Annotated in this window: 51 protein-coding genes and 2 tRNA genes (1 of these 53 running past the window's edge); 35 read left to right on the forward strand and 18 right to left on the reverse strand. The window is 31.1% G+C overall.

Annotation, left to right across the window (positions count from 1 at the left end):
• Positions 1–180: 180 nt before the first annotated feature.
• From HY951_17665 to HY951_17695, 7 genes are all read right to left on the reverse strand, one after another.
• Complete coding sequence (locus HY951_17665) at positions 181–687, reverse strand: hypothetical protein (GenBank protein ID MBI5541889.1); 507 nt, start codon at positions 685–687, stop codon at positions 181–183.
• Positions 688–720: 33 nt separating this feature from the next.
• Positions 721–1383, reverse strand: a complete 663-nt coding sequence (gene upp, locus HY951_17670; protein ID MBI5541890.1) for a uracil phosphoribosyltransferase — start codon at positions 1381–1383, stop codon at positions 721–723.
• Positions 1384–1387: 4 nt separating this feature from the next.
• Complete coding sequence (locus tag HY951_17675) at positions 1388–2308, reverse strand: hypothetical protein (GenBank protein MBI5541891.1); 921 nt, start codon at positions 2306–2308, stop codon at positions 1388–1390.
• On the reverse strand, positions 2305–3609 hold the full coding sequence (locus tag HY951_17680; protein ID MBI5541892.1) for a polysaccharide deacetylase family protein: 1305 nt from the start codon (positions 3607–3609) through the stop codon (positions 2305–2307). The genes HY951_17675 and HY951_17680 overlap by 4 nt, the downstream gene beginning before the upstream one ends.
• A gap of 22 nt (positions 3610–3631) precedes the next feature.
• The gene (gene radC / locus HY951_17685) at positions 3632–4327 is read right to left on the reverse strand and encodes a DNA repair protein RadC (protein MBI5541893.1); all 696 of its coding nucleotides are present in this window, start codon (positions 4325–4327) and stop codon (positions 3632–3634) included.
• Between the two features lie 57 nt (positions 4328–4384).
• Positions 4385–4639, reverse strand: coding sequence for a 30S ribosomal protein S20 (locus tag HY951_17690; protein MBI5541894.1), 255 nt, complete (start codon positions 4637–4639; stop codon positions 4385–4387).
• A 27-nt stretch (positions 4640–4666) separates the two neighbouring features.
• A tRNA-Glu gene (locus HY951_17695) sits at positions 4667–4738 on the reverse strand.
• 235 nt (positions 4739–4973) lie between these two features.
• Here HY951_17695 and HY951_17700 point away from each other — a divergent pair.
• The 14 genes from HY951_17700 (at position 4974) to HY951_17765 (ending at position 18065) form a co-directional block, all read left to right on the forward strand.
• Positions 4974–5459 (forward strand): RNA polymerase sigma factor, encoded by a 486-nt coding sequence (locus HY951_17700; GenBank protein ID MBI5541895.1) that lies wholly within the window; start codon positions 4974–4976, stop codon positions 5457–5459.
• Positions 5460–5470: 11 nt separating this feature from the next.
• Complete coding sequence (locus HY951_17705) at positions 5471–6748, forward strand: hypothetical protein (GenBank protein ID MBI5541896.1); 1278 nt, start codon at positions 5471–5473, stop codon at positions 6746–6748.
• A gap of 30 nt (positions 6749–6778) precedes the next feature.
• Positions 6779–9142, forward strand: a complete 2364-nt coding sequence (locus HY951_17710; GenBank protein MBI5541897.1) for a TonB-dependent receptor — start codon at positions 6779–6781, stop codon at positions 9140–9142.
• A gap of 189 nt (positions 9143–9331) precedes the next feature.
• Positions 9332–10162, forward strand: a complete 831-nt coding sequence (locus HY951_17715) for a hypothetical protein (protein MBI5541898.1) — start codon at positions 9332–9334, stop codon at positions 10160–10162.
• 286 nt (positions 10163–10448) lie between these two features.
• The gene (locus HY951_17720; protein MBI5541899.1) at positions 10449–11153 is read left to right on the forward strand and encodes a hypothetical protein; all 705 of its coding nucleotides are present in this window, start codon (positions 10449–10451) and stop codon (positions 11151–11153) included.
• Positions 11154–11159: 6 nt separating this feature from the next.
• Positions 11160–12212, forward strand: coding sequence for a histidine kinase (locus tag HY951_17725; GenBank protein MBI5541900.1), 1053 nt, complete (start codon positions 11160–11162; stop codon positions 12210–12212).
• Between the two features lies 1 nt (position 12213).
• A complete protein-coding gene (locus tag HY951_17730; GenBank protein MBI5541901.1) occupies positions 12214–12963 on the forward strand; it encodes a LytTR family transcriptional regulator DNA-binding domain-containing protein in 750 nt (249 codons plus the stop codon).
• A 166-nt stretch (positions 12964–13129) separates the two neighbouring features.
• Complete coding sequence (locus HY951_17735) at positions 13130–13432, forward strand: Dabb family protein (GenBank protein ID MBI5541902.1); 303 nt, start codon at positions 13130–13132, stop codon at positions 13430–13432.
• Positions 13433–13482: 50 nt separating this feature from the next.
• The gene (locus HY951_17740; GenBank protein ID MBI5541903.1) at positions 13483–14454 is read left to right on the forward strand and encodes a class I mannose-6-phosphate isomerase; all 972 of its coding nucleotides are present in this window, start codon (positions 13483–13485) and stop codon (positions 14452–14454) included.
• A 28-nt stretch (positions 14455–14482) separates the two neighbouring features.
• On the forward strand, positions 14483–14992 hold the full coding sequence (locus HY951_17745) for a hypothetical protein (protein ID MBI5541904.1): 510 nt from the start codon (positions 14483–14485) through the stop codon (positions 14990–14992).
• Positions 14993–15084: 92 nt separating this feature from the next.
• A complete protein-coding gene (locus HY951_17750) occupies positions 15085–15699 on the forward strand; it encodes a YihA family ribosome biogenesis GTP-binding protein (protein MBI5541905.1) in 615 nt (204 codons plus the stop codon).
• Between the two features lie 60 nt (positions 15700–15759).
• Positions 15760–16701 carry a ribose-phosphate pyrophosphokinase gene (locus tag HY951_17755; protein MBI5541906.1) on the forward strand — a complete coding sequence of 314 codons (942 nt, stop codon included), beginning with the start codon at positions 15760–15762 and terminating at the stop codon, positions 16699–16701.
• A gap of 127 nt (positions 16702–16828) precedes the next feature.
• Positions 16829–17458 carry a 50S ribosomal protein L25/general stress protein Ctc gene (locus tag HY951_17760; protein ID MBI5541907.1) on the forward strand — a complete coding sequence of 210 codons (630 nt, stop codon included), beginning with the start codon at positions 16829–16831 and terminating at the stop codon, positions 17456–17458.
• Positions 17459–17480: 22 nt separating this feature from the next.
• Positions 17481–18065 (forward strand): aminoacyl-tRNA hydrolase, encoded by a 585-nt coding sequence (locus tag HY951_17765; GenBank protein MBI5541908.1) that lies wholly within the window; start codon positions 17481–17483, stop codon positions 18063–18065.
• Here HY951_17765 and HY951_17770 read toward each other — a convergent pair.
• The gene (locus HY951_17770; GenBank protein ID MBI5541909.1) at positions 18062–18649 is read right to left on the reverse strand and encodes a uracil-DNA glycosylase; all 588 of its coding nucleotides are present in this window, start codon (positions 18647–18649) and stop codon (positions 18062–18064) included. The genes HY951_17765 and HY951_17770 overlap by 4 nt on opposite strands.
• Positions 18650–18777: 128 nt before the next feature.
• On the opposite strand from HY951_17770, the gene HY951_17775 reads away from it, so the two are divergent.
• Together HY951_17775 and HY951_17780 are read left to right on the forward strand one after the other, a co-directional pair.
• Positions 18778–20895 carry a tetratricopeptide repeat protein gene (locus HY951_17775; protein MBI5541910.1) on the forward strand — a complete coding sequence of 706 codons (2118 nt, stop codon included), beginning with the start codon at positions 18778–18780 and terminating at the stop codon, positions 20893–20895.
• Positions 20896–21035: 140 nt separating this feature from the next.
• The gene (locus HY951_17780) at positions 21036–21521 is read left to right on the forward strand and encodes a cytidine deaminase (protein MBI5541911.1); all 486 of its coding nucleotides are present in this window, start codon (positions 21036–21038) and stop codon (positions 21519–21521) included.
• A gap of 15 nt (positions 21522–21536) precedes the next feature.
• Here the strand turns inward: HY951_17780 and HY951_17785 are convergent, their stop codons facing one another.
• Together HY951_17785 and HY951_17790 are read right to left on the reverse strand one after the other, a co-directional pair.
• Entirely contained in the window at positions 21537–21911 is a 375-nt protein-coding gene (locus HY951_17785) for a hypothetical protein (GenBank protein ID MBI5541912.1), read from the reverse strand.
• Between the two features lie 45 nt (positions 21912–21956).
• Complete coding sequence (locus tag HY951_17790; protein ID MBI5541913.1) at positions 21957–22781, reverse strand: alpha/beta hydrolase; 825 nt, start codon at positions 22779–22781, stop codon at positions 21957–21959.
• Positions 22782–22989: 208 nt separating this feature from the next.
• On the opposite strand from HY951_17790, the gene yidC reads away from it, so the two are divergent.
• The 6 genes from yidC to HY951_17820 all read left to right on the forward strand — a co-directional run bounded on the left by yidC (position 22990) and on the right by HY951_17820 (position 30532).
• A complete protein-coding gene (gene yidC, locus HY951_17795; protein ID MBI5541914.1) occupies positions 22990–24879 on the forward strand; it encodes a membrane protein insertase YidC in 1890 nt (629 codons plus the stop codon).
• Positions 24880–24899: 20 nt separating this feature from the next.
• Complete coding sequence (locus HY951_17800) at positions 24900–25721, forward strand: EI24 domain-containing protein (protein MBI5541915.1); 822 nt, start codon at positions 24900–24902, stop codon at positions 25719–25721.
• 8 nt (positions 25722–25729) lie between these two features.
• Complete coding sequence (locus HY951_17805) at positions 25730–26473, forward strand: menaquinone biosynthesis protein (protein MBI5541916.1); 744 nt, start codon at positions 25730–25732, stop codon at positions 26471–26473.
• A gap of 102 nt (positions 26474–26575) precedes the next feature.
• The gene (locus HY951_17810) at positions 26576–28219 is read left to right on the forward strand and encodes a PD40 domain-containing protein (protein ID MBI5541917.1); all 1644 of its coding nucleotides are present in this window, start codon (positions 26576–26578) and stop codon (positions 28217–28219) included.
• An 83-nt stretch (positions 28220–28302) separates the two neighbouring features.
• On the forward strand, positions 28303–28758 hold the full coding sequence (locus HY951_17815) for a GNAT family N-acetyltransferase (protein MBI5541918.1): 456 nt from the start codon (positions 28303–28305) through the stop codon (positions 28756–28758).
• Between the two features lie 10 nt (positions 28759–28768).
• Positions 28769–30532 (forward strand): M20/M25/M40 family metallo-hydrolase, encoded by a 1764-nt coding sequence (locus HY951_17820; GenBank protein ID MBI5541919.1) that lies wholly within the window; start codon positions 28769–28771, stop codon positions 30530–30532.
• Between the two features lie 164 nt (positions 30533–30696).
• Here HY951_17820 and HY951_17825 read toward each other — a convergent pair.
• Positions 30697–30771 (reverse strand) — tRNA-Val (locus HY951_17825).
• A 197-nt stretch (positions 30772–30968) separates the two neighbouring features.
• On the reverse strand, positions 30969–32258 hold the full coding sequence (locus tag HY951_17830) for a bifunctional folylpolyglutamate synthase/dihydrofolate synthase (GenBank protein MBI5541920.1): 1290 nt from the start codon (positions 32256–32258) through the stop codon (positions 30969–30971).
• 157 nt (positions 32259–32415) lie between these two features.
• On the opposite strand from HY951_17830, the gene HY951_17835 reads away from it, so the two are divergent.
• The 3 genes from HY951_17835 to HY951_17845 are packed head-to-tail and all read left to right on the forward strand — an operon-like array spanning position 32416 to position 37497.
• Positions 32416–34254, forward strand: a complete 1839-nt coding sequence (locus HY951_17835) for a type IIA DNA topoisomerase subunit B (GenBank protein ID MBI5541921.1) — start codon at positions 32416–32418, stop codon at positions 34252–34254.
• A gap of 14 nt (positions 34255–34268) precedes the next feature.
• On the forward strand, positions 34269–36956 hold the full coding sequence (locus tag HY951_17840; GenBank protein MBI5541922.1) for a DNA gyrase/topoisomerase IV subunit A: 2688 nt from the start codon (positions 34269–34271) through the stop codon (positions 36954–36956).
• A 7-nt stretch (positions 36957–36963) separates the two neighbouring features.
• The gene (locus tag HY951_17845) at positions 36964–37497 is read left to right on the forward strand and encodes a shikimate kinase (protein MBI5541923.1); all 534 of its coding nucleotides are present in this window, start codon (positions 36964–36966) and stop codon (positions 37495–37497) included.
• Here HY951_17845 and HY951_17850 read toward each other — a convergent pair.
• The 5 genes from HY951_17850 to HY951_17870 all read right to left on the reverse strand — a co-directional run bounded on the left by HY951_17850 (position 37475) and on the right by HY951_17870 (position 45092).
• The gene (locus HY951_17850; protein MBI5541924.1) at positions 37475–39748 is read right to left on the reverse strand and encodes a response regulator; all 2274 of its coding nucleotides are present in this window, start codon (positions 39746–39748) and stop codon (positions 37475–37477) included. The genes HY951_17845 and HY951_17850 overlap by 23 nt on opposite strands.
• Positions 39749–39757: 9 nt before the next feature.
• Positions 39758–41644, reverse strand: coding sequence for a CocE/NonD family hydrolase (locus HY951_17855; GenBank protein ID MBI5541925.1), 1887 nt, complete (start codon positions 41642–41644; stop codon positions 39758–39760).
• Between the two features lie 118 nt (positions 41645–41762).
• Positions 41763–42680: a gliding motility-associated ABC transporter ATP-binding subunit GldA gene (gene gldA / locus HY951_17860; protein ID MBI5541926.1), complete on the reverse strand. Its 918-nt coding sequence runs from the start codon at positions 42678–42680 to the stop codon at positions 41763–41765.
• Positions 42681–42910: 230 nt separating this feature from the next.
• Positions 42911–43873, reverse strand: coding sequence for an NAD-dependent epimerase/dehydratase family protein (locus HY951_17865; GenBank protein ID MBI5541927.1), 963 nt, complete (start codon positions 43871–43873; stop codon positions 42911–42913).
• A gap of 322 nt (positions 43874–44195) precedes the next feature.
• Positions 44196–45092: a radical SAM protein gene (locus HY951_17870; GenBank protein ID MBI5541928.1), complete on the reverse strand. Its 897-nt coding sequence runs from the start codon at positions 45090–45092 to the stop codon at positions 44196–44198.
• A 350-nt stretch (positions 45093–45442) separates the two neighbouring features.
• On the opposite strand from HY951_17870, the gene rpsO reads away from it, so the two are divergent.
• The 10 genes from rpsO to HY951_17920 all read left to right on the forward strand — a co-directional run bounded on the left by rpsO (position 45443) and on the right by HY951_17920 (position 56642).
• Positions 45443–45712 carry a 30S ribosomal protein S15 gene (gene rpsO, locus HY951_17875; GenBank protein ID MBI5541929.1) on the forward strand — a complete coding sequence of 90 codons (270 nt, stop codon included), beginning with the start codon at positions 45443–45445 and terminating at the stop codon, positions 45710–45712.
• A gap of 65 nt (positions 45713–45777) precedes the next feature.
• The gene (locus tag HY951_17880; protein ID MBI5541930.1) at positions 45778–47934 is read left to right on the forward strand and encodes a polyribonucleotide nucleotidyltransferase; all 2157 of its coding nucleotides are present in this window, start codon (positions 45778–45780) and stop codon (positions 47932–47934) included.
• Positions 47935–48066: 132 nt separating this feature from the next.
• A complete protein-coding gene (locus HY951_17885; protein ID MBI5541931.1) occupies positions 48067–50109 on the forward strand; it encodes an APC family permease in 2043 nt (680 codons plus the stop codon).
• A 17-nt stretch (positions 50110–50126) separates the two neighbouring features.
• A complete protein-coding gene (locus tag HY951_17890; protein MBI5541932.1) occupies positions 50127–50312 on the forward strand; it encodes a hypothetical protein in 186 nt (61 codons plus the stop codon).
• 52 nt (positions 50313–50364) lie between these two features.
• A complete protein-coding gene (locus HY951_17895; protein ID MBI5541933.1) occupies positions 50365–51441 on the forward strand; it encodes a DUF4118 domain-containing protein in 1077 nt (358 codons plus the stop codon).
• Positions 51434–52126, forward strand: coding sequence for a response regulator (locus HY951_17900; GenBank protein ID MBI5541934.1), 693 nt, complete (start codon positions 51434–51436; stop codon positions 52124–52126). The genes HY951_17895 and HY951_17900 overlap by 8 nt, the downstream gene beginning before the upstream one ends.
• Before the next feature lie 45 nt (positions 52127–52171).
• Positions 52172–53965, forward strand: a complete 1794-nt coding sequence (locus HY951_17905) for a sensor histidine kinase (protein ID MBI5541935.1) — start codon at positions 52172–52174, stop codon at positions 53963–53965.
• Positions 53937–54596, forward strand: coding sequence for a response regulator transcription factor (locus HY951_17910; GenBank protein MBI5541936.1), 660 nt, complete (start codon positions 53937–53939; stop codon positions 54594–54596). The genes HY951_17905 and HY951_17910 overlap by 29 nt, the downstream gene beginning before the upstream one ends.
• Positions 54597–54691: 95 nt before the next feature.
• Positions 54692–55396: a hypothetical protein gene (locus tag HY951_17915; GenBank protein ID MBI5541937.1), complete on the forward strand. Its 705-nt coding sequence runs from the start codon at positions 54692–54694 to the stop codon at positions 55394–55396.
• A gap of 28 nt (positions 55397–55424) precedes the next feature.
• Positions 55425–56642 carry an ammonium transporter gene (locus HY951_17920; protein ID MBI5541938.1) on the forward strand — a complete coding sequence of 406 codons (1218 nt, stop codon included), beginning with the start codon at positions 55425–55427 and terminating at the stop codon, positions 56640–56642.
• A gap of 97 nt (positions 56643–56739) precedes the next feature.
• Here HY951_17920 and HY951_17925 read toward each other — a convergent pair whose 3' ends face one another.
• Positions 56740–57671 carry the 3' portion of a cation:proton antiporter gene (locus tag HY951_17925; GenBank protein MBI5541939.1) on the reverse strand. Its footprint extends 523 nt past the window's final position, so the window shows 932 of its 1455 coding nt (coding positions 524–1455); its start codon lies beyond the right edge, outside the window — the gene reads right to left on this strand; it ends in the stop codon at positions 56740–56742.

Raw genomic sequence — 57671 nt, forward strand, 5'->3', positions numbered from 1 at the left:
AATGGCTCCAATACCCATTTGCAGCGTAGAACCATCTTCAATCATGTTTGCAATGTTTTGACCGATAGCGAGTTCTTCGCTTGTCATCGGATGAGTCAATACTTCCTGAATGGGTTCATCCGGTAATTAAGAAAAACATTTCAGAATTACTAACAAATTGTGAAGATAAATGTATTGTTACTAAAATCTGATTGTAGTAAAGTGTAAAATACTACTAAAAAACAATGACCAGAACAATACGGAGGAACAAAGTATTAGTATTGTTTTTTTAGATCTTTTAAAAAACCTAATCGTTAAAAATGTACCTATTGGAATAGATAAAATTAATGGAGTTAAAATAGATATTCCTGCAAGCCCCCATGATTGTTTAATTCTAACAAATCGTTTTGATTTTTTACTGAAGATCTTTTTCTCTTTCTTAGGAAATATTTTTCTATAACCATCCTTTATGCTTTTACCAAAGGATCGGGATTTCGGGTGATTGTGCATATATACATGTACAAACCAGTTATAAAAAATAATTAATTCATCAGAAATAAATGCAAAAAATATAACCCCTAACATTCCACCTAAAGAAGTATAAGAAAGTGTTTCAATAAAAGAAAATTTATATCCTAACGCTAATGGAAATGCAAAAATAAACTTTACAGAACTAACTAAAAGTAATATTGATATTTTATAGAACATTGTTCATCTTCAATTGAATTAGTCAACTGAGATTTAATAATTGTGTTCTTTGTTACCATATGCCAAATCACCTGCATCGCCTAAGCCTGGAATAATAAATGACTTTACTGTTAGCTCTTCATCAACAGCAGCAGCCCATAAAGTAACATTTTTAGAACACAAATGTTTTTGAATATAATTAATTCCGTCTTTACAAGCAATTACCGTAACAATGTGCGTATGTCTTGGTTTACCATTTTTCAATAATGAATTAAATGCTAATATCATTGAAGAACCTGTTGCAAGCATTGGATCACACAAAACTAAAGTACGATCTTCAAGGTTTGGACAGGAAATATATTCCAATTCGATATGAAAAGAACCATCTTTGCTGTATTTTCTAAAAGCACTTATAAAAGAGCTATCTGCACCATCAAAATAATTTAACAAACCCTGATGAAGAGGCAAACCGGCTCTTAATATTGTAGCTAAAACAGGCTTTTCAGAAGGTGTAACTACATTAGCAATACCAAGTGGTGTAGTAACCTCCCTCTCCTCGTAAACCAACTGTTTACTAATTTCATAAGCCATTATTTCGCCAATGCGTTCCATATTACGACGAAAACGTAAACTATCACGCTGAACACTAACATCTCTTATTTCAGAGAGAAATTGGTTTAAAACAGTGTTTTTTTCGCTAAGTACTTTTATTTCCATCTTATTACTTTTTAAACAATTTAAGTGGAAATGGTAAACGGTTCTGCTTTATTGTCAAGTACTCACAGTCTGTTGCACCAAATCCTTTATAAAATCTAGCTAGACCTTCTATATTAGATCCTTCAAAATCTAAAATTAAATTTTTTTCTGAATATTTTTTAATGAATTCGTCAATAATCAGAAACATTGCTCTTTTTTCTTTCCCTTCCTCAGTTGATGCAGCAAAAAGGTAAATTACCTTTTTATGAGAGAATATAAAAAAAGCAGCGGCAACCAGCTCATTTTTTTGATTATACGTTGCCAATATTTCTCCGAAGTTATTCTGAAGAGCAAAATTTATAATTTTTTTTATATCATTATATTTTTCTGCAGGAACTGATTCTACTTTTACTCCAACGTTGTTTTTTATAAGCTTTACAAAATCATTTACGGAACAAATATTCGGAATAATTTTCAACCCATTATTTATTGATTTACCAATGTTACGGCGTGTATTTTCAGAAAATTTTCTAAACAATTGCTCATGAGTAAAAATTAAATCAAGTTCAAAATTGTGATTTTTTCTTATTCCTTTTGTTAACGAAGTTAACACATTGTATTTATTTAAATTGATCTCAACATACCTGAAAGATTTTGGAATTGCTGAAATAAATTCATTTACAATTTCGGGACTTATTCCTTTTGTTGAAAACACCCCCAGTTGCTGTGCAAATAATGGTTGAGCAAGAAAAGCAATTCCCATTTTAGAGGAATGCGTTAATGGCATTACTGCTTCATAATTATTTAAAACCAATGCATTCCAGCCTTTGCTAACAATGTTTAAATACCACGAAAATGCATATAAATTTCCATTTATGGATTTTCTGATACAATCATCCCATTTTTTAAAATCAATTTTTTTATGTTGTAAATATTGAATCTTCAACTTTCTTTCGCTTTAATAATCATTTTTTCGAAAACAGCTTTCCATCCTTTCCAATAGCCTGAATCTCCAAGTGATTCATTATGCCATAAAGATACAAATGTGCCATTTAATTCCTTTATTTCTTCAATATTTTTATTTATTAACTCAATAGAAACATCAGGTAAAAGATTTAAATGCTGACGCAACGTTCTGTCCATCCAAGTAAAAGGATATATCAAAAGTTCAGTTTCTTCATTTTTCTTCAAATTAAAAAAATAAAATGGTGAACAGGTTCCTGCACGATAACCAACAATATCAGAATAACCCATTGAATAATCAATTTTAATCCCATTTTCAATTAGCTTTTGATAGGTATCAGGAAATTTAATCATTAAAAAATGCTGGCGAGATATTATTATTTTCTTTTCAATTACTTCTTCAAGATTTCTTTTTTCTTGAGGTAAGGTATTTTCAAAATTTGAATTATAAGATGGATGAATTCCAATTTCACTGAAACAAGAAAGATCTTTAATTTTTTTCGAAAATAATTTCTCAGTAAGTTTTACATTTTTATCGAATTTAGAATACTTTCCTGAAAGAATAAAAACCTTAGAATTTATTTTGTTTGTTACGACTAATTCGCGAATAAAATCATAGCTATCATATGGATCCTGAATTCTTCCATTTAACACTCTTGTTCTTTGTTTTAATTCTGCTGTTTTTCCTTTCAACAATGATAAAACATATCCTCCTAAAGTTCTCAGCAACCCTTTCCCTTTATAGGCAAATGCGTTATCAATATCAATAGTAGAAATAAAATTGTAATTCTGTTTTCTAAAAATTATTTCTGGGTAAGAAGTTTTTAATATTTCACTTAGTTTTTTTGCCCAAATATTAATAACAGGTTTTTGTAAAATTCCTGCCTTAAAAGCAACAGAAGATTTATAAGTAAACCTTTCGTGCACATCAGAATCAAAGGGCAAGTATTCTTCATAACGGCTTACTAAATAAAACGATGCTGCAAATAAGTCAAATGGAATTTCAATATTTTCATTTTTGGGAAAAATAATTTTACCCCAGCTATTTTCAGCAACCTCGGGTTCAAATTTTATTATCTCATCTGAAAAAAGCAATTCGGATGCCGAAACCCAGATACCATTTTTGCTATTATCATTTGAATAGTTTATTCTTGGTCCTGAATAATTTGAGAATTCTGTTAAATCAGTTGTGACTTTATATTCGCAACCGATTAACGACCCTAATAAAAATTTTAGAATGTAATTTAATCTATTGGTAATAACTGTTGTATAAACAAGTAACATTCTTCCTTATTAGTTATTTACATTAAAGTAACCCTTCATCGGCAAAACTAAAATATGCTTTCTGAGTAATTATCAGATGATCTAATAGAGCTATATCCATCAGTTTTGCAGATTCTTTTATTTTATTGGTAATAATTTTATCGGCTTCACTAGGTTGTAAATTACCGCTCGGATGATTATGAGCAAGTATAATTTTTGAAGCCCCATCCATTAAAGCCTGTTTTAAAATAATGCGTGGATCCATTACAGTTCCTGCCATTCCACCTTGACTTGTTTTATGATGTGCTATAATTTTACTAGCCTGATTCAAAGTTATAAAATGTGATTCTTCGTGTGTTAAATCTCCTATTATTGATTGCAAATACTCAAACGCTTGTTGACTTGAAACTATTGTATCTTGCTCTATTGCTTTTTCCGCATTACGGCGGCGCCCCAATTCAAGTGCGGCGAGTATTGTAATGGCTTTTGCTTCGCCTATTCCCTTTATTTCTCTAAGCTTATTAATGTCAAATTTAGCAAGTTCATTAATATTATCTCCTGCTAACTTTAAAATTCTTTTTGACAAATCAACAGCAGACTCATTTCTGTTTCCACTTCCAATTAATATTGCTAATAATTCTGCAGGTGAGAGACTTGCTTTTCCCTTTAAAAGAAGTTTTTCGCGTGGGCGATCCTCTTTTGACCAATTTTTAATACTAAATTTTTCGGGTTGTTCCATAAAAAAAAGTCTCCCTCAAAAATAGGAAGACTTTTTTATTAAATAGTTAAATATTTTTTACTTCAAGCTGTTTACGTGTAAAGTAAGACTTGATTTAAGATTTGAAGCTTTGTTTTTATGAATTACATTCTTTTTTGCAAGTTTATCAAGTAAACCAGCAATTCTTGGTAACATTTCAGCAGCTGCTTTTTTATCTGTGCTTTCGCGTAAAGCTTTTACAGCATTACGAGTTGTTTTTGCGTAGTATTTGTTCTCAACACGGCGTGTTTCGGTCTGACGAATGCGTTTTTCTGATGATTTATGGTTTGCCATAATTTTCTATTTTTAAACTAAAGTTTGTAGCCCGTAGGGGAATCGAACCCCTGTTTCCAGGATGAAAACCTGGCGTCCTAACCCCTAGACGAACGGGCCATGAATTAAAGAACATCCCTTTTTGTTGGGAGTGCAAAGGTAAAGTATTTTTATTAATTGCAAAAAAATGTAGCAAATATTTTTTAAAGTTTAGGATTAACTATCATTTTATGTGACTTTTCATTTAAAATTCTTAGTTTTTGAATTAATAGTTAACTGAATTAAAAAAAATAATTTTCGTGCTGTAACTTTTCTGTAACTTGCATCGTCATATTCCCGAAATCGAACTTGCTGAATGACGACTGAAGATTATAATAAAGCTGTAGACACATACTCTGACGGGGTTTATAGGTTCATATTAAAGAACATAAGAAATACCGACAAAGCAAAAGATATAGTGCAAGACACGTTTGAAAAATTATGGATTAATGTAAAAAATGTAAATTCAGAAAAAGTAAAATCATATATTTTCACTACTGCTTATCATACAATGATCGATTCAATAAGAAAAAATAAAAGAATAGTAAATTTTGAACAGGCTGATCAATCGGAATATTCAACTAACAGAAGTTATTCTGACGTTGGTGAAATTTTAAATAAAGCAATAGCAAAACTTCCTGAAGATCAACGCTCTGTTATTTTACTTCGTGATTATGAAGGATATTCTTATGATGAGATTTCAGAAATTACGGGTTTAACTGAAGCACAGGTTAAAGTATATATATACAGAGCAAGAGTATTTTTAAAAGAATATATTGGTAGTATGTCAGTTTTAGTGTAAAAAATAAAAAGATGAAAATTAACCGCAATAATTACGAAATGTTTTTTGTCGATTACCTCGACAATAATCTTTCGCGCGGTGATTTACTCGAATTTATGGCATTTCTTGCCGAAAACCCAGACCTTGAAGAAGAATTGAATTTAGTAAAAAACATAAATCTTGAACCTGAGAAAATTACTTTCAATGCCAAAGACAGTTTAAAGAAAAATTCAACTGATATTATTACTAAAGAAAAATTCAATGAACTTTGTGTTGGCAAAATTGAACACACTTTAACAAAAGAAGAAATTTCAATATTAGATACTCAGATAAAGTTATATCCTGAACTTGAAAAAGAATTAAAGCTTTTTGAATTAACTTTAATAAAACCAGATTTATCTATTGAGTTTTCAGCTAAAGATTCTTTAAAACATATTGAAATTTCAACTACTGAGCTTTGTATTGGTCATATAGAAAATGAACTTAGTGTAGTTCAGAAAAAAGAATTTAACACTCTGCTTAATCATAGTGACGATTTTAAAAAAGAATTTGAACTGTTTAATAAAACTATTCTAAAACCCGATACCTCTATAGTATTTCCAAATAAATCTTCTTTAAAGCACAAAACATTAACACCTGCAAAAGTATTATTTACAAGGATTATTCCGGCTGCTGCTGCTATTGCATTATTGGTAATAATTGCATTCAACTCCGGATTTTTTGGTAAACAAAACCAAACAGGAAAAATGTTTGCAAATTCAAATAAACAAAATCATATTATTGTTCCTAAAAAACAAATTACCCCAATTGAAAATTCATCTGAAAATAATTTTGCAATAACAACAAACAAACAAAAACAAATTAAAAACAACATTTATATTAATCATACACCTGATACTTTTAACAATATAGCTCAAAATAAAGCTATTATTAATCCTGACACAAGCTCCAAAGAACAAAACATTATTCAACAAAATAAAATAATTAATTCAAGCATTAATCCTATAGCTAACAATACTGTTAAAACAAATGAAAACCTGAACAAAACAATGGAAGCTGTATTTGCAAATTCAAAATATGAACATTTCCGTGATATGATTGATAATGTTCCTTATGCATCAATTACAGCAAGAAATTCTGGACTAGCAAGTATTGGTGTTTGGGATGTTGTTGAAGCTGGAAGTAAAGGCTTAGAATACATAACAGGAACACCTGTAAAAGTTGAAAACACAACCGACAAAAAGAATCACACCAAACGTTTCTCATTTAATATTGGTAAAATAGGTTTCTCCAGAACTGTACATAAATAAATTACCTTAAAGTATCATAATTCTAACATCATGAAATATTTATTCTTAATTATTATTACTAGCCTATGCTTTGGTTTTTCATATGCACAAGATAAAGTTGAAGTAACAGGACAAATAAAAGATAACCAAACAAAAGGGGCATTAGAATTTTGCAATATTTCGGTACTGAATGCTAAAGATAGTTTGATCACAGGTACTGTAACAAATAATAAAGGATTTTTTTCTCTTTCACTTGATGGCGGTTACTATCGCTTTGTAATTAGTTACATTGGATACAATACCGACACTACAGCATTGATTGCTGTAACACAAAACAAATTTATAGGAGTTTTTAAACTTGTACCTAATGTAAATACATTGAATGAAGTATCTGTTTCAGAAAGTTCAAGGGAAACTCAGGTTGACAGAGATGTACAAGTAGTTACCGACAAAATGAAATCCGGAACAGCAAACACCAAAGAAGTACTAGACAAAATGACCGGAGTTGATTATGACAGATATAATAATTCTATTAAAGTAGACAATGACAGTAAGGTTATTATTCTTGTTGATGGTATTGAAAAAGATCAGGAATATGTAAAGAATCTTTCACCCGATAGACTTAAGAAAGTTGAAGTAATTCGTGATCCGGGAGGCAGATATGCACTTGAAGGATATTCTGCAGTAATTAATATTATTCTTAAAAAAGATTATCAGGGAACTGAAATTTATGTTAGTGACAGATCAATGCTTGATCCTGATGCAATAAAACAGGAATATATTCCGGTTCAAAATAACATTTCTGCAACAGTAAATTATGTTTATAACAAAGTAAATATTTATGGAAAATATAACAATAGTTATAATAATTTCAACTTAAATTCTACCGGAATAAAAGAATATAATAACGGCTTAAAAATAGAGCGTGGTCCGATTTCAGATGAAGATATAAACACCAAAGTAAAACAGCAATACAATTATTACACTGTTGGTGCAGATTATTATATTAACCCAAAACATACTATCAGTATGGAAAGCATGTTAATGGCACAACCAATAAAACATAACACCACTGAACAGAAAGACAAAGTTACATATAGCCTAAACGACAGTATTTACAATAGTTTTTATTCTGAATCAAAAAACAAAACTAATAATATAAACTCATACAGTTCACTTTTTTATGAGGGAAAATTAAATGAGAATAATGTTATAAATTCAAATTTCACTTTCTCAAATTATACCAATAACTATACAAATATTTATAAAGAAAACATTGACTACATAAGAAACGAGGAAGGTAAAGATCACAAATACAGCACAAAATTTTATTTAGAATACTTGCATACATTTAAAAATAACACCAGCATTCAATTCGGTTATGGTAATACATATGAAAATTTAAAAAGTAATTTTACAGTTGACACAACATTAAGTACATTTAAATATTCTGATTTCAGACATAAACTTTATTCGTATTTCTCATGGCAAATAAGCAAAAAATTAAGTTTAAAATTTGGTGGTGTAGGTGAAACAAGTTCACCAGATGCAGGAGGTCAGAAAAACTCATATTTAATTTTTCAACCTTACATTGATTTAAAGTTTAATGCGTCTAAAATGGTAAATTTTAAAGCTAAATACAGAGCAAGTACCAATTATCCAAATATCAGCCAGACTAACCCATACACATATATGGTTGACATGCAAAGTATAAAAACCGGAAATCCCGGATTAAGACCTGAAGTAACAAATAAAGTTTCACTTCAAACTACCATTTTGCAGGGACTAATAACAATAGAACCATATTATCATTTTTCGAATAATTACATTACAGAAATCGGGAAATTAAGATCAGACAGTATTTTTGAATACAACTATAGCAATGCCGGATTCTATAAAAACTATGGAGTTGAAGCAAGCCTTACTATACCTTTTGGTAAAAGTGTCTTTTTACAATCAAGTTTTGACTTTTTTAATAGCAGCATAAAATATAGCAGTAAAACCAATAGTTTTAACGATTGGTCAATGACAAGTCAATTGATATATCAGAACCAAAAATCAAAAACTGTAGCAGGATTTCAGTTTCAAAACAATATGCGCAAATATATAACAGCCCAAGGATATAATAAAGGCGATAATGACTTCTGGATATTGTTTTTACAACAACCGTTTTTTAAAGATAAATTAACTGTAATGCTTTTGTACTTTACGCCTATTACGTGGGGAGTCGATTTTAATCAAGGAAGTTATATTAAAACCGATACATATACCGAAAGTAGATTTAATAATATTGACTTACTAAAAAACATAGTAATGCTCGAACTAAGCTACCGTTTTAATAAAGGAAAAACAATTAACAAAAAAGAAAAAGAGATTGAAAAAATAAACGAAAAAAGTTCAAAAGGGTTTTTATAATCTTTAGTGTTATTGATAACTTAGAAGTTCGGAATAATGCTTTTCCGAACTTTTTATTTTATATTAAATGTCATTCATTGAAATATTTTTAGCATTCATTGAAAAAAACTTTGACTTCGTCTGTAACTTTTCAAAATATATGTTCGTCATATGACAAAATTAAACAAGAATAATTTAAATTTTTAGAATATGAAAAAGCTTACAGTAATTTTAGCAGCAGTCTTTTTAACAGTAGGAGCATTTGCTCAGGAGAAAAAAGACACAACAACTTTTAAGTTGGGAAGAAGTACAGTTATCATCATTTCAGATAAAGATGAATTAGTTAAAATTGAAGACAATGACACAACCATCACTTATGAAAACGATGATAATGATTCTATTAAAAGAAATAAATTTAATGGTCATTGGGGTGGCTTTGACATTGGTTTAAATGGATTTGTAACAAGAGATAATTCATTTTCATTAAATAGCTCAGATCAGTTTTTGAATCTTAATCAGGCAAAATCATGGAACTTCAGCCTAAATTTTGCTGAATTCAACATTGGTATTGTTAAAAAATATGTAGGTTTAGTTACAGGTGCAGGCTTACAGTTTAACAATTATCGTTTCGATAAAAACATAACATTGGTTGGCGATTCAGCAAATTTAACATATTACAATGACACAGTATTAAAATTCTCTAAAAATAAAATGGTTGTTACCTACCTTACAATTCCTTTGTTACTTGAGTTTCAATTACCTGTAAACAAGGGTCATGACAATATACATTTCTCAGCAGGTGTAATAGGCGGACTTAGAATTGGCACACATACAAAACAGGTTTTTGATATAAACGGCAACACAAACAAAGAAAAACAACGTGAAGATTTTCACCTATCTCCAATTACATATGCAATAACAGGTCGTATAGGATACAATGGAGTTAGTGCTTTTGTAAACTATAGTTTATCGTCTCTCCTCAAGAGTAATGAAGGTCCAGAGGTTTACCCTTGGTCAGCAGGACTTTCTTTCTCTTTCTAATATATATCACTTTTTAACAGAGGAAGCCGTCGGTATTAGTATCGACGGTTTTTTTATTATAATCATTACAGATTTCAAAACCTGTTAGGTTTTACCAACTTGGCATGTTGCTCAGATTGCAGAATTTTTAACCCCCTTTTTTATTTACTCATCGGGAAATTGATTCTTTTTGAAGATTAGCACTTTCTATACTTTTATAATGAATGTAAGTTTGACTCATCAAATAAATCAATAAAAATTTACAATTATGGAAACAACAACTTATTTTTGTTCAAAACAAAAACGAATGAAAAAAATAATCATAGGAGTTATAATATTAGCTGCCGGATTAATATTACTAGGATTTAACACCGGCATTCTTGACCCAACATATAAACATTTAATCTTTTCTTGGCCACTATTATTAATAGCACTTGGGTTAGCTAATTTTTTTGAACGATCATCATTTTGGGCAGGAGTTATTTTAACTTCAATAGGGGTTTTCTTTTTTCTTCCCAGATTAGTCGAATTCCATTTTAATTTTATTCATCTTTTTTGGCCATTCCTGCTTATTTTAATTGGAATAATAATGATTTTAAAACGAGTTTTCTTTCGTTCATTTTCTCACCATCACGGTCATATAAGATCTGGAAGTAAGCTTGATGAAGGTATAATTGATGAATCAAATGTATTTGGAAGCAGCAACAGAATTATTCAACCATGTAATTTTAAAGGTGGTAAAATTTCAAATGTTTTTGCTGGTTCAAAAATCGACCTTACAAAAACTACTCTTTCAGATACTGAAAACTACCTTGAAATTGCATGTGTATTTGGTGGAGTAGAAGTAATAGTTCCTTCAAACTGGAAAGTGCAGATTCAGGTTTCATCAATAATGGGAGCATTTTCTGACAAAAGATTTGCAAACAACAATCAGGTAATTGATAATAGCAAAACATTAATAATTAAAGGAAGTGTTGTTTTTGGCGGGGGCGAAATAAAGTCATTTAATTAAACATTAATGAACCATCCCTTTTTTAAAAGCCTTCAACATTTTTTAATATATTCAGGGGCATGGATAATAGTAACAGTTATCCATGCCGCTGTTTTATTATTTTTTTATAATATCTCCATTAGTTATTCTATTATTGATGGATTAATTTTCAATACCCTTTTTGCACTTTTCGGTTTATCATTATGGTATATTGTTGCCCATTCGCGTTACAATAAATCGCCAATGTTAAATGGTTTTATTACTCATATAACTTCAGCAGCATTTCTCTTATTAATATGGATTTCACTTGGAGATTTTATTCTTTCATTGTTTTCAGGAAACAATACTAACTACGACAAATTTCTATCTACGGCATTACCATGGAGAATAATAAGCGGTATTTTTTATTACTCAATTCTAATTTTAATATACTATATTATAAATTATTATAACGCTTTGCAGGAACGTTCAATTCGTGAAGCCAGGTTAAACGAAATTATCCGCACTACAGAATTAGATCTTTTAAAATCACAGATTAATCCACATTTTTTATTTAACTCACTTAATTCCATAAGTTCGCTAACTATTACAAATCCGGCAAAAGCACAGGAAATGATAATTAAATTATCCGATTTTTTAAGATATACGATCTCACAGGATTCGGGTAGTTTAGTTTCATTAAAAGAAGAAATTGAAAACGCAAAACGATATCTTGAAATAGAACAAATAAGATTTGGAAACAAACTACAACATATATTTAATATTTCCGACAAATGTTTTCAAAAACTGGTTCCTGCAATGATTCTACAACCATTATACGAGAACGCTGTAAAACACGGAGTTTATGAAAGCACTGAAGAAATTTTAATCAAAACAAAATGTACATCAGAGAAAAATGTACTGAAAATAGAAATAACAAATAATTTTGATCCTGAAGCTAAGTCGAGGCAAGGAACCGGATTAGGAATTAAAAATATAAGTGAACGACTAAAACTTATGTTTCAACAAAATAATTTATTAAATATTAACAAAGAGCATAATTTGTTTGCTGTTGAATTACAAATACCTCAAAAATCTTAATATGGAAATAAGAGCAATAATAATTGAAGATGAAAAACCGGCAACAGAACTGTTGTTACATTATTTAAAAACATTTTCCAATATTATAATTTGCGGAACTTTTTCTGATGGTTTTAGCGGGTTAAAAGCTATTAATGAACTTAAACCACAATTGGTTTTTCTAGATATTCAAATGCCAAAACTTACGGGAATTGAAATCTTAGAGTTATTAGATCACAAACCTGCAATAATTTTCACAACAGCATACGATCAATATGCTGTAAAAGCTTTTGAGGCTAATGCTATTGATTATTTACTTAAACCTTTTAGTTCAGATCGTTTTACTACAGCTGTAAACAAAGCTGTTGAGAAAATATATCAGAACCAGAATTCACAGCAAGCTATTAGCTCAGTAATTACTGCGTTGGAACCACATCAAACAAAAATGGAACGAATTGCCGTAAGAGCAGGTTCCAAAATTCAGGTAATTCCTGTTGAAGATATTTTATATTTTGAAGCAGATGGTGATTATGTGAAAATGCATACAAAATCAGGAAATTATCTGAAAGAAAAAACAATGAAATATCTTGAGAATCATCTGGATTCTTCAAAGTTTATTAGAATTCACAGAACTTATATTGCAAATGTTGATACTATACAAAGAGTTGAATACTACGACAAAGAAAACCATGTTGCTGTTTTAAGTAATAACGAAAAACTAAAAATTAGCAGCTCTGGTTATAAGCTTCTAAAAAGTGCAATAAACTTATAGCATTCGAGTTCTTTCGCCTCAAAGACACAACTATTCTCTTAACGAAGTGAATAAATAAATTAAAATTTTAAATAGACCACGCTTTAAATATTAATTAGTTAGTGATATTTTGTGCTTTCGAGATTTAGTGGCTAAAAAATACTTATCTTAGCTAAAAAAACATATAATGCTTAAACATATAATAATGTTCAAAATAAAAGAATCTGCGAATAAATCTGAGCATTTAAAAAATATTGAAATTGTTAAAGAAAAACTTGAAAATCTAAAATCACATATTCCTGAAATTAAAAAATTAGAAGTTGGAATCAATGTTGTTGAAGTTGCCTGGGCATTTGATTTGGTTTTAACAATTGATTTTGAAAATCTGGCTGCATTTGAGATTTATAAAACTCACCCTGCTCATCAGGCGTTTATTGAGTTTAACAAACAATTTTCAGTTGCAAAGGCTGCTGTAGATTATATTATATAATTCACTATTTTTAAATCCTTATTCGTAAATACTAAATCCTAAATCGAATCATGCTTTATCCTTTAAAGTTTACTCCTATTTTCAAAGATAAAATCTGGGGTGGTAACAAAATAAAATCTATTTTAAATAAAGACTTTGGCAATATACCAAACTGTGGCGAATCATGGGAAATATCAGGCGTTAATGGTGACGAATCAATTGTTGCAAACGGCTTTCTTGAAGGAAATACTTTATCAGAATTAATAGAGATTTACATGTCTGATTTAGTTGGCGAAAAAGTTTATGAAAAATATGGATTGGAATTTCCATTACTTATAAAATTTATTGATGCTAACGATGTACTTTCTATCCAGGTTCACCCAGATGATAAACTTGCACAGGAAAGACACGAAGCATTTGGCAAAACAGAAATGTGGTATGTTATTCAAGCAGATAATGGCTCTGAACTTATTTCAGGATTTGATAAAACAATTGACAAAGAAATTTATTTAAAACATCTTGAAGAAAAAACTTTAAAAAGCATTCTTAATGTTGAAAAAGTAAAAGCTGGTGATGTGTTTTTTATTCCTGCCGGAAAAGTTCATGCGATTGGCTCTGGAATATTGTTAGCAGAAATACAACAAACATCTGATGTTACCTATAGAATATACGATTGGGACAGACTTGACGATAAAGGAAATCCACGCGAGCTACATACCGAACTTGCCCTCGATGCAATAAATTTTGAAGGCAAAGAAGAATTTCGCCGAGAATTTAAACCAATTCGTAACGATTCATTAACTCTTGCAAGCTGCGAATATTTTACAACAAACATTATTGAGTTTGATAAACCTTTACAAAAGGATTATTTGGATATTGACTCATTTGTTATTTATATGTGCATTGAAGGAAATGTTGATATTTGTTATGAAGACAAATCCGAATCACTAAAAACGGGCGAAACAATATTAATTCCTGCAGAATTAAAAGAGTTAACATTAAAACCAAAAGGAAATTCGAAGATTTTGGAGGTATATATTTAAAAATAAAACACGTTATTATTAATAATTTATGAATATTGAAGTTCCTGTCAATAAAAAAACAATCCCTATTTCACTAATAACTGGTCTTTTATCGCTTGTTATAATTAGTTTTATTATTAAAGAATATTCACAACATGGCATTTCTCTTTTCTTCATTGTTATATTAATAATACTTACTATATATTTTATCGCTTATACATTTATTGCTTTTTTAGAATTTATAAAAACTCAGTTTGATAAGAATGCATTATTAAAGGTTTCAAACATTGGCATCAATGATAATTTAAGTATTTTTTCATGTGGGACAATATTTTGGGATGATATTACAACAATAGAGATAAAAAAAGAATTTAATATTGAAGTTATAATTATAAAATTAACTAACAATGATAAGTATTTAGCGAATAAAAATATTATACAAAGATATATATTGAAAAAATGGATTAAAAAATGGGGAACTCCCATAATTATTTCTGAGAGAAAAATTAGTTGTAATATTCAAGAATTAAAACAAATATTTTTAAAACACTTTTTATAAAACTGATTCTGCAATAAGCCTTTTTGCTTTCCCCTTAAAAATGCGTTAATTTGTATCTCCTTAAAAATATAAGGAACACCAATTTTTAATTTATGATTATCACCTCTGCCGAATTTGTTAAAAGTAGTCCTTCACTTGAACTTTGTCCAAAAACCACTGCTCCCGAATTTGCTTTTATAGGCAGATCTAATGTAGGTAAATCATCATTAATAAATATGCTGGTTAATAGAACCAGTCTGGCAAAAACAGCAGTAAAACCCGGGAAAACCAGATTAATAAATCATTTTTTAATAAATAAATACTGGTATCTGGTAGATTTGCCAGGTTACGGATATGCCTCTGCATCAAAAAAGGAAATTGCAAAATGGGGTAAATTTATTGACGATTATCTTGCAAAAAGAACAAACCTTGCTTGCCTTTTTGTATTAGTAGATTCAAGGTTAGAGCCACAAAAAATTGATATGGAGTTTATTAACAATTTAGGTTTTCTGGGGATTCCATTTGTAATAATTTCGACAAAAACAGATAAAATCACAAAGCTGAATGTTGAAAAACATATTAAGCAATTAAAAAAAGAGCTCAACGAAACATGGGAAGAGTTACCAACACATTTTCTTTCATCTTCAAAAACAGCAGTTGGTCGTGACGAAATCCTTGGTCTGATTGAGAAAACCAACGGTGAATGGAATTTTGATAAAAACATTTGATTTAAAAAATCAACCTCGTTTTTTTTATTATTTTTGCCAAACTCCTCTAAAAATTTAAATATGTCAATTGGCAAACATCCTGTTAAATTTTTCGCCGGTCGTGAATCAAGATACATTGCAGAAAAAATAGCTCAAAAATTTGGTAGTGAATTAGGAAAATCAACTGTAACGGTATTTAGCGACGGTGAATTTCAGCCTTCATTTGAAGAAACTGTACGTGGCTGTAAAGTATTTATAATACAATCTACATTTCCACCTCTTGATAATTTAATGGAATTAATGCTAATGGCCGATGCCGCAAAAAGAGCGTCAGCATTAGAGGTTATTGCTGTTATTCCGTATTTTGGTTGGGCAAGACAGGACAGAAAAGACAAACCAAGAGTTTCAATCGGTGCAAAAGTAGTTGCAGATATGTTGAACGTTGCAGGTGTAAACCGAGTAATGACTATGGATTTACATGCCGACCAGATTCAGGGTTTCTTTAATATTCAGGTTGACCATATTTATGCATCAGCTTTATTTGTTCCTTATATTAAAAATTTAAATATTCCCGATTTAGTAGTTGCAGCTCCTGATATGGGCGGAACCAAACGTGCCAATGCATATGCAAGATTTTTAGGTGCAGAAATGGCAATCTGCTACAAATTACGCAAACAGGCAAACGTTGTTGAACACATTACCGTTATTGGTGAAGTTGAAAATAAGAATGTTGTAATTGTTGACGACATGATTGATACAGCAGGAACAGTCTGCCTTGCTGCCGAAATGATGATGGGAAGAGGTGCAAAAAGCGTAAGAGTAGTAGCAACACATCCGGTACTTTCAGGAAAAGCTTATGAAAGAATTGAAAATTCAGTAATTACAGAATTACTCGTTAGCGATTCAATTCCTTTAAAACAACAGTCGTCAAAAATTAAAGTTATTACAATTGCTGATTTATTTGCAGACATAATTAACAAGGTATATAACTACCAATCAATAAGTTCTAATTTTATTGTATAAAAGAACTTATTATTCAAATATTTTCATAAATTTGCAGTCCCTTTTAAGACCTCTATTTTCAGTGTAATGGGAAGTTAAGTCTAGGGTAAACAGGACATTAATTTTGAGTAACACAAAACATTAAAAAATGAAAGCAATTGAAATCAGCGCTAAATTGCGCGAAAACGTAGGAAAAAAATCTGCAAAATTATTACGTAGAGAGCAAGCAATACCTTGCGTACTTTACGGAACAGAAAAAAACATTCACTTCTCAGCTATTGAAAGTGAATTTCGTCATTTAATTTATACACCGGATGTTCATTATGCAAAAATCAATATTGATGGAACAGAACATAAGGCTATAGTAAAAGACATTCAGTTTCACCCAGTATCAGATAAAATTCTTCACATAGATTTTCTAAATATTTACGAAGATAAGCCTATCACAGTATCTATTCCTGTAAAACTTAGCGGTTTTGCAAAAGGTGTTCAGGATGGTGGTAAACTTTATCAGGATGCACGTCGCCTTCAGGTTACAGGATTATTAAAACATTTTATCGAAGTTATCGAAATTGATGTTACAGAATTAAAAATTGCTTCATCAATCAGAGTTTCAGATATTAAGTTAGATAACCTTACAATTTCTGAAGCTTCTCATAAAAATGTTGCATCAGTAAGAGTTACCAGAGCTGCTAAAGAAGCTGAAGCTGTTCCTGGCGCTCCTGCTGCTGAAGGTGCTCCTGCTGCCGCTGCTCCTGCTGCTCCAGCTAAAAAGTAAAACATCTTAATTCCTAAAGCCTTTGAAATATTTAATTGCAGGTTTAGGAAATATTGGACCGGAATATTCCGGCACAAGACATAATATTGGATTCATGGTATTGGACGCCCTTGCAAAGGCGTCCAATCTTGTTTTTGAAAGTAGCAGACATAGTTATACTGCTACATTAAAATCAAAAGGCAGAACTTACATTCTAATAAAACCCACTACTTATATGAATTTAAGTGGCAAAGCTGTAAAATTCTGGCTCGAAAAAGAAAAAATCACACCTGATAAATTACTTGTAATACTTGATGATATTGCCCTACCATTTGCAACCATCAGAATAAGACCTAATGGTAGTAATGGTGGACATAATGGTTTAAAAAGCATAGACGAAATGCTTGGCAACCAAAATTACGCAAGAATGCGCTTTGGTGTTGGCAACGATTTTTCGAGAGGGAAACAAGCCGATTATGTATTAAGCGAGTTTAGCTCAGAAGAAAATAAAAACCTACCCATTTGTATTGAAAAGATGAGACTGGCTGCTTTAAATTTTGGTTTTGCAGGAGTTCAGAATACAATGAATGGCTTTAATGGTCTGGTTTCTTTTCCTGAAAACCCTTAACAATGATCTGATTTGTGATTCGGGTCAACAAGTTCACGATACTTTGTTACAACCTTTTTAAAGTCTTCCCAAGAATCAGGCTTAAGATTTGGATTTCTTAATAATGCTGCAGGATGAAATGTTGGCATTGCCAGACAACCATTCCACTCTATCCAATTTCCCCTGACCTTTGTTATTTTAAGTTTTGGATCTACAAGTCCATTTAAGGCTGTAGCACCCAAAAGAATAATAATTTTTGGCTGAATTAGTTCAATTTGCTTTAATAAATAAGGAATACAAGTGGCTCTTTCTTCAGGAAATGGAGCACGATTTTCTGGTGGACGACATTTAACAATATTCCCAATAAAAACATTTTCTGTTCTTGAAAAACCACATACTGCAAGAATCTTATCAAGCAATTGACCAGACCGACCTACAAATGGTCTGCCTTTAATATCCTCATCGTGACCAGGACCTTCGCCAATGCACATTATTTTTGCATTAAATGGACCCTCTCCAAAAACAACATTGGTTCTACCTTTTGCTAACTGGCATTTTTGGCAAACAGTTATTTCTTTTCTTAAAAGTTCAAATTCCTGATTCATTATAAATGTATTTATGGCGAAGTTAAAGAAATAAACTAAATAAGAAAAAACGAATAATATTAACTTTAGAAAAGTCCTATAAAATTTAAAGCGTTTTTTGCTTTATTATTTTTCTTTACTTTTACATCGTGAGCAAAAATAAAACAAATAAGTCCAAACAAAAAGAAGTACCTCAGGCACTGTCTTCAAAAAGCTTTGAAAAATTTTGGTTCTGGGGTATGTTGGCTATTGTTGTACTTGTTTATCTCCCTTCATTATTTAATGGTTTTACAAACTGGGATGACCCCGCATATATAACAAAAAATGAATTTATTAAAGGATTAGGATTTGAAAATCTTAAAGCAATGTTTGGTGAATTTCACAACGGACATTATCATCCTTTAACATGGCTTTCATTAGCGATTAATTATTCTTTTTCAGAATTAAATTCTTTTGGTTATCATTTAACAAATATGATAATTCATTTATTTAATGTTGTTCTTGTTTTTTTATTTATAAAAAAGCTATCTCAACATTGGCAGGTAGCAATACTAACGGCTTTGTTATTTGGCATTCACCCACTATCTGTTGAATCAGTAGCATGGGTTACCGAGCGCAAGAATGTGCTTTATACATTTTTCTTTTTATTCTCATTAATAGTATACATAAAATACATAGAGAAAGAGAAAATAAAATTGTATCTGGTTTCACTAATATTATTTTTAATTTCAGTGCTTTCAAAATCTCCTGCAATTATTTTACCTTTTGTTTTATTACTAATAGATTATTTAAAAGAAAGAAAACTAATCTCAAAAAAAGTCATATTTGAAAAAATCCCATTTTTTATTTTTACAATTGTTTTTGGCATTATTACTTCTATGGCTCAGGCTAAAGTAACAATAGTTTCAAATGAAATTATTCCGACTGATGTAAAACTGATATATGGTGCATGGGGGTTTTTAAAATATTTTTTTCTGATAATTATTCCATATGGCTTATCTGCATTTTACCCTTATATAATCTCTGATTATCCTGCATATTATTTTATCGGATGGATCTTTATTTCAATCTACATATGGGTTATCTGGCATAATTGGAAAAAGAATAATCGCATAGTTGTATTCGGACTATTATTTTTCTTCGTAAATATTTTTCTGTTTCTTAAATTTTTTAATCTGATTGCCAGCTCGTATTACATTGCTGACAGATACACTTATGTAGCATCTATTGGTTTATTTTTTATTTTCAGTAATTATCTGATAAAATTTAAACCTTCTGATATTGGTTATTCTTCTTTATCTAAATTTATTATACTTATAATTATTGTAATTTTTGGAATAACAACTTTCAATAGAAATAAAATCTGGAAAAACAGTCTTACCCTTTGGGATAATGTTATAGAGAAATATCCGGGTGCTGTTGTACCATTATTAAATCAAGGAAATGCATTTCGCGACGAAGCCAGATATTCAGATGCTCTTAATAATTATAATAAAGTAATTAAAACAGATTCTACTTTTTTTGAAGCAATTTCAAATCGTGGATATGTTCAGTTTATGCTTGGCAATTACAATGCAGCATTGATTGACTTTAACAGAGCATTATTATTAATGCCAACCGATAAGAATTTAATAAATAATAAAGCACTTTGTTATCAGAAATTAGGAAATAGTGATATTGTTGAAAAAGAAATTAAAAATTCCATTTCAAAAGGCGATGCAAATGCAGAATCTTATAATTTGTTAGGAAATACATATTTTGAAAAGAATAAATTCAAAGAAGCAGAAGAACAATATTCAAAAGCAATTGAGTTAGACACAAAAACTGCATTATACTGGTATAACAGAGCTAACTCCAGAGCAAGACTTAATATGCAAAATGAAGCATGTAGTGATTATAACAAAGCAATTGAAATTGACAATACAAATTCAGATTATTACTTTAATCGTGGTACTACAAAGTATTTTTTAAAAGATTTTACAGGAGCCAAAAATGATATGCTTGCCGCAATTAAATTAAACCCTAACAATGCCAGTTATTATTTAAACAAAAGCAATATTGAAATAGCATTGGGCAATATAGTAACTGCAATTGATGACATTTCAAATGCTATTAAATTAGATGTGAATAACTCACAAAACTATTTACGAAGAGCTATTTTATATTTCCAGACAAACAAAAAAGACTTAGGTTGCAAAGATGCAAATACAGCTTTAAGATTAGGAAATCAGGCAGCTGTCGAATTAATGAAGAAAAATTGTAAATAGTAATTTTGTTCATTGTTTTTTAGTAAGCATGGACGCTTTCCTAAAAATTAAATTAGATGAAAAGCGTCTACGTTTTTCATTATTTAATATTTTTTCATAAATAATTCATATCTTCGTGCATTAATCAACACTTTTGCAGTGTGAAACAAAAAAAAATTTCTATTTCTTATATAGAATATTCGGGCGAAACAGAACTTCCCGAAAACATTAAAAATTTAGTTATTCAAGCAAAAAAAGCAGCAGGAAATGCATATGCACCATATTCAAAATTTAAAGTTGGAGCTGCAGTTTTACTTGCAAACGGAAAAATAATAACAGGAAATAATCAGGAAAATTCTGCTTATCCATCTGGCTTATGTGCAGAACGAGTTGCATTGTTTTATGCAAATGCACAATTTCCAAAGGTTGCAATTGAAGCAATTGCAGTAGTTGCATATCACAATAACAAAGAACTAAAATCACCAGTTTACCCATGTGGTGCATGCCGTCAGGTTATTTCAGAAAGTCAGGGAAAACAGGAAAGTCCAATAAAATTATACTTTGTAGGTCAAAAATTTATTCATGGCATTGACGATGCTTCGCATATGCTTCCTCTAGAATTTGATAAAGAATCTTTGAATTATTAGAATAAAACTTTCTAATTAAATATTTACGCTATTTACTCCGCTTACCTTTGATATATGGCATTCATCAGCCGATATAACAAAATTTTCATCCACAACAATATTCCCCGATTTTACTCCAATAAACTTAAAATTTTCTTGTTTGTTCTTTATTATTTGCAGGTAATTATCATCAAGTACAGTATATAAATTCTGAAAAACTCCATTTGTAAATCTAATAGTATCGTGAGTTGAGTTTCTTATTGTAAAATAACTATCTAAAGTGCCACCATTAACTTCAATACCAACAGAGGCAAACATCGAAGTGCATGAAACTTCATCATCCTTATGTCTGCATGAAAATACAATTAAAAACAAAACTAATCCAACAGAAAGTTTTATACATCTTTTCATAAAACATTTTCTATTAAATATATGTGCAATTTTATTTAAACTAGGTTATAGCTTTAAAAAGCCTTTTATTTCTGCTAAATACTTTTCTTTATCTACAGAAAGGTTATTATCTCCATTACTATTTTTCACAGTATATGTAGATGAAATTCCACTTCTTATTTTCGCTAATTCCTTAATATCTTTTGGAGTATAAACAAGATCTTTATCACCAACAATAAATAATATTCCACTTAACTGTGCACCCTTACTTTCGAGAGCATATTTAGGTTCACATTCTACTTTATTATAACCTAATGGTACAAGCACATCAAGACTTTTAGCTTCTTTCAGTCTTGTTTTTGCTAATTCAAAAGTTGTATATGGAGAATCGGCAATAATTGTTCCCAGGTTCCGGTTAGCACCTACAGCTATTGATAAACCTGCACCAACACCAACTCCATATAAATGAATTTTCGGAATGCTTGTTTTCTCTTTTTTAAGATAATCTACAACTGCATTTAAATCTTTTTGAAATTGAGAATAAATATAAAAATTAGTTTTAATTTCAAAATCACTACTTGTACCAAACCCTCTGTAATCATATGCTAGAACATGATAACCCAATGATAAAAACACACTCACCTGCTCCATTAGGTCTGACATATTTCCATTTCCGTCATCACTTAAAACCATAATTTTATAAGACGTCTGACTTGATGGGAAATACCAGGCATTAAGCATAATTCCCTCCTCAGATTTTATTTTTATTTCTTCATATTTCATCCCAAAATCTGATGGTTTTACAGAATATGTTCGCACAGGATTTAATGCACTTATATTACTTATTAAAAACAAGTTAAATGCAATTAATAATAAAGAAATCTTTTTCATTGTGTTATTTTTTTATCTTGCTATAAAAGTAAAAAAATGAATAGAATCAAAATAAAAATATTGTCTATAATTATAAACAAAAATATATTTAACTGTTTTACTGAATATAAGAAATCATAAAAATATTAAAAGTTTAGACTTTTAGTTAAAAGTATCATTGAAATTACCACCTTTTTTGTATTTTTGCCCCCTTATAAAAAATGATATAATGAATAAAAATACCATAATTGGGATTATATTAATTGTTGGAATATTTGCAATTTTTGCATTAATTAATCAACCATCTGAAAAAGATCTTGCAGAAGCAGCCAGACAACGTGACTCTGTTGAAAAAGTAATTAACGATTCGCTTAAAGCTGTAGCACTTCAACAATCAACAGCAACAAACAGTGCACCTGTTTTAACTTCAAATGATTCAACAGATGTATTATCTGCAGATTCATTAAAAGAAAAAAAGAATGAAGAACTTTTTGGAAGTTTTAGCAAAGCAGCAGAAGGAAGTCAAAAGTTTTTAACTCTTGAAAACAATAAAATAAAAGTAACCCTATCAACTTTAGGAGGACGACCTTATACTGTTCAGTTAAAAGAATATCAAACATTTGATTCCTTGCCAGTTTTACTTTTTGATGGTGACTCAACAATATTTGGATTAAATTTCTTTTCTCAGAATAAAATAATTTCTACTCAGAATTTATTTTTCTCAGCAATTGCTACAGATACTATTCTAAAAGCGGATAAATCTTCCCAAAAAATTACAATGCGCTTAGATGCTGGTGAAGGTCGTTATCTTGAATATGTTTATGAACTTGCACCAGACTCATATAAAATGAAATTCAGAATCAATACTATTGGTTTTGACAAAATTTTAAATAATAAAAATGACTTGGTATTAAACTGGGATATTTTTGTTCGTCAACAGGAAAAAGGAGCAAAATATGAGAACAATTACACAACAGTTTATTACAAATTTGCTGATGATGAAGTAGATTACCTTTCAGAAACTGCAGATGAAAAAGAAGATTTGCGTACAAAGGTTAAATGGGTGGCTTTTAAACAACAATTTTTTAGTGCAGTATTAGTCTCAAACGATGCTTTCCCAAGTGCAACAGTTTCTTCTACAATGTACACCGGTGTAAAACCAAGAATTTTAAAAGTATTCAGATCAGAAATTGCTATTCCTTTCGAGTCAAAATCAAGCGAATCGCGTGATATGACATTTTATTTTGGTCCAAACCATTTTACTACATTAAAAAAACAAGACATCCCCGACCTTCAAAGTCTTGTACCTCTTGGCTGGGGAATATTTGGATGGATTAATCAATTCGCAGTTATTCCAATTTTTAATTTCTTAGGTGGCTTTATTGGAAGCTACGGATTAATTATTTTGCTTTTAACACTTATAATCAAACTGGTTTTATTACCACTTACATATAAATCATATCTCTCAACCGCTAAAATGAGAGTGCTGAAACCCCAGATTGACGAAATTCATGCAAAAATTCCAAAAGAAAAAACAATGGAACGCCAGCAGGCAACAATGGCTTTGTATAAAAGAGTAGGTGTTAGTCCACTTGGTGGTTGCTTGCCAATGCTTTTACAAATGCCTATTTTGTTTGCAATGTTTAGGTTTTTTCCGGCATCTATAGAACTTCGTCAACAAAGTTTCCTTTGGGCTACAGATCTTTCTTCATATGATTCTATTTTCTCGTGGAGTGGTGACATACCATTATTGTCTAGTTTCTATGGAAATCACATAAGTTTATTTTGTTTGTTAATGACAGCAAGTACCATTATTTACACATATCAACAAAATAAGATGAACCCTGCAAGCACTTCAATGCCGGGAATGAAAGTAATGATGTATTTAATGCCATTAATGTTCCTGTTTATTTTTAACAGCTATGCTTCCGGATTAAGCTATTATTATCTATTAGCTAACTTATTTACTTTTGCTCAGATTTATTTGATTAGAAAATTTGTAAATGAAGAAGCAATACTTGCAAAACTTAACGAGAATAAGAAGAAACCTGTTAAGAAAAGTAAATTTCAGGAGCGCCTTGAGTTAATGGCAAAACAAAGAAATCAAATTAAAAAGTAAACATTATAAAATTTATTAATTTGAATTTACAAATTAATAACAAATTAGAAATTAGTTTCTGGAAAGGTTTTGGCATAGGCTTTAAAACCTTCTTTCAGGCAATTGGTTTTGTTTTTTCTAAAGGACTTTGGTGGGCTTTTATATTCCCCATTATTTTTAATATTTTACTTTTCTGGGGAGGTAAATCACTTGCTGAATTAACAACAGATAAATTAGAAGCATGGCTACTAGGACTAACCCAGCTTGCCGATGCAAGCTCATGGTACACAAGCATTTTAAAAGGTGCAGTAACAGGGTTTGTATGGATTGCTATTAAAATTTTATTTTTCTCAGTATTTACTTATTTAGGCGGATATATTGTTTTAATTTTCATGTCTCCAATTTTTGCATTTTTGTCTGAAAAAACTGAAAAAATCACAACAGGCAAAACATATAGTTTTAGTGGAGAACAATGGATGCGTGATTTAGTAAGAGGTATTTTAATAACATTAAGAAATTTATTTTACGAGATAGCAATAATGCTGCTAATTTTTATTGCATCCTTTATTCCTGTTGTAGGCTGGCTGATTGCTTTACTTAGCACAGTATTGCTCATTTTGGTTTCTGCATATTTTTATGGGTTTTCTTTTATGGATTATTCTATGGAAAGAAAAAAATTAACAATACGCCAAAGTGTTAAATTTGTCCGTCGCCACAAAGGAATTGCAGTTGCTAATGGGTTAATTTTTGCTCTTGCGATGATGATCCCATTTTGCGGTGTGTTAATAAGTCCTTTTATCAGCATTTTCTCAGCTGTTGGTGCAACATTAGCTATTCAGAAAACAGAATTAGCTGAATTATAAATTGTAATATGGTAAGAATTTCGGCTGTATCATATTTGAACACTTTACCATTTATTCATGGCATTGAAAACTCCGGTTTTTTAAAACCAGAAGATTATATTCTGAAACGCGAAATGCCATCCAATTGCGCTTTAACTCTTGAAAAAAATGAGGCTGATTTAGTTTTGGTCCCTGTTGCTGCAATAGCCGGAATTAAAGACATTAATATAATTTCGAATTATTGTATTGGAGCAAATCGCAATGTTTTGTCAGTATTGCTATATTCTCAAAACCCAATTTCTGATATTGAAAATATTTATCTCGATTATCAATCCCGAACATCAGTTACATTAGTAAAAGTTCTTGCCAAAAATTTGTGGAAAAAAGAATTTAACTGGCTTGAAGCTGAACCTGGTTACGAAAATAAAATTAATAGGCAAACAGGTGGAGTAATTATTGGCGACAGAGCACTTGAACTTTTAGATTCATTCAAATACAAAATCGATTTAGCCACTGCATGGAATGACCTTACAGGACTACCTTTTGTATTTGCCTGCTGGGTTAGTAAGTCAAAACTAGATGATAACTTCATAAAAAAATTCAACAATTCACTTGAATGGGGTATTAATAATATAAACCAGATAAATCCTAATAATCCTAACCTGTCAAATGAATTTATACGCAACTACTTCAAAAATAACATTGATTATCATTTCGATGACAAAAAAATCAGCGGGATGAACCTGTTCTTCAAATATATAAAATCACTATAGCTGAGAATTAAACAGATGTTATTAAAATTTTATGATTTTATTTCATTATTAATGTCGCTTTCACTATCTTTCTGCCCTTATAATCCAATTAATTAACTTGCTATGAATAAGAGTATTGTCTCAATTAGTTTAATTCTATCAATTTGTTTATCAGTTGTATTACCAACCTTAGCACAAGACGACGAAAAAGAAAATCTTAAGGTTAAAATGGCTCAGGCATGGCTTCGTTATAACGATGAAGACTACAATGGCGCAATGAGAATCTATCGTGAACTTTTTAAACATTATCCTGAAAATTCTCAATTAAACTACAGAATGGGACAGTGCTATATTGAAACGAATAAAATGGATAGTGCACTTTCACATTTAAATATTGCAACACAAACAGATACAACAATTAAAAATGAAGCATATTTTCTTTCAGGTAAAGCATACCAATATATGGGAGATCTTGATAAAGCAATTGATAATTATTATAAATATAAAAGTAAACTAACACCAAAACAAAATGAACGTGATTTTGTAAATGTTTTATTACAACAATGTTTAACAGCAAAAGATTTAATGTCAAATCCGGTTAATGTAAAAATCACTAATCTTGGAACAAACATTAATACAAAATTTGTTGACGCCTGCCCTTCCATTACTGCCGACTGCAAAACATTGATATTTACATCACGTAGACCTGAAAACACAGGTGGTAAGATTGATCCTTATTCAGAAAATTATTATGATGATATATATATATCAACTTTTGATGAAGCAACAAAAGAATGGACAGTTGCAAAAAATATAGGCTCACCTATTAATACTGATGCCCACGATGCTAATATGAGTATTTCACCCGATGGTAATACAATTTTTATCTATAAAAATTTAGAAAATGTAACAAAGAGCGGTGATATTTATTACTCTACCAGAAAACCAACTGGCGAATGGAGCGAAACTAGGGCATTAGAAGGTAAATATACCAACTCTACATATTTTGAAAGCTCTGCCTGCATTACTCCAGATGGAAATACTATTTTCTTTGTTAGCGAGCGCGAGAAAGAAGGATTTGGTCATGGTGACATTTATTTTGTAAAAAAAGAAGGCAAGGAATGGGGGAAACCAGTAAATATAGGTTCACCTATTAACACCGTGTATGATGAAATTGGAGTTTATATTCATCCTGATGGCAAAACCATCTTCTTTAGTTCAAACGGACATAAAACTATGGGTGGATATGACATTTTTATGAGTGCATTAGGTGATGATGGGAAATGGTCAGAACCTATTAACTTAGGGTACCCTTTAAATACCACAAGAGACGAAATACATTTTGTATTAGCTACAGATCGTAAAACATCATACATCTCAAGTAACCGAGATGACGGATTTGGATTGTATGATATTTTTAAAGTTGACATGTCGTATTATTTCAGATCAAATAAAGATATTCCTGCTAATATTGCAACTGCTATTTCAGGTCCACCACTTTCAATTTTAAAAGGTAAAGTTACCGACGGTGAATCAAACCAACCAATTAAAGCAACTATTATTATAAAAGATATAGTTGATGAAAAAACTAATATAACAGAGTCAGATGAAAACGGCGAATACTTTATTACACTTCCTGCCGATAAAAAATACGAGATCATTGTTAAAACAAAAGGTTATAAAAATCTGAACGTTAAGTTTAAATTACCTAAGGGTGATTCAGATACATATACTATGGTTAAACATTTACTCTTAACAAAAGAATAAAGATATAATTACTAAAATTAAAACGATGTTAATTTAACATCGTTTTTTTTTCAGGTTTTAATAAAATATTGTATTAATCTGAAATGAATAAAAGCAATAATAATTTTTCTGATTTTTTAATAAGAGATTTTACTGAATCAGATTTTGATGTAGTTAATGCTTTATGGGTTGAAACAGGAATTGGTGGTACTCACAGAGGTGATAATTTACAGATAATATTAGCAACAATAAAAAATAATGGTAAATTATTTTTATTGATAGAGAAACAAACAGATAATATAATTGGTACAGCTTGGCTAACAAATGACATGAGAAGAATTTATTTGCATCACTTTTGCATTAAACCCGAATTTCAGAATAAAGGTCTTTCTCATATACTTTGCAATAAATGTGTTTCTTTTGCTAAAGAAAATAATTTGCAGATAAAACTCGAAGTACATAAAAACAATTTAAAAGCAATTGACTTATATAAAAAACATGGATTTAATTTTCTGGGCGATTATGATGTATACATCATAAGGGAATACATTAACATTTAATTTTAAAAAAATGAAAAAAACCATACTCTTTTCCATAACAATGTTCGCAAACACATTGATGATTGCACAAAATAATAATCTATCTACCGAGAACATTAAAAAAAATATATATTATTTAGCCTCTGACGAATTAAAGGGAAGAAAACCAGGAACACCCGAAGACTCAATTACAGCTTCTTTTATCAGATTAAAATTTTTAGAATATGGAGCAACTCCTGTTTTCGATAAAGGATTTCAACGATTCCCGGTTATTACAGATGTAGTTCCTGGAAAAAGGAATATTCTAAAAATTAACAATGTGTCATATAATATTTATCAAGATTACTCTCCAGCTTCTTTTTCATCAAGCGACTCACTTGAAAGTACTGGTGTATTTGCCGGTTATGGTTTCGATATAAATCAGGATTCTTTAAAATGGAAAGATTATGATTCACTCGACATTAAAAATAAATGGGTGTTAATAATTAAGGGAAAACCTGAAGGAAAAGAAAATAAAACAATCTCAGATAACTCAAAAGACAGGACAAAAGTATTAACAGCAAAAGATAAAGGAGCTAAAGGCGTTTTGTTAATTCATGAAAAAACCGAACAAAAAAACCTTCCTACCGGAACATTTGACAAAACCGTTTCTGATGCAGGCATACCTGTATTCTACATTTCATGGAACCTTGCAGAAAAAATCCTAAAAGAAAATAAACTTGATTTAAATTTATTAAAATCAAGTACCATAAAAGAAAAAAAATCTATTTCTACTCCATTACAAACAAAAATAAATGGAATTACAGATATAGTTCAAAAAAAGGCAACAACATACAACATAGTAGCTCAAATAGAAGGAATTGACCCCCTTTTAAAAAACGAGTATATTGTTATTGGAGCTCATTACGACCATCTTGGAATGGGCGGACCAGAATCAGGTTCGCGAATGCCAGATACAATTGCTGTTCATAATGGGGCTGATGATAATGCTTCAGGTGTGGCAGGTATTATGGAACTTGCAAAAGCATTTTCAGCTTCTGCTAACAAATTAAAAAGAACTTTGATTTTTGTAGCATTCAGTGGCGAGGAAATGGGATTACTGGGTTCAAAACAATTTGTAAAAGCACCACCAGTCCCGCTAAAATCAATTAAAGCAATGTTTAACTTTGACATGATAGGAAGAATGAAAACGGAAAATCCTAAACTTTCTATCGGAGGAACAGGAACATCTGCAGAAACTGATAGCATAATTAGTCTTTTTGAAAAAGATTTACCCTTTAAAATTTCAAAATCAACTGAAGGTTATGGCCCTTCTGATCATGCTTCATTCTATAAAAACGACATCCCTGTATTCTTTGTTAATTCAGGCGTTCACGATGATTACCACACACCATTTGATGATGTTGAAAAATTAAATATTGAACAAGAAGCTAATATTCTGAAATTCTCATATAACATTATAAATTGTGTAGCAAATCTTGACAAACCACTTCACTTTAAAGAAGCCGGCAGCAAAGAAGAAAATCCTGTTCGTAGCTATAAAGTAACGCTTGGAATTATTCCTGATGTTGTTGGATCAAGCGAAAATGGTCTTGCTGTGGATGGTGTTAAAAAAGGTAGTCCTGCCGAAGGTGGCGGAATTAAAAAAGGTGATATTATTACTTCAATGAATGGCTTACCTGTAACAAATATTTATGATTACATGACTCGGTTAAATACTTTGACTAAAGGTCAGGTAATAGATGTTGAAGTATTAAGAGACGGGAAAAAAGAAGTTCTTAAAGTTAAATTATAAAAAAACTAAACTTTTCGGTATTCAACTTCGCTAAAATAGATACAATCCGAAAGCTAATATTTGGGGATTAAAAATCCCCTTTTAAATTTCATCAGGATTGCAAGTCCTGATGATCTATATATTGAAACAAAAAAGCACTTCGTTTGAAGTGCTTTTTTGTTTTGTGGGAGCTACAGGATTCGAACCTGTGACCCCCTGGGTGTAAACCAGGTGCTCTGAACCAGCTGAGCTAAGCTCCCAAAAAGGAGTGCAAATATAGTATCATTATTTGAATTTCCAAAACAGAAAAAAAGAAATTAGCAAAAAACATGTAATGATCTGATTGTCATTCTAAACGAAGTGATGAACTTTTTCATCGAAGGTAATCAAGTATAGTATTACGAACCAGATCCTTCGTTCCATTACATTACACTCTGGATGACAATATTGTATTTAATTACAACACCTCTGCAACAACAAACGTACTACCACCAACAAACACAACATCATCTGGTTTTGCAGATTTTTTTGCTTTTGTAAACGCAGCCTGAACTGAAGAAAAACTTTCACCTTTTAAACCAAACTCCAACGCAAGTTTTTTAAGTTCAACAGATTTTAACGCCCTGGGAGAATCTGCATTTGTAAAATAATAAATTGCATCTTTTGGCAACAATTCTAAAATTTTACTAACCTCTTTATCAGCAACCAAGCCAAATACTATATGCAGTTTATCTTTTTTTATTTTTTGAAGTTGGGAAACAATTAATTTTATGCCTCCCTCATTATGACCGATATCACAAATTATCATTGGTTTTTGCGATAAAACCTGCCACCTGCCTTTTAATCCAGTTGTATTAATTACATTTTTAATCCCTCTGTAAATATTTGAATCTGTAATTTGCAAGCCTTTTTCATTTAATTTTTCAATTGCTGCAAGAACTGTAGATACATTTTTTTTCTGGTAATTACCTAATAAAGGAGTTTTTAAACCTTCAAGAAATGGCTTTTTACTTTTCTCTATTCTGAACATTTGCAAATCGTCAACTGTTTGAATAGAATCGTTTACAATATAAATACTATCTGCATATGTCAGTTCTGCATTCAGTTCGTCAGCCCTATCCTCAAATACCAAATTAATTTCATTTTGAAATTCACCTATTATAACCGGAATATTTTGTTTAATAATTCCAGCTTTTTCTGCTGCAATTTTAGCCAGACTATCACCAAGCAAATCAGCATGATCCCAGCTGATATTTGTAATTACCGAAAGTATAGGTTTTATAATATTTGTTGAATCCAACCTTCCCCCTAACCCGGTTTCAATTAAAGCATATTCCACTTCATGTGCACGAAAATGATCAAATGCCATTAAAGTAGTTAACTCAAAAAATGAAGGTTGAATTTTTTCAATAAAACTTTTATTCTTTGTTACAAACTCAGCAACCTCATCTTCTGAAATCATTAACCCGTTAACTTTTATTCTTTCTCTGAAATCTTTAATATGTGGCGATGTAAACAATCCTGTTCTGTAACCCGAATCCTGCAACACAGAAGCAAGCATGTGCGAAACAGAACCCTTACCATTTGTGCCGGCAATATGGATAGCCTTAAAACTTTTATGAGGATTTTTTAAATGTTTGTCTAATGCCAGAGTATTATTCAAATCGGCTTTATATGCCTTTTTACCCACCATATGAAACATTGGTATAGTTGAGTAAATGAATGCTATAGCTTCAGAGTAATTCATATATAAGGTTTAGTAAAATTAATAATTTCATTAATTCATAATTAGCTCAATAAAAATAATAAAGTACACTAATTTGTCATCGGGTGTTAATTACCCTGTTAATAAAGAAATTCCCACATTTCAGACTGAAAAACTATCTTTGCAGAAAAAGCAAGTAATGGTTAATAATTATACCGAAGATAGCATTCAAACCCTCGACTGGCGTGAGCACATTCGCAGAAGGCCCGGAATGTACATCGGGAAGTTAGGCGATGGCTCATCAAGCGATGATGGTATTTATGTGCTAATCAAAGAAGTAATCGATAACTCTATAGACGAGTTTGCAATGGGCAATGGCAGATCAATTGAACTGTCTATTAAAGAAAGTGAAGTAAGAATCAGGGATTTTGGGCGTGGTATTCCAATAGGAAAGCTTATTGATGTGGTTTCTAAAATGAATACAGGTGCAAAATACGATTCAAAAGTCTTTAAAAAATCTGTAGGATTAAACGGTGTTGGTATTAAAGCAGTTAACGCTTTGTCGCAATCTTTTGTAATTAAATCGTTTAGAGATGGTGGTGGTAAAATATGCACATTCGAACAAGGTAATCTTTTAAAGGAACAGGTTTTAAAAACTACCACAGAAGCTAATGGTGTTGAAATTATTTTCACACCAGACGAAGAACTTTTCGGAAACTTCCATTTTATTACAGACTATATTGAAAGCATGGTTAAAAACTATGTTTTTCTAAATAGTGGACTTACATTAAATTACAACGGCACAAAATATATTTCAAAAAACGGATTACTCGATTTGCTGAACGAAAACATGAACAGCGAAGGGCTTTATCCGATTATTCATTTAAAAGGCGAAGATATTGAACTGGCTCTTACACATGACGAAGGTTATAATGATGTTTATTACTCATTTGTAAACGGACAACACACAACACAAGGTGGAACTCACCTTCTTGGCTTTCGTGAGGCAATTGTAAAAACCATTCGTGAGTTTTATAAAAAGGATTTTGATGCTGCAGATATTAGAACATCACTTATTGCAGCCATATCTATAAAAGTAGAGGAACCGGTTTTTGAATCACAAACTAAAACAAAATTAGGTTCAAAAGATATTGGTCCAAATGGTCCAACGGTTCGTAATTTTATTGTGGACTTTGTTAAGGAATCATTGGATAACTATTTACACAAGAACCCAACTACTGCCGAAATTCTTCTTAAAAAGATTCTTGAATCTGAAAAAGAACGTAAAGCAATTTCGGGTATTCAAAAGAAAGCAAGAGAATCTGCTAAAAAAGCAAGTTTACATAACAAAAAACTTCGCGATTGCAGAGTTCATTATAACACTAATCACGAAAGAAAACTAGAATCCACTCTTTTTATAACCGAGGGAGATTCAGCTAGTGGTTCTATTACCAAATCACGTGATGTAAATACTCAGGCTGTATTTAGCTTAAAAGGAAAACCTGAAAACACATACGCAAAAGCAAAAAAAATAGTTTATGAAAATGAAGAATTTAATCTTTTGCAGGCTGCCTTAAACATAGAAGAAGGTATCGATGAACTAAGATACAACAATGTGGTAATTGCTACTGATGCCGACGTTGACGGAATGCATATCAGACTTTTGTTACTAACTTTCTTACTTCAGTTTTTCCCTGACATTATTAAGCATGGACACGTTTATATATTGCAAACTCCGCTATTTAGAGTCAGGAATAAACAAAAAACTATGTATTGTTATAGTGAGACAGAAAGAGCTGCAGCAATTAAAAAATTAGGTGCGAACCCTGAAATAACAAGGTTTAAAGGTTTGGGTGAAATTTCGCCTGATGAGTTTAAACATTTTATTGGAAAAGACATACGCTTAGACCCTGTAAGACTTAGTAAAGATGACCATTTATCGTCAATGCTTTCTTATTATATGGGAAATAACACTCCGGAACGTCAGGATTTTATTATTGACAATCTTAAGGTTGAAGCTGATTTTGTAGAAGAATAATTTTTCATCGAATCATGGCCAAAAAAGAACATATTAACGACGAAAATAAAGAATTGGAAAACAATTCTGAAGACAAACAAACTCCTGAAACGCATATTCATTCGTCAACTGCGGTTCCTGTTACATCTAAAACTACCCGACTTTCGGGTATGTATAAAGACTGGTTTTTAGAATACGCATCTTATGTTATATTGGAACGTGCAGTTCCTCACCTAGACGACGGCTTAAAACCTGTTCAAAGACGTATTCTTCATTCTATGAAACGTATGGATGACGGTCGCTACAATAAAGTAGCTAATGTTATAGGTTTTACAATGCAGTTTCACCCACATGGTGATGCTTCAATTGGTGAAGCTTTGGTACAGTTGGGACAAAAAGATTTATTAATAGACACACAAGGAAACTGGGGAAATATTTTCACAGGTGACAGTGCAGCTGCTCCTCGATATATAGAGGCAAGACTTTCAAAATTCGCAAATGCAGTAGTTTTCAATCCAAAAACCACAGCATGGAAACTTTCATATGATGGTCGTAACAAAGAGCCCATTACACTTCCGGTAAAGTTCCCGCTACTTCTTGCTCAAGGTGTAGAAGGTATTGCAGTTGGTTTAGCTTCAAAGATTTTACCACATAATTTTATCGAATTAATTGATGCATCAATAGCATACCTTAAAAAAGAAGATTTCGAATTATATCCCGATTTTCCTACAGGTGGTATGGCTGATGTTTCCAGATATAATGACGGAATAAGAGGTGGAGCAGTAAAAATTCGTGCTAAAATTAAAAAGATAGACGCAAAAACTTTACTCATTAGCGACTTGCCTTTTGGCTCTAATACCGAAAAATTAATCGACAGCATATTAAAAGCTAACGAAAAAGGTAAAATTAAAATTAAGAAAATTGATGATAACACAGCAGAAAATGTTGAAATTTTAATTTACCTAACACCAGGCACATCACCCGATAAAACTATTGACGCATTATATGCATTTACCGGTTGCGAGATATCTATTTCACCAAATGCATGTATTATTTCTAAAGACAGGCCTCATTTTATTGGGGTTAAAGAAATTTTAAAGGCTTGCACCGACAGAACTCTTGCTTTATTAAAGTTAGAACTTGAAATTAGACTAAGTGAATTAGAAGAAGATTGGCATTTTTCATCACTTGAAAAGATTTTCTTTGAAAATAAACTATATCGTATTTTAGAAAAAGATACAGCTACTTGGGATAAATTAATTGATGCTATCATTGTTGGATTTAAACCATATAAAAAGCTTTTAAAAAGAGCTATAACAATTGAGGATGTAACAAAACTTACAGAGAAACCTGTACGTAAAATCTCAAAGTTTGATATTAAAAAAGCAGATGAGCATATACAATCTGTTGAAGAAGAACTTGAAGAAGTTTCAAATCATTTAAAAAACTTAGTTCTTTATACAATAAACTACTTTAAGCAAATAAAGAAAAATTTTGGTGAAGGAAAAGAACGTAAAACTGAATTAAGAAATTTTGAAAATATACAAGCTACAAAAGTAGTTGTTGCTAACGAAAAATTATATGTAAATCGAGAAGAAGGCTTCTTTGGGACAGGTTTAAAGAAAGATGAATACGTTTGTGACTGTTCAGACATTGATGACATAATTGTATTTATGCGCAATGGCACCTACCAGATCTCAAAAGTTGCCGATAAAGCTTTTGCAGGTAAAGACATTATTCATATTGCTGTTTACCTTAAAGGTGACGAAAGAACAATATACAATGTTGTTTATAAAGATGGTAAAAACGGACCATCATTTATGAAACGTTTTGCTGTAACAGGTGTAACAAGAGATAAAATTTACGATATAACAAAGGGTACTGAAAACAGTAAAATAATGTGGTTTACTGCAAACAGAAACGGTGAAGCCGAAATTGTTAAAGTATTTTTAAAGCCAAAACCAAAATTAAAGAAGTTAATTATTGAACTTAACTTTAGTGAACTGGCAATAAAAGGTCGTAGTTCACTTGGTAACCTTGTTACAAAAAATGATATACATAAAATTCAGTTTAAAGAACAAGGAACTTCTACACTTGGTGGCATTCAGATTTATTTTGACGAAGTTGTAAAAAGATTAAATACTGGTGCTCATGGTAAATTGTTAGGAGAATTCACAGGAAATGACAGGATTCTGACAATAAATAACATATCAGGCACATATAAAATATATTCATACGATCTTGAAAATCATTTTGAGGAAGATCTGGTTTATATTGAAAAATATAACCCTAACAAGGTTTTCACTGCTGTTATTTACGATGGTGAACAACAGTTTTATTATTTAAAACGTTTTCAGGCTGAAGACACTGAAAAATTTGCTTCATTAATCGGAGACCATCCTGAATCAAGATTTGTTACATTTCACTCACATAAGTATCCGTATTTAGAAGTTCGTTATGGAGGAAGACATAAAAACAGACCACCAGAACAAATTGTTGTAGAAGATTTTATCGGAGTTAAAGGATATAAGGCACGCGGTAAACGTATTTCTACTTTTGAGATAGCAGAATTTAAATGGCTTGAACCCTTAAAAGAAGAAGAACCTGAACCAGATGTTGTTCCAACAAATTACACAGATTTGTCAAATAAAACAACTGCTGATGATTTAAATATTGACAATCAAGAACCTGCTAATCCAAAACAAATGACACTAAATCTTTAACCAACTCATGATTATTTACCTTGTAGGTTTTATGGGTAGTGGTAAGAGTACACTAGGCAGGCAACTTGCAAAGCATTTAAACTATAAATTTATTGATCTTGATGCACTATTTGTTTCTAAAACAAAAATAAAAATACATGAGTTTTTTGAGAAATATGGTGAAGATGCATTCAGAAAAAGCGAATACGAATTATTAAGGGAAATTGATTTAAGCAATAATCTTGTTATTGCTACAGGTGGCGGAACACCTTGTTTTATGGATAACATGGACTATATGAGAAAAACTGGTATAACAGTGTTTCTTCAACTTGAGGCAACTTTACTTTGTAAAAGGCTTATTAATTCGCATACCATTCGTCCGATGGTTATTGGTAAAACCAAAGAAGAATTAGAAATTTGGGCTGATGAAATGATTAAGAAAAGAGCCGGTTTTTATAAAAAAGCACACGTTATTATTGATGCAAGAAACCTTTCAACAGCACTTTTAACAAAAGTTTTAAACCCATATATTTCAGATACTATTTCTTCAGATAATCTCTAATAACTTTATAAAGTATCTCCCTGCTAATAGGTTTAGTTACAAAATCATTAAAACCACAGGCTATTGCATGTTCGCGTGTTTCTGCCTGTGCATCCGCAGTTTGAGCAATAACTGGCATATATGGTCTTATCTTTCTAATTTCTTCAGTAACTTTACACCCTGTCATTTCCGGCAAGTGTAAATCCATAAGTACCAATTCTATCTCTGCATTTTGTTTAATTGCATTTATAGCCTCTAATCCATTTGATGCATGAATAATCCTAGCCTTATTTCTTTCTAATATTGTTTTTAAATAGTAATAACTTGCCTGATCGTCTTCTACAATTAAAAAAGTATTTCCAGAAAAGTCGTGCTGAATATTATTTTGGATATCATTGCTTTCTTCTTTAAACTCTTCTTTTTTAAGAGGCTTGTAAGGCAAAGAAAAATAGAATATTGATCCCTTGTCTGGCTCAGATTCTACCCAAATAGCTCCTCCCATTAATTCAGTAATAGCTTTTGTTATGGCAAGACCTAAACCTGTTCCTCCATATTTTCTGGCTGTTCCTTCATCAGCTTGTTTAAACCTTTCAAATATAAGAGCTAAATTTGCTTTATTAATTCCAATTCCGGTATCTTTTACATAAAACTTCAAGTCTTTTTCCCTAACAATATATCCAAATTCTATTTTTCCTTTATTTGTAAATTTTAAAGCATTAGTTAACAAATTAACAAATATTTGTTTTAATCTGCCTTCATCAATTAATATAAATGAATCTGAATCAATTAAAGGTGTTGACACAACAACATCTAAACCATTCTTGTTTTTTTCAATTTTATCTTTATTAATCCAGTTATATAACTGTCGGAGTGTTTGGTTTAAATTACAAGCAGATTCGGAAACCCTTAACTGACCTGCTTCTATCTTTGAAATATCAATAATGTCATTTATAAGCTCTAATAAGTTACGACTATTAGATGTAACCATATCAATATATTCATCACGCAATTCCTGAGATAAAGTATGATCTCTTAGTAAATCAGAGAATCCAATAATAACGTTCAGTGGTGTTCTCACTTCATGACTCATATTTGCTAAAAATGCTGATTTTAGCCTATCACTTTCTTCTGCTTTTTCTTTAGCAAGCTTAAGATCATTTTCATATTTCTGTCTTTCAGAAATATCAAATACAATTGCCAATATATTAGGTTTATCATTTAATTTAATAAGTTCTCCTGAAAACGAACAACTTCCTAGTCCGTTTTTTCTAACATATTTCATTATATAATTCTGTACAGAACCATTTATTTGAGTTTTGTTAGAAATAAACTCATAATCAGCAGCCGATTCAAAAAACGGAATAGATAAAATATAATGTCCTTTAATTTTATTTTTCCTCAGACCAGTAATTTCTTCAAACGATTCATTTACATCCACAATATTGCCTTTTTCATCAATAATAAACATCGGTACAGGAGTTCTGTTAAAAGATATGGAAAACTTTTCTTCCGATTGCCTTAATACTTCTTCAGAAATTTTTCTCCGTTTTATTTCATCCTCCATTATCCTTGTACGTTGTTCAACTTTTGATTCGAGGTCAGAAGAATATCTTCTATAACTCTTTATAAGTGCGTATAAAAAAGGAATTACAATTAATAATAGAAACAATGCTTTTGCAAGTGTTAATGGAATTTCGGACATTAATTGTTTTCTTATAAAACTAACTTCCATATCAGCACAAAGAACATATTTTCTTCCATTTCTGCTAACTTTTGGAATTAACACTGTTTTAAATGTTCCCCATCGATCTGTATATTCAGAAAAAGAGGGAATATTTCTATTAAAAGAGCTATAAAATGCTGTGTCAGCTTCAGTATATTCCTGCCAATAGTAAGTTAAATTTTCACCGGTTAACAACTCTTCTGTTGTTGCTGAAGAAGATGTAAAATACAATTTTCCATTATTCTGAATAACACTGTACAAATACTTAACACCTAAATTATCATTTTGTTTACTTAATAAATTCATTATCTCATAAAATTCTATTTTTGTAATAGAATCCTGACCTATAGCCCTATCATGATAATCAACCGGTAATAAATAATCAATACTTTTTGCTGCTTCTGTTAATTTGTTATCTACCTGAATTTCTATCTCCTCCTTTCGATTATTATATGTCCAGATTGAATACGCCGTAACACCTGCAATATAAACAATTACAGAAATTATTATCACTCCGGATCTTGATATTTGCTTAACTCTATTAAACATTAAAACTTCTTATTTTAAAATAGTTATTTTACTACTTCCAACATATTTCTTATTGTCAAACACCTGTATGATATAAATTCCATCAGTAATATTTAAAACTTCAATACTATTTCCATTAATAACATTTGTATTTACCAATTCATCTCCGACTAAATTTAATATTTTAACATTAAATTGTTGAACATTGTTATCAATATTTATCCGGAACCTATCAGAAGCAGGATTGGGAAAAATATTTATTAAATTTTCCTGCTTTTCTTCTGATATATTATTAGCATTTGATATCGGTAAGCTTAAATATGAAGAATGACTTGCTTCATGCAATATTTTATTTGTAGCAGTTAAGGTATCACCAGCAACATACATTGTAAACCCGTTATTTAGGTTTCTGTCATATTTTGGGTAATTTGAAGAAGAAACATCAATTCTTATAGAATGTCCTGTTAAAAAAGTGTACGCTGTGTTAGGAAAATCAATTTGTGCTTCATAAATCTGGTTTGGAATAATAGAAGATGTATCTGCAGTTGAATACCCATTTCTGAAACGCATTCTTAAAATTCCATCAGAAATAAGTATTGAACGTCCATCAGGATATACATCGCATAAACGTATTGTAAAATCTGTATCTTTCCGATCGCTTTTAATATATAAATGAGCTGTTGGTTTACCAGAAATCTTTACTGGACTTGAAAGAACAGCAGAAGTAAAAATCGCTAAATCATTTCTTGATTCTACAACTACGGATTGGTCGTATGGCCCCTGCAATAAATCCTGTCTTAACGTTGTACCACCATGTGTTGGCGAGGGATTTGAAGGATTATATATATACTGAGAATAACTATTTGTTAATACCGGAGCCAAATTTGATAATACACCCGTTTCATTTAAATAAAAATTCTGATTTGTATTACCTGTCGGAGGCCAGGTAGTAGTAGAGTTCCAAATATTCTCACCAATATTAAAATAACGTATTATAGGTTCAGAATCCCAACCATTAGGTTGATTTTTTAAATAATAATCAAGAAATCGTAATGCTAATGAGTCACTCCAGCCACAAGCTTCGTTAAAGGTTAACTCTCCCTGATTACAAGTACCTACTTGTGCCTGACCAAACCCTCCATGTGCCCATGGTCCCATTAATAATTTATGTTTACCTCTAACTGTTACTGGCGATGATTGTCTTATCCCTGCAAATAAATTCATCATTAAATCAATATTATGATCATACCAACCACCAATCATAAAACAAGGCACATTAATTAACTGAGGATAAAAATTTGTATTCTGTAAATACTGCCATGTTAAATTATAAAATGGATTTGCAAGTATCCCTACTGACATCCCATAACCTAAAGCATCAAGCTGCTGAACATACTCAGTTCTATAAACACCTCCGGGATAATACTCACTGTATTCAAACTGAGAGCCAGCAACAAGTGGAACACAACAAGTTAAATGTGGTGGATTTTCCTTCGCTGTTTGGTACTGAATTTTTCCAAGAGCAGACGGACCCCATGTTCCGATTTTTCCATCAGACCAGGTTTGCTGGGCAATCCATTCTACTATATCATAACCATCTTGCCCACGATTTGGTGTTCCTGCCAGTGCTCCTGAACTACCATAGAACCCTCTCCAGTCAACAATAACAAAATTATATCCTGATAAATTTAAATTTGCATCTATTCCTAATGGCAAACCAAATCTGTAAAAAATTCTATTATAAGGTGTTTGAATTAATATTGTTGGACGCTGTAAACCACCAGTTGGAATATAAATGTCTGCAGCAAGTTTTTTCCCATCGCGCATAACTATAGAATCAACTTGTGGAGTGTAAATCTGCGAAAAAGTCAATCTGCTAAAACAGAAAATAAATAAGACAAGCAGAGCTATTTTCATGATGAAACTTTATTTTTTTTACACTAATACTTTGTTATGTAAAATTAATGAAAAATTTCATCATTTACATAATGATAAAGTTCCTTTAAAAATTAATTAAAAAAAAGAGTATAAAAACCTATTTTGTTAATTCCTGAAAAACCTGCTCTAAAGACATTTCTTTCTTTTGCATAGAAAGAACAGTAATACTTTTCTTTACAGCAAATTGAAAAATCTCTGGACGAATATCATCTTGTGTATTTCCTTCAATTAACCAATTAAATTGCTTTAATCCTTGAACTTTACTAACCCCATTTATTTTAAGAAGTTCATCTCTTGAAACCGTTGTATTAAATTCAACAATTACGGTTTGATGATTAATTGCAGAAGTTTGTTTTTGTAAATCTTCTTTACTGTTATCGGCAACAATTTTACCATTATTAATAATAATCACCCGATTACAAATTGCCTCTACCTCCTGCATTAAATGTGTAGAAAGAAGAACTGTTTTTTGTTTTCCAACTTCAGCTATTAAATTTCTGATTTCTATAATTTGGTTTGGATCAAGTCCAGAAGTTGGTTCGTCTAATATTAAAACAGAGGGGTCATGAATTAATGCCTGTGCAAGACCAACACGTTGTCTGTATCCCTTTGATAATGCTCCAATTTTCTTTTTTTGCTCAACAGTCAAACCTGTTTTTATTATCATCTCATCTGTTCGGGCTTTTGCCTGCTTTGGACTCAATTTATATAAACGTGCAACAAAATAGAGGTATTCACGCACATACATGTCAAGATATAAAGGATTATTTTCAGGTAAATAACCGATTTGTTTTCTTACCTCTATACCATTTTCAAGAATATCTAAACCATTAACTAAAATATCTCCTGAAGATGGAGGAATAAAACCAGTAATTATTTTCATCATTGTTGATTTTCCTGCACCATTTGGTCCAAGAAAACCAAAAATTTCGCCACTTGATATTTCAAATGAAACATTATCAAGGGCTTTTTGTTTCCCGTAAAGTTTAGTAATTCCTTTTACGCTTATCGACATGTATTAAAAATTAATCTTTTGCGAAATTAAACAAATTCGTTACAAACGAACAAGTTTAAATCTTAAATAATCTCAAAATTATTTTTGTCATTCTGAACTTTCCTACCGTCATCCTGAGCGGAGTCGAAGGAAGGTAGACGAAGTGAAGAATCTATAAAGAATATACAACATTCGGTGAGAAAGTACATAGCAAAACTCAAATAACAATGACTATGTGTTTATAAAACAAATTAAAACAATCCCTTTTTATGCTTTTCACCTAAAACCTTTAACATATCAGCTGTCATTAAATCCAAGTCATACGCTGGTTTCCATCCCCATTCCTCACGTGCAGCAGTATCGTCAATTGAACGAGGCCATGAATCGGCTATTGCCTGACGGAAATCTATTTTATAATCGATAGTAAAATCAGGAATATGTTTTTTTATACTTTCGGCTAAAATCGCAGGTGTAAAACTCATCGCTGCAAGATTAAAATCAGAATGATGTTTTAATTTTGAATAATCGGCTTGAAATAAATCTATAGTTGCCTTTAAGCAATCAGGCATATACATCATAGGAAGCATTGTGTCTTCTTTCAAAAAACATGTATATTTTTTATTTTTGATTGCTTCGTAATAAATTGCAACAGCATAATCCGTTGTTCCGCCGCCAGGAAGTGTTTCGTTACTTATAATTCCCGGATAGCGTAAACCACGAACATCCATACCATATTTAAACACATAATAATCTGCAACAAGTTCACCTGCAACTTTCGTAACACCGTACATAGAAGTTGGTTTCAACACTGTTTCCTGCGGTGTGTTATTTCTTGGGGTTGAAGGACCAAAAGCAGCAATAGAACTAGGATTAAATACCTGTTTTAATTTTAATTCACGAGCAACTTCAAGAACATTTATAAAACCATTCATATTAACATTCCATGCTAATTGTGGATTTTGTTCTCCGCATGCAGAAAGAATTGCAGCCATGCTTATTATTGCATCAACATTATTCTTTTTAACAACGTCTGCAATATTATTAATATCGGTAATATCAACCTTTGCAACTGGTCCCGAATTAAGAAGTTTTTCAGAAGTTATTTCTTTAATTTCGCCAGCTATTACATTTTCGCCACCATAAATTTTTCTTAACTCAAGTGTTAATTCTGAACCAATTTGTCCGGCTGCACCAATAATTAATATTTTTTTCATAATTGAAATTTCAAAACAATTAATTCAACTAATTTTCAAAACTGAAGTCGCAAATGTAATAGTTTTCATAAATAAATTACATGAGAACTTACATTGTTGTTAAACACTAAAAGTAAAGCGTCATGCTCTTCGCCACTCCGCCAAGGCCAATATCATTGACTTAAGAAAATTTCATTTCGTTAACCCATTTGCTTACTTCTTGATACGCTTTGCTTCCGCCACGGCGGAGCAGCGGAAAGTTCAATCGAGAACTACAGGAAGTCTGAGCTTAAATCAATGACATTGCCACGGCAGAGAACATGGTGATAAAACTTATATTTTTCTATAACCCTCTTTGCCACTCTGCCCTCAAGCCGGCTATTTCAGGATTTTTTATTGCAAATTGTAATTGCTCTAAGAATAACTGCTTATCTCTTCCTAAAATTCCATTTAAAACAAGATAGTTAGAAGCATGATTACTCCTAAAAATTGTTCCATCTAATTCCAAATGAGAAATAAAAACTTCCATTTCTTTTAATAAATCGGGAATTGTCATTGGAATATACTCTCCTAAAAATCTCTCTTTATATTTATTTACACCAAATGGAAAACTAAGCACTAATACTGATGCAAATTCGGGCTGAATAGCATTTAATATTTTTGCAGAATTTATTGCATGTTGATTAGTAAAATTCATTCCACCAACTCCTTCCAAAATTATTACAGAAAGTTTTAATCCTGCTGCCTTTGCTTTTAAAAGCCCTTCTACAGTACTGGAATAAGTTTCGCCTTTGTTCATTAATTTTAAAACCTCATCATCACCAGACTCTATACCCACATAAACCATTTTTAAACCTGCCTCACGAAGTTCAACTAATTCTTCATGGCTTTTTGCAAGAATATCTCGTGGTAAAGCATAAGTGGTTACTCTTCTATTCTTTGGGAAATTTTCTTTTATTGCTTTTAAAATAAATAATAGTTTTTCGGTTGATAAAACCATTGGATTCCCATCAGCCAGAAAAATTTTTCTTATACCTGGATCAATTTTAGCAACAGCCTTAATTTCAGATAATACATCTTCTTCCTTTTTAACTTTAAAATTTTTTGAAGTGTACATTTCACAAAAAGAACATTTGTTCCAGGTACAACCATATGTTACCTGAAGTATTAAAGAGTCTGCTTCGCTTGGTGGACGAAATAACGGTTCGTTGTATTGAATAGGAAAATCGCGATAGAACATTGTTTTTTTATGCAAAAATAACACGAATTTATTAGAAAGACTAGTCTTTTACATTTAGCTCCTCTGGAGCAAAATAGATTCATTTTAAGTTTTTATAAACATTAAAATCCTACGGATTTTTAAAACAATCAAACATTGTATTAATTAACTTCTCAAACTTCAAGATTAATTTTAACTTAAAACTATTTTTGATTTGTTTTAATACTTTAGACACTCACAACTTTAAGTATTTTAGACACTTTTACCAAATTACATTCAACTAAATAAAAATAACCCATATAGATATTCCGAATTAAAAAATTTACTATCTTTGCGACTCATTTTTAGTAAAAACCAATTTTTTAAAACTTATGTATTTAACTGCAGAAAAAAAGCAAGAGCTTTTTGAGAAATACGGAAAAAGTAACGGAGATACTGGCTCTGCAGAAAGCCAAATCGCATTGTTCTCATTCCGTATCGATCACTTAACAGGTCACTTAAAAACCAACAAAAAAGATTTCGCAACTCAACAAGCGTTGTTAAAACTGGTTGGTAAACGTAAAAAATTACTCAATTATCTTAAAGATCGCGATATTCTAAGATATCGTGCGATTCTTAAAGAACTTGGACTCAGAAAGTAAAACAAAAAAAGGCAATTGCAAATTGCCTTTTTTTATATTTTTAAAAATCATTAATCGAAATATATATGTACAAAGCTGTAAAAAAGACGATTCAACTTAAAGACGGAAGAACAATTGAAATTGAAACCGGAAAACTTGCCAAACAAGCAGATGGTTCGATAGTGCTTAAAATGGGTAAAACTATGCTTTTAGCAACTGTAGTTTCTGCTACTGAAGCTAAAGAAAATGTAGATTTTATGCCACTTTCTGTAGATTACCGTGAAAAATATGCATCAACTGGAAGATTTCCTGGTGGATTTATGAAACGTGAAGCTCGTTCCTCAGACTATGAAATTTTAGTTTCTCGTTTGGTTGACCGCGCAATGCGCCCACTTTTCCCTTCTGATTACCATGCAGAAACTTTTGTAAATATTGATTTAATTTCTTGTGATCCTAACGACTTACCAGATGCTCTTGTAGGTTTAGCAGGATCTGCTGCAATTGCAGTAAGTAACATCCCTTTCCACGGACCAATTTCTGAGGTTCGCGTTGCAAGAATTGACGGTCAGTTTGTAATTAATCCTACACGTACAGATCGTGAAAGAGCAGACATCGACATGATGGTTGGCGCAACTTATGAAAATATTTTAATGGTAGAGGGTGAACTTGACGAAGTTAGTGAAGCTGATATGGCTGAAGCTATTCGTTTTGCTCACGAAGAAATAAAAGTTCATTGTCAGGCTCAAAAAGAATTAGCTACTGAATTAGGAATAGTTAAACGTGAATATTGTCACGAACATAATGTAGAAGAAATTAAAACTGGCATTCGTGCATTTGCTTTCCAAAAAATATATGATGTTATAAAAAAAGGATTAGTAAGTAAACATGAACGTGCAGATGCACTTCATGCAATACGTGATGAGTACATGGCTACTCTTACCGAACCAGATGAATCAACAGTTGCAATGGTTAAACGTTATTATCACGATTTAGAAAAAGAAGCTATCCGTGAATATTATTTAACTGAACAAATTCGATTAGATGGTCGTAAGTTTGATCAAATTCGTCCAATCTGGAGTGAAGTTGATTACTTACCTATGGCTCATGGATCAGCAATTTTTACACGTGGTGAAACACAATCATTAACATCTGTAACATTAGGTACTAAATCTGATGAACAATTAATAGACGGTGCAGTTTTTCAAGGTCACGAACGTTTCCTTTTAAACTATAACTTCCCTCCTTTCTCTACTGGTGAAGCTCGTCCATACCGTGGTGTTGGTCGTCGCGAAGTTGGACACGGAAATTTAGCACACCGTGCACTAAAGAAAATGATTCCTACTGATTATATGGTTAACCCATATACTATAAGAGTTGTTTCAGATATTCTTGAATCAAACGGGTCATCATCAATGGCAACTGTTTGTGCAGGAACATTAGCTCTTATGGATGCAGGTATTAAAATTAAAAATCCTGTTACCGGTATTGCAATGGGTTTAATTTCTGATACAAAAACCGGTCGTTTTGCTATTCTTTCTGATATCCTTGGCGACGAAGATCATTTAGGTGATATGGACTTTAAAGTTTGTGGAACAGAAAATGGTATTACTGCAACACAAATGGATATTAAAGTTGACGGACTTCCTTACGAAGTGTTAGCAAAAGCTTTGGCTCAGGCTCGCGAAGGTCGCTTACATATACTTGGTAAAATTTTAGAAACTCTTCCTGCTCCACGCCCAGATTACAAACCTCATACTCCACGTATTGTTAGCATGACAGTTGCAAAAGACCAGATTGGTGCAATCATTGGTCCTGGTGGAAAAATCATTCAGGATATTCAGGCAAAAACAAATACAATAATTTCAATTACCGAAGTTGAAAATGCTGGTATAGTTCAGATTTGCGCTCCGGATGGTGATGCAATTAATACAGCAATAAAACGTATTAAAGCAATTATTGGCGATATCGAAATTGGTGAAGTATTTGATGCTACTGTAAAATCTATTATGGAATATGGTGCATTTGTTGAAATAATGCCAGGTAAAGAAGGTTTGTTACACATTTCAGAAATTGAATGGTCACGCCTAAAAAGAGTTGAAGATGCTTTAAAACTTGGTGATAAAATACAAGTAAAACTTCTAGAAATTGATAGCCGCGGTAAAATGAGACTGTCCCGTAAGGTTCTTCTTCCAAAACCAGAACCACAGGCACAACCTACTCAGCCGGAAGCTGAAAAACAATAAAAAATATTAAACGGGCTAAATGCCCGTTTTTTATTTAACAATTTTTCTTTATAAAATCTTTATACTGTCTGTTATAAGTTTAACAACTTACTTATAACATCCTACATAACTTTGCTCATATATTTTTAGTATATGAACAACGAAAATAATATTAAAGGAAAACTTAAGAATACCTTTATTGGCAAAGCCAGAGACTTAACTGACAGATCAGTTTTTCAGAGAATTTCATTGGTGGCATTTTTTGCATGGGTAGGCTTAGGATCCGATCCATTATCTTCATCTTGTTATGGTCCGGAAGAAATAATGAGAAACCTTACAGGTCACGGAAACTTAGGAATATTCGTAGCTATCTTAACAGTTATTACAATCTTTGTTATAAGTACAAGTTACAGACAAATAATTAATCTTTTTCCTCAGGGAGGCGGTGGTTATATAGTTGCAACAAAGTTAATTTCTCCAACTATAGGAATGATTTCAGGTAGTGCATTATTGATTGATTATATGCTTACCATTACACTTTCAATTTCCAGTGGTGCCGATGCATTTTTTAGTTTCTTACCTGCTGAATGGCATGGATATAAACTTATTTTTTCATTCTTTATACTATTAGTGTTAGTTGTATTAAATTTAAGAGGAGTTAAAGAATCTGTTATGCTTTTAACACCGGTATTTATTGCTTTTATTTTAACACATGCAATTTTAATTGGATACAGCATATTTACTCATATTGGAGATGCTCCTGAATTAGTTAGAAATACAGGTGTCGAAATGAGTAATTCTATTTCTCAGCTTGGTGTATTTGGTACTATTTTTCTGATTTTAAAAGCTTACAGTATGGGTGCCGGAACATATACAGGTATAGAAGCAGTAAGCAATGGCATTCCAAATTTAAGAGAACCTAAAGTAAAAACTGCGCAAAAAACGATGCTTTTGCTTTCTGTATCATTGGCAATTGCAGCTTTCGGTTTAATTATTTCATATTATTTGTTTGATGTTAAGATTAGCCCTACAAAAACTCTTAATGCTGTTTTAGTAGAAACTGCTACTTCAGGTTGGAATTATTATATTGGACAAGGTTTTGTTTTTCTTACTTTGATTTCAGAAGCAGCACTACTATTTGTTGCTGCTCAAACCGGCTTTTTAGATGGACCAAGGGTAATGGCTAATATGGCTCATGATAATTGGTTCCCCAGAAAATTTACGCATCTAAGCGATAGACTTGTCTCTCAGAATGGAATTCTGATTATGGGTGGAGCTGCATTTCTTTTACTTTATTTCTCAAAAGGTGCAGTTTCATGGTTGGTTATATTATATAGTATAAATGTTTTTATAACATTTACTCTTTCACAATTTGGAATGGTAAGGCATTGGATTTTGGTTAGAAAAGAAGAGAAAAAATGGTTCTGGAAAATGGCAATAAATGGAATAGGGTTAATAATGACAACATTTATTCTGTTTACAGTTTTGATTTTAAAATTTGAAGAGGGTGGTTGGATAACAGTTGTTATAACTGGCGTTTTATCGATAATTGCAGTAATTATTAAAAGACACTACAACTTTGTCAGAAAAGAAATAATTGAAATTCAAAAGAAAATAAAGCAAGTAATTCCCGATATTATTTCAGTAATGAAATCTAGAATGACAAAAACAAATAATAACAATTCTGAAATAAAAACAAATCGCACAGTTGTTTTACTTGTTAACGGCTATGGAGGATTAGGATTATATTCTCTTTTTAAAACTCTTAACGACTTTAATGGTAACTATCAAAATATAGTATTTGTAGAAGTTGGTATTATGAATTCGTCAAGATTCAAAGGTTTTGAACAAATAGACAAACTAAAAGAGAATATTGAAATAGACATGAAAAAATACATTTACGTAGCTGAAAAGCTCGGTTTACATGGCGATAGTTATTATGCAATTGGTACAGATGTAGTCGAAGAAATCGATAAATTAATTCCTGTTATATCTGAAAAATATCCTAATCCTGTTTTTGTAGGTGGACAACTTATTTTTGAAGGCAATACCTTTTTTAACAAATTGCTCCATAATTATACAATTTTTGCAATTCAAAGAAATTTATACAAACATGGTATAACAACAATTGTTATTCCTATTCCAATGAAGATTTCAGAACTAATGGCAGTATTGCCCAACGAGTCTAATTATTAATTTATAAATTAACTATTATGCAAAAATTAATAGAAATTTTCATTTCTAAATTAGAAAATTTAGAGATTGAGGAAGCAAAAAAAATAAAATTTAATAATGATGAAGATAGCACTTTGTTTTTATCTGGTAAAATAGCCGGCTATGAATATTGTATTAAAGAACTACGCAGGGTAATTAAAGAAAATAAAGTTGACTATTTTTAGACATCTAATAATTTTTTGACTTAATTTTGATTTGATTATGACAAAATATTAAATGCTTAAATTTTTCTCTAATAAAACCCTGTTTCATCAATATCTGTTAAGCATAGGAATTACACTTCTAATTTCAATTATTTGTTTTTCGATTTCTGACTTATTAGGTTATCAAACTGTTGCTCTTATTCTATTGTTTACAGTTTCTATATTAGCAACAGTTTTAACAGTATACCCAGTTCTTGTTTCTGCAGTTTTAAGTGCACTTATATGGGATTTCTTCTTTATTCCACCACATTTTACTTTTCACGTCGAAAAATCAGAAGACATTCTAATGTTATGTATGTATTTCATTATTGCCCTATTAAATGGGATACTAACTTCGAAAATAAAACAGTTCGAGAATATTTCAAGGCAAAAAGAAGAAAAATTAAATGCTTTAAAACTTTACGATACCTTATTCAATTCTATTTCTCATGAATTACGAACACCACTTACTACAATTATTGGCGCATCTGAAAACTTAATAACAAATGATAAAGTATTATTAGAAAAAGATAAACAAGAATTACAAAGTGAAATACATATTGCATCAAACAGATTAAACAGACTGATTGACAATTTACTAAACATGTCCAGATTAGATTCGGGATTTATAAAACCCAAAATGAATTGGTGTGATATTAATGATTTAATTAATTCTGCTGTATCCAGACTAAAAGAAGATATAGTATATCAAAATATCGAAATTAAAACGAATACAGAAAATTCTATTATCTGGTTGGACTTTGGACTAATTGAACAAGCACTGTACAATGTTATTCATAATGCAATTGTACACACTTCTGATAAAACAAAAATTGTTATAACAGCTGAATATATTAAAGGACATATGATTATTAGCATTGCAGATAACGGAGAAGGATTTATAAATGCAGGAGGGGAAAAACCATTTGAAAAATTTTATCGATCGCCTGAATTAAAAACAGGTGGTCTGGGGCTAGGATTATCGATAGTCAAAGGATTTGTCAGCGCACATAATGGCAATGTTGAAATAAAGAAAAATATTCCTACAGGAACTGTTGTTATTATAAAAATTCCAACAAATACTCCTTTAATAAATTCAGAAAATGAATAATAAATCAAACATACTTATAATTGATGATGAAAGACAGATTCGAAAACTTATCGAAATAACACTAGAATCCAATAATTATAATGTTATTGAGGCATCATGTGCTAAAGAAGGTTTGCAAATGGCTGCAATGCATCCTCCAGACCTTATAATACTTGACCTTGGTTTACCCGATGAAGACGGACAAAGCATTTTAGTAAAATTAAGAGATTGGTACATTTCACCTATAATTATTTTATCAGTTCGTAGTTCTGAGACAGATATTATACAAGCTTTAGACAATGGGGCAAACGATTATTTAGTAAAGCCATTTCGTACAGGTGAACTTTTGGCTAGAATAAGAAATGCACTTAGAAATAAATCTGATTCAAATAATCAATCATGTATTAAATTTCAGAATATAACAATTGACCTTAATACAAGAATAATAAAAAAAGATAATATAGTATTAAAACTTACTTCAACTGAATATTCACTAATAACGCTTCTTGCCAGAAACGAAAATAAAGTTCTTACTCATCAGTATATTCTTAAAGAAATATGGGGACCCGGATATGTGGAACAATCTCAGTATTTAAGAGTTTTTATTGCACAAATCCGAAAAAAAATTGAAGAAAATCCTAATCAGCCTAAAATAATAATTACTGAATCTGGCATTGGCTATAGATTAGTAGGTGAAGATATTTAATAAAATACTAAATTTGCATAAACTAATTGATAAATATCAATTGCTGTGCAACGATTTATCTCCATTCGCGAAAAACTTGTACTCTTCTTTATTTTATTAGGAATTGTATCAATTGGTGTAACCAGCTATCTTTCATATTCAAATGCAAGATCTGCAATCTTAAGTAGGACTTTCGATCAATTAACTTCCTTAAGAATTGAAAAGAAAAAACAAATTGAGCTTTTTTTTAATGAACGTAAAAAAGATTTATTCTTATTAGTCCAGAATGAAAACTTAAATTCATTCTCATTTAACAATATGCATAGTTCTTTCATTTCTGACTCAACAACATTTTCAAAACATGCACAAAAAATTCTTAGTAGTTCGGTATATTCCGGTATTTATATTTTTTATCCTGCAACAAACTCTATAAAATTCCTGCCTTTAACAAATACCCCAACCGATCAATCAAACTTATTATCTGCCAATTCCTTGCTTTCAATTATTTCAAAAGATTCTTTTAATAATAAAATCTCTATCTCTGATTATAACAACATAACAAAGCAGATGAGTTCTAATTCCTTTTTTGTAAAAACATATATTCCTCAAAATGATTTTTGGATTATTCTTCCTGTTAAAATTGATGCAATAAATAAAATAATGTATGAAAATAATCCTTATAATGGTTTAGGTAAAACAGGCGAGACATATTTAGTTGGTAGCGATTCATTAATGCGTAGTACTTCCAGATTTAAAAAAAACAGTGTATATAAAATTAAAGTAAATTCTTTAAGTGTACAGAATGCGTTTAAGGGAATTACAAATACTATTATTATAAAAGATTACAGAAATATTAAAGTAATCAGCTCCTTTGACAGAATAAATTCAGAAGGATTAAACTGGGCAATTTTAGCAGAAATGGATTGGGATGAAGTGCTAATTCCGGTGTATCGATTCAGAAATAACATTCTGTTTGTAACAATTATTATTTCGGGATTATTTATACTTATTTCGTACATTGTTTCATTAGGAATTACAAGAGCTATAATAAAATTAAACAGCGCAGTATCGGAAGTGGGAAAAGGAAATTTTAATGTTAATCTTGAAATAAGTACTAATGACGAAATTGGAGAACTAACACGCTCTTTTAACAAAATGGCCAGCCAGCTAAAACATAGTTCTAAACAACTTGCAGAAGAACGAATAAACAGAACCCGTTCTATGATTGACGGACAGGAAATAGAACGATTAAGACTTTCACGTGAATTGCATGACGGACTTGGACAACAAATGATAGGATTAAGATTAAAAATAGAAAGTCTTGCAACTCGATGTGAAGGAAACACTGGAATTATTGCTGCAGAGGTTGGCAAACTTATGGATAAAACCATTGAAGAAGTCAGACGAATGTCGAACGACTTAATGCCAGCAGTTCTGCAGGAATTTGGAGTTGCAAATGCTATTAGAAATTTATGCGACCAGATAACCGATGTGTCAGCTATAAAAATAAATATACAAATATCCGGAAATTACGATTTATTAGCCCCAAAAGAAAAAACGTATCTTTTTAGAATTGTTCAGGAAGCACTTAATAATATAGTAAAACACGCCAAAGCAACAGATATTGTTTTACAATTATCTCAAAATAATTCAATTGTTTTACTTGAGGTATCAGATAATGGAAAAGGATGTAACTTTGACAATAAAAATAATGATTCTCATAACGGTATTAACAATATGAAAGAAAGAGCCAGTTTGTTAAACGGCAATCTTAATATTGAGTCATTTCCAGGCATGGGAACAAAGATAGTATTAACTTTTCCTCTTACTGATGAAAAAAATACAAGTAATATTAGTTGACGATCATCAGCTTATTCGCGATGGAATAAAATCGCTTTTGCAGGATGCTCAACAAATTGAAGTGATAAACGAAGCTTCATCTGCTTCAGAATTATTTCAGCTTTTAAAAAATCAAATACCGGATATTCTAATTCTTGATGTTTCACTTCCGGGAATGTCTGGTATTGAAATAACAAAAGTCATACAAAAAGAATATCCTACTATTAGAGTAATGATTTTATCAATGTATATTGGCGAAGATTTTATTTTTAACGCTCTAAAAGCAGGCGCACGAGGATATTTACATAAAAATATAAACAGCTACGAATTAATTACAGCCATTGAAGAAATAAATAAAGGAAATGAATATTTCAGCACACAGGTTTCTGATATCATTCTAAAAAGTTTTGTAAAAAAAGCACATACTGGTGTTAAGCAAGGAGAAGAAAAAGAAGAAACCCTAACTTCTCGCGAACTAGAGATCTTAAAGCTTGTTGCTGAAGGTTTTTCCAACCCGGAAATTGCAGAAAGGCTTGTTATTTCTGTAAGAACAGTTGAATCTCACAAAACACATATTATGCAAAAGCTGCTTCTTAACACTATTGCCGACTTAGTAAAATTTGCTATTCGCAATAATATCATTGAGTTATAGCCATTCTCCGCGTTTCACGTAGATTAAATTCCGCGTTTTAAGTGTTTTAATCGTTTTTGCAATTTGGCATCTTTGCTCGATAAAAACACTTATTTATGAAAAAAATTACAGGAATCATTTTTATTTTGTTATCATCATTTGCCTCATTCGGGCAAGATAGTTTAACTACTAATGTTGCTGCTGACATTTATAGCAGATACATATGGCGCGGTCTTGATTATGGAGCATCTCCAAGTATTCAGCCAACACTTTCATTATCAAAAAAGAATTTTGAAATCGGATATTGGGGTGCAATAAGTACTCTTGGAACATATTGCGAAACAGATTTATATTTAAAATATACATTTAAAAAGTTTTCGTTAACATTTACCGATTACTTTTTCCCATTAAATACAATTCCTACTACAAAAACAGAACGATATTTTAACTACGAAGACAAAACCACCGGGCACATTTTAGAAGGAATGCTTGGATGGAAAGGTTCTGAAAAATTTCCACTTTATGTATTTGTTGCAACTTCATTTTATGGTGCAGATAAAGACACTTCAGGTGATAACAGATATTCAACTTATGCAGAAGCAGGATATTCTTTTAAAATAAAAGATAAAACTTTAGATTTATTTGTTGGCTTTACTCCTACTGAAGGTCTTTATGGAAACGATATTGGTGTTGTTAATTTAGGCTTAACCGGCACTAAAAAAATAAAAATAAACAACGATTTCGAATTACCGGCTAAAGTTTCACTGGTGTTCAATCCACAAACAGAAAATATTCATTTAGTATTTGGTATAACATTATAAATATAAACCTTTTTTAAACTTTAAAATTATGTTAGATACAGGATCAACCGGATTTATGCTTCTAGCTTGTAGTCTGGTAATGCTTATGACACCAGGTCTTGCCTTTTTCTATGGCGGACTTGCAACAAAAAGAAATATTCTTGGAGTTATGATTCAGAGTTTTGTCTCATTAGGTTGGACAACTGTACTCTGGGTTATTTTCGGTTATTCGCTTTGCTTTAGTGGAGGCGAAGGTGGTATTTTTGGAAATTTCGACAAAGCATTTTTGCAAGGTGTTGGGATGGACAGTATGTATACAAACGGACAAATTCCTGAATTTGTATTTATTGCTTATCAGATGATGTTTGCAATTATTACTCCAGCTCTTATAACTGGTGCTTTTGCTGGTCGTGTAACATTTAAATCATACATGATATTTTTAACAGTATGGCAGGTTCTTGTTTATTATCCATTTGTTCACATGATTTGGGGTGGTGGATTATTAGCACAATGGGGTGTTCTTGATTTTGCAGGTGGTATTGTTGTTCATGCAACTGCAGGTTTTGCAGCTTTAGCTTCTGTATTTTATGTTGGTGCCAGAGTTGATAAAAACTCAACACCTAATAGCATTCCTCTGGTTGCAATTGGAAGTGGGTTATTATGGTTTGGATGGTATGGCTTTAACGCAGGAAGTGAAGTTGCTGTGGATAATGTTACATCATTAGCATTTTTAAATACAGATATTGCTGCTTCATTTGCAACTATGTCGTGGTTAGTAATTGAATGGACACGAGAAAAGAAACCAAAACTAATTGGATTGTTAACTGGTTCTATTGCGGGTTTGGCAACAATAACACCGTGCGCAGGACTAGTTCCTTTATGGGCATCTCCAATAATTGGAACTGCAGCAGGTATAGTTTGTTACCTAGCGGTACAATTAAAGAACAAAATGAAATGGGATGATGCTCTTGATGTATGGGGAGTACATGGTATTGGTGGAGTATTCGGAACCATCATGTTAGGTGTTTTTGCATCCAAAGCAGTAAACGCTGCCGGAGCAGACGGATTAATTTACGGCAATAGTTCATTTTTTGTTAAAGAATTAGTTGCTGTTGCTGCTGCTTCAGCTTATGCTTTTATTTTTACATATTTAATGTTAATTATTATAAACTTTATAACACCTGTGAAAGTCTCTGAAAGCGATGAAAGAATCGGTCTCGACGTAGCTCTTCATGGTGAAAAAGCTTATGATGAAGGAGCATTATAACTTGGGTTAATGTGTGGTTTAGTTAAAAAAGGCAGGAGAATTTCTCCTGCCTTTTTAATTTTTAATTCTCTTTAAATTATTTAGTATTACGTTTATTCTAACAACTACTTTTTATCACTCTGTTTTTAAAGAAGTAATTTATTAAATCTAACAGAGGACCTGTCATAAATGTAGTACTGAGAGCCATTAACACCATAATTGCAAATATTTGCGGACTTAAAATACCTAAATCATAACCTATATTTAAAACAATAAGTTCCATAAGTCCTCTTGTATTCATTAATGCTCCAATTGAAAGAGATTCTTTCCATGAACGTCCAACAATTTTTGCAGTAAAAGCACTTCCACCAAACTTTCCTAAAACAGCAACAAAAATTACTATGCCACATATAGCCCATAAATGACCTGAATTTAATAATCCAATTTGAGTACGAAGCCCAGTAAACGCAAAAAATATTGGTAATAACAGAACTGTACTTATATCTTCTATTTTATTTGTTACAACATTTTTAAAACGAATATTATTGGGCATAATTACACCTGCTATAAATGAACCAAATAATGCATGAATTCCTATTATCTCAGTAAAATAAGCAGATAACAACAAAATGAAAAAAGTAATAGCAATAATTGTTTTATCTATTTTATTTTCTTTAAATCTTTTATCACTTATCTTTTGCAACCAGGGTTTAACTAGTTTAAGCATAATTATTATGTAAACTATAGCTAAACCAATTGTGAACAAAGAACTAATAATACTTCCTGCTTTTACTATTGCAATTACTGCTGCAAGTAAACACCATGCTGTTACATCATCAGCTGCAGCACAGGTAATTGCTAACACGCCCATTGGCGTTCGGGTTAATCCTCTTTCTTTAATAATTCTAGCTAAGACTGGAAAAGCAGTTATACTCATTGCAATTCCCATAAATAAAGCAAACGAAATAAAACTAATATTTTGAGGTGCTAATTCCTGATAGATATAATAAGACAAGCATGTACCAAGAAAAAATGGAAATATTATACTTA

Source organism: Bacteroidia bacterium, assembly GCA_016218155.1.
Taxonomy (GTDB): Bacteria; Bacteroidota; Bacteroidia; order Bacteroidales; family GWA2-32-17; genus GWA2-32-17.

Excerpts from the sequence above, each read along its gene's own strand:
- HY951_17770 (MBI5541909.1), bottom strand. The coding sequence starts at position 18,649 with ATGAATCAGGAATTTGAACTTTTAAGAAAAGAAATAACTGTTTGCCAA.
- HY951_17705 (MBI5541896.1), top strand. The coding sequence starts at position 5,471 with ATGAAAATTAACCGCAATAATTACGAAATGTTTTTTGTCGATTACCTC.
- HY951_17865 (MBI5541927.1), bottom strand. The coding sequence starts at position 43,873 with ATGAAAAAAATATTAATTATTGGTGCAGCCGGACAAATTGGTTCAGAA.
- HY951_17715 (MBI5541898.1), top strand. The coding sequence starts at position 9,332 with ATGAAAAAGCTTACAGTAATTTTAGCAGCAGTCTTTTTAACAGTAGGA.
- HY951_17755 (MBI5541906.1), top strand. The coding sequence starts at position 15,760 with ATGTCAATTGGCAAACATCCTGTTAAATTTTTCGCCGGTCGTGAATCA.
- HY951_17850 (MBI5541924.1), bottom strand. The coding sequence starts at position 39,748 with ATGTTTAATAGAGTTAAGCAAATATCAAGATCCGGAGTGATAATAATT.
- HY951_17735 (MBI5541902.1), top strand. The coding sequence starts at position 13,130 with ATGCTTAAACATATAATAATGTTCAAAATAAAAGAATCTGCGAATAAA.
- HY951_17900 (MBI5541934.1), top strand. The coding sequence starts at position 51,434 with ATGAATAATAAATCAAACATACTTATAATTGATGATGAAAGACAGATT.
- upp (MBI5541890.1), bottom strand. The coding sequence starts at position 1,383 with ATGGAAATAAAAGTACTTAGCGAAAAAAACACTGTTTTAAACCAATTT.
- HY951_17895 (MBI5541933.1), top strand. The coding sequence starts at position 50,365 with ATGCTTAAATTTTTCTCTAATAAAACCCTGTTTCATCAATATCTGTTA.
- HY951_17870 (MBI5541928.1), bottom strand. The coding sequence starts at position 45,092 with ATGTTCTATCGCGATTTTCCTATTCAATACAACGAACCGTTATTTCGT.
- HY951_17665 (MBI5541889.1), bottom strand. The coding sequence starts at position 687 with ATGTTCTATAAAATATCAATATTACTTTTAGTTAGTTCTGTAAAGTTT.
- HY951_17700 (MBI5541895.1), top strand. The coding sequence starts at position 4,974 with ATGACGACTGAAGATTATAATAAAGCTGTAGACACATACTCTGACGGG.
- gldA (MBI5541926.1), bottom strand. The coding sequence starts at position 42,680 with ATGTCGATAAGCGTAAAAGGAATTACTAAACTTTACGGGAAACAAAAA.
- HY951_17750 (MBI5541905.1), top strand. The coding sequence starts at position 15,085 with ATGATTATCACCTCTGCCGAATTTGTTAAAAGTAGTCCTTCACTTGAA.
- yidC (MBI5541914.1), top strand. The coding sequence starts at position 22,990 with ATGAATAAAAATACCATAATTGGGATTATATTAATTGTTGGAATATTT.
- HY951_17785 (MBI5541912.1), bottom strand. The coding sequence starts at position 21,911 with ATGAAAAGATGTATAAAACTTTCTGTTGGATTAGTTTTGTTTTTAATT.
- rpsO (MBI5541929.1), top strand. The coding sequence starts at position 45,443 with ATGTATTTAACTGCAGAAAAAAAGCAAGAGCTTTTTGAGAAATACGGA.
- HY951_17710 (MBI5541897.1), top strand. The coding sequence starts at position 6,779 with ATGAAATATTTATTCTTAATTATTATTACTAGCCTATGCTTTGGTTTT.
- HY951_17920 (MBI5541938.1), top strand. The coding sequence starts at position 55,425 with ATGTTAGATACAGGATCAACCGGATTTATGCTTCTAGCTTGTAGTCTG.
- HY951_17845 (MBI5541923.1), top strand. The coding sequence starts at position 36,964 with ATGATTATTTACCTTGTAGGTTTTATGGGTAGTGGTAAGAGTACACTA.
- HY951_17740 (MBI5541903.1), top strand. The coding sequence starts at position 13,483 with ATGCTTTATCCTTTAAAGTTTACTCCTATTTTCAAAGATAAAATCTGG.
- HY951_17885 (MBI5541931.1), top strand. The coding sequence starts at position 48,067 with ATGAACAACGAAAATAATATTAAAGGAAAACTTAAGAATACCTTTATT.
- radC (MBI5541893.1), bottom strand. The coding sequence starts at position 4,327 with ATGGAACAACCCGAAAAATTTAGTATTAAAAATTGGTCAAAAGAGGAT.
- HY951_17725 (MBI5541900.1), top strand. The coding sequence starts at position 11,160 with ATGAACCATCCCTTTTTTAAAAGCCTTCAACATTTTTTAATATATTCA.
- HY951_17840 (MBI5541922.1), top strand. The coding sequence starts at position 34,269 with ATGGCCAAAAAAGAACATATTAACGACGAAAATAAAGAATTGGAAAAC.
- HY951_17855 (MBI5541925.1), bottom strand. The coding sequence starts at position 41,644 with ATGAAAATAGCTCTGCTTGTCTTATTTATTTTCTGTTTTAGCAGATTG.
- HY951_17910 (MBI5541936.1), top strand. The coding sequence starts at position 53,937 with ATGAAAAAAATACAAGTAATATTAGTTGACGATCATCAGCTTATTCGC.
- HY951_17835 (MBI5541921.1), top strand. The coding sequence starts at position 32,416 with ATGGTTAATAATTATACCGAAGATAGCATTCAAACCCTCGACTGGCGT.
- HY951_17690 (MBI5541894.1), bottom strand. The coding sequence starts at position 4,639 with ATGGCAAACCATAAATCATCAGAAAAACGCATTCGTCAGACCGAAACA.
- HY951_17745 (MBI5541904.1), top strand. The coding sequence starts at position 14,483 with ATGAATATTGAAGTTCCTGTCAATAAAAAAACAATCCCTATTTCACTA.
- HY951_17790 (MBI5541913.1), bottom strand. The coding sequence starts at position 22,781 with ATGAAAAAGATTTCTTTATTATTAATTGCATTTAACTTGTTTTTAATA.
- HY951_17810 (MBI5541917.1), top strand. The coding sequence starts at position 26,576 with ATGAATAAGAGTATTGTCTCAATTAGTTTAATTCTATCAATTTGTTTA.
- HY951_17730 (MBI5541901.1), top strand. The coding sequence starts at position 12,214 with ATGGAAATAAGAGCAATAATAATTGAAGATGAAAAACCGGCAACAGAA.
- HY951_17760 (MBI5541907.1), top strand. The coding sequence starts at position 16,829 with ATGAAAGCAATTGAAATCAGCGCTAAATTGCGCGAAAACGTAGGAAAA.
- HY951_17915 (MBI5541937.1), top strand. The coding sequence starts at position 54,692 with ATGAAAAAAATTACAGGAATCATTTTTATTTTGTTATCATCATTTGCC.
- HY951_17880 (MBI5541930.1), top strand. The coding sequence starts at position 45,778 with ATGTACAAAGCTGTAAAAAAGACGATTCAACTTAAAGACGGAAGAACA.
- HY951_17890 (MBI5541932.1), top strand. The coding sequence starts at position 50,127 with ATGCAAAAATTAATAGAAATTTTCATTTCTAAATTAGAAAATTTAGAG.
- HY951_17820 (MBI5541919.1), top strand. The coding sequence starts at position 28,769 with ATGAAAAAAACCATACTCTTTTCCATAACAATGTTCGCAAACACATTG.
- HY951_17720 (MBI5541899.1), top strand. The coding sequence starts at position 10,449 with ATGAAAAAAATAATCATAGGAGTTATAATATTAGCTGCCGGATTAATA.
- HY951_17680 (MBI5541892.1), bottom strand. The coding sequence starts at position 3,609 with ATGTTACTTGTTTATACAACAGTTATTACCAATAGATTAAATTACATT.
- HY951_17830 (MBI5541920.1), bottom strand. The coding sequence starts at position 32,258 with ATGAATTACTCTGAAGCTATAGCATTCATTTACTCAACTATACCAATG.
- HY951_17815 (MBI5541918.1), top strand. The coding sequence starts at position 28,303 with ATGAATAAAAGCAATAATAATTTTTCTGATTTTTTAATAAGAGATTTT.
- HY951_17805 (MBI5541916.1), top strand. The coding sequence starts at position 25,730 with ATGGTAAGAATTTCGGCTGTATCATATTTGAACACTTTACCATTTATT.